Source organism: Rathayibacter sp. PhB151 (assembly GCF_004366415.1).
GTDB classification, from domain to species: domain Bacteria; phylum Actinomycetota; class Actinomycetes; order Actinomycetales; family Microbacteriaceae; genus Rathayibacter; species Rathayibacter festucae.
The window spans coordinates 1-57671 of sequence record NZ_SOEN01000006.1 but is presented as its reverse complement, the minus strand read 5'-3'; the positions used below and the strand labels follow the sequence as shown (position 1 = coordinate 57671).

The following is a 57671-nucleotide window of genomic DNA, read 5'->3' as shown; positions in this document are numbered from 1 at the left end:
AGATCTTCGCCGTCTCCTTGGCGATGTACGGCTCCGGGATCGCGAACGTCTCGCCGAAGCGCGTGTTGAAGCGGCCCGCGAGGTCGCGGGTCAGCTCGAGGTGCTGGCGCTGGTCCTCGCCGACCGGCACGGCGTCGGTCTGGTACAGCAGGATGTCGGCGGCCATCAGGATCGGGTAGGTGAAGAGGCCGACCGAGGCCGCCTCCGTGCCCTGCTTCGCCGACTTGTCCTTGAACTGCGTCATCCGGCTGGCCTCGCCGAAGCCGGTCACCGTGTTCAGGATCCAGGCCAGCTCGGCGTGCGCCGGGACGTGCGACTGGATGAACAGCGTCGAGCGCTCCGGGTCGATGCCGGCCGCGATGTACTGCGCGGCGGTCGCGCGGGTGCGCGCGCGCAGCTCGGCGGGCTCCTGCGGCACGGTGATCGCGTGCAGGTCGACGACGCAGAAGTGCGCGTCGAAGTCGTCCTGCATCGCCACCCACTGGGTGAGGGCGCCGATGTAGTTGCCGAGGTGCAGCGAGCCGGAGGAGGGCTGCATGCCGGAGAAGATGACGGGCTTCGCGCCCGGAGTGCTGGGGGTCATGGTGAGGCCTCGTGAGTGACGGCGGCGCGGTCGGCGCCGGGGGAGAAGGGGGTCAGAGCTCGTAGTCGACGACGACGGGGGCGTGGTCGGACCAGCGGGTGTCCCACGCGCTGGCGCGGTCGATCTCGTAGCTGCGGGCCAGGGCGGCGAGCTCCGGAGTCGCGAGCTGGTAGTCGATCCGCCAGCCGGTGTCGGTGTCGAACGCCTGGCCGCGCTGCGACCACCAGGTGTAGGGCCCGGGCACCTCGCCGGCGAAGCGGCGGCCGAGGTCGACCCAGCCCATCCCGGCTCCGGCGTTGTAGCCCTCCTCGCCCTCGGCGCCGACGAAGCGGTCGAAGTAGGCGCGCTCCTCGGGGAGGAAGCCCGCCTTCTTGACGTTGCCCTTCCAGTTCTTGATGTCGAGGGTGCGGTGGCCGACGTTGAGGTCGCCCATCACGACGGCGAGCGGGTTGTGCGCCTGCAGCTGGGGGAGTCGCTCGATCATCGCGTCGAGGAAGCGCATCTTCTCGTCCTGCTTCGGCGTGCCGACGCCGCCCGAGTGCACGTAGGTGGAGACGACGGTCACGGTGCGGTCGCCGACCTCGTAGTCGGCCTCGAGCCAGCGGCCCGCGGAGTCGAAGTCGTCGGCGCCGAGCGCGACCCGGTGGATCGTCGCGCGCTTGCGGGAGGCGAGCGCGACTCCGGCGCGGCCCTTGGCGGTCGCCTCGTCGTGCAGCACGTCCCACTCGTCGCCGAGCAGGCCGGCGAGGTCGTCGGTGGAGGCGCGGACCTCCTGCAGGGCGAGGACGTCGACGTCGCGGGCGGCGAGCCAGTCGCCCATGCCCTTGCGGAAGGCGGCGCGGACGCCGTTGACGTTGACGGAGGCGATGCGGAGCGGCTTTCGAGTCACCGGAGCAGTCTACGGAGGACCGCCGACACGGAGCGGCACGCGGGGGAGCGGCGCAGCGGCGCACCCCCGGACACGCAGAAGCCGGCGGCCCCGCCCCGCGCCACCCCCTCGGAGGAGAGGGGCGACGTGGACACGGGACCGCCGGCGGGACCGCTCAGGACGGTCGGTCGGTGCCGATCAGACGGCGACGGGGCGGGCCGTGGCCGGCTCCGGGACCTCGGCGACGATCGGAGCGCGCTTGATGCTCTTCGCGATGATCACGCAGACCGCCGTGACCACCATGCCGACGAGGATCGCGACCAGGTAGAGCAGCGGCTGCCCCACGAGTCCGGTCACCCAGACGCCGCCGTGCGGAGCGCGCAGCGTCGAGCCGAACAGCGCGACGAGGGCGCCGGTGACGGCCGAGCCGATCATGGCGGAGGGGATCACGCGCAGCGGGTCGACCGCGGCGAACGGGATCGCTCCCTCCGAGATGAAGGAGGCGCCCAGCAGGTAGGCGGCCTTGCCGTTCTGGCGCTCGGCGTCGGTGAACAGGCGCTTGCGGAGCGAGGTCGCGAGGGCCAGACCGAGCGGCGGCGTCATGCCGGCCGCCATCACGATCGCCATCACCTTGAACTGCACCGAGTTCGGGTCGCCGTCCGCGGGGACCGAGGCGAGACCGGTGGTCGCGAAGGCGTAGGCCACCTTGTTGACCGGGCCGCCCATGTCGAACGCCATCATCAGGCCGAGGATGATCCCCAGGATGATCAGGTTGCCGCCGGTGAGGCCCGAGAGCCAGGCCGACAGTCCCTCGCTCAGCGCGCGCAGCGGGGCGCCGAGGACGACGAACATCAGGAAGCCCGTGATGAAGGTCGCGATCAGCGGGATGATGACGACCGGCATCAGCGACTTGAAGGCCGCCGGCAGCTTGATCCGCGAGATGTAGAGCGCCGCGTAGCCGGCGATGAAGCCCGACGCGAGGCCGCCGAGGAAGCCGGCGCCGACGGTGACCGCCACGGCACCGCCGAGGAAGCCGGGCGCGATGCCGGGGCGGTCCGCGATGCCGAAGGCGATGAAGCCCGAGAGCACCGGCACCAGGAACGCGAAGGTCGCGCCGCCGATCAGGAACATCACTCCGGCCCAGTCGGTGATGTTCGCGATGTTGAAGCCGTTGTCGATGATCTGCTGCGGCGTGTAGCTGACGATCTGGTAGCCGCCGAAGAGGAACGACAGCGCGATCAGCAGACCGCCCGCCGCGACGAACGGGATCATGTACGAGACGCCGGTCATCAGGTTCTGGCGGATGCGCGTGCCGACGCCGACCTTCTTCGGGGCGGCGGGCGCCGCGGCCGGAGTCGAGCGGGCGGCGGACGGAGCCGTGCCGGTGCCGCGCAGGGCGAGCGCCCGGTCGAGCACCTCGTCCGGCTTCGACAGCGCCTCGGCGACGCCGACCTGGAGGATCGGCTTGCCGGCGAAGCGGTCCTTGCCGCGGATCTCGAGGTCGGCGGCGAGGATGACGACGTCCGCGGCGGCGATGTCGCTCGCGGTCATCTCGTCCGAGCCGGCGGCGCCCTGGGTCTCGACGTGGATCGGGTAGCCGCGCTTCTTGGCGGCCTGCTCCAGCGCCTCGGCCGCCATGTAGGTGTGCGCGATGCCGGCGATGCAGCTCGTCACCGCGACGAAGCGCGGGGCGCCCGTCGAGGCGGCGGCGGGAGCGTCCTGGACCTTCGCGGCGGCGCGGTCGATGACGTCCGCGGCCTTGGCGAGCGCCTCCGAGGTGCCGACCTCGAGGGTCGGCTTGCCGGCGAAGCGGTCTTTGCCGCGGACCTCGAGGTCGGCGGCGAGGATCACGACGTCGGCGTCGGCGATCGTCTGGTCGGACATCGGGTCGGAGCCGGCCGCGCCCTGGGTCTCGACCTGGATCTGGTAGCCCTTCTTCTTGGCGGCCTGCTCGAGGGCCTCGGCGGCCATGTAGGTGTGCGCGATGCCGGCGATGCAGCTGGTGACGGCGACGATCTTCACGAGACGACGACCTCTCGGGCGATGATGTCCGCGACTTCCTGGCCGCTGGACGCGGCGCGGAGGGATCCGGTGAAGGACTCGTGGATCAGCTTGCGGGCGAGCTGGGCGAGGATCTTGAGGTGGGCCTGGTCGGCGCCGTCGGGGGCGGCGATGAGGAAGATCAGGTCCGCCGGGCCGTCCGGGGCGCCGAAGTCGACGCCGGACTTCGCGATGCCGACGGCGACGCTGGGCGAGACGACGTGCGAGGAGCGGGCGTGGGGGATCCCGATGCCGCCGGGCATGCCGGTGGCCATCTGCGACTCGCGGTCGCGGACGTCGGCGAGGAAGCCGTCGAGGTCGGTGACGCGGCCGGCGTCGGCGAGCGTCTTCGCGAGCTGCGCGGTGGCGTCGTCCTTCGTGGCGGCGGTGAGGTCGACGATGACCGTCGACGCCTCGGTGAGAGCAGTCATGCGCTCAGTTCTCCAATCGGGAGGGTGGGGTCGGGGTTCTCGACGACGGAGACGTCGTCGAGGCGGAGGGAGTCGGGACCCGGGGCTTCACTGCCCGGGAGGGTGACGGCGGCGGTGCCCCAGGCGACGGCCGTCCGCAGACGCTCCGCCTCCGAGGCGTCGGTCGCCGACAGGTAGCCCGCGAGGGTGCTGTCGCCGGCGCCGACGGTGCTGAGGGGCACGACGGGGGGTGCGCCCGCCCACCACGACGAGTCCGCCGTGACGAGGAGGGCGCCGTGCTCTCCGAGGCTCACGAGCGCTCGCGCGTCCGGGAGGCGGAGGAGTGTGCGGGCGCCGTCGACGACGTCGCCGACGGTCGCGAGGGAGCGGCCGAGGAGCTCCTCGAGCTCCTCGAGGTTGGGCTTCACCAGCGTCGCGGTGCCGGCCGCGATGATCGCGGTCAGCGGTGCTCCGGAGGTGTCGACGGCGAGGGGGACGCCGAAGTGGGTGGCGAGGCGGCCGAGCGCCGGGTAGAAGTCGTCGCCGAGTCCGGGCGGGACGCTGCCGCAGGCGACGAGCCAGCGCGGGGCGGAGACGACGTGGTCGCAGATCAGGTCGGAGAGCGCCTTCGCCTCCTCCGGGGTGACGGCCGGGCCGGGCTCGTTGATCTTGGTGGTCCGGCCGGTCGCGTCGTCGACGACGGTGATGTTGGTGCGGATCGGCTCGGCGATCGCGGCGCTGGCGGAGGCGACTCCGGCCGCCTCGAGCATGGTGCGCAGGTCGAGGCCGGTGGAGGCGTCGGCCGGGTAGATCGCCGTGGCCTTGACGCCGTTGCGGGCGAGGGCCCTGGCGACGTTGACGCCCTTGCCGGCCGGGTCGCGGCGGACGCCGTGGGCGCGGTTGACCTCGCCGACGGCGAAGCCGCTCGTCGACAGGGTGACGTCGATGCTGGGGTTGGCGGTGACGGTGACGATCATGCGCGGACGACCTCCGGGCCGGCCGATTCGATGTCGTCGGCGAGCTCGTCGTCGACTCCTCGATCGGTGATGACGGTGTCGATCGCGGACAGCGGGGCGACGTGCCCGAAGTCCTGGCGGCCGAACTTGGAGTGGTCGGCGAGGACGACGACCCGGCGCGCGGCGGCGATGAGCGCGGTCTTGACGACGGCCTCGTCGAGGTCGGGGGTGGTGAGGCCCCGCTCCCGGCTGATGCCGTTCGTGCCGATGAAGGCGACGTCCACCGAGACGGTGGGGATCACCTGGGCGACCCACGGCCCGACGGCGGCCTGCGTGACGCCGCGCAGGTGCCCGCCGAGGAGGTGGAGGTCGATGTTGGGCCGGCCCACGAGCGCCACCGCGACAGGGAGGGAATGGGTGACGACCGTCAGCCGGCGGTCCAGGGGGAGCAGCTCTGCGAGGCGAACCGTGGTGGTCCCGGCGTCGATGGCGATCGAGCCGCCGTCGGGGACCTCGGCCAGCGCGGCGGTGGCGATGCGGTCCTTCTCCGCGGCGAGGTGGCCCTCGCGGGCGGCGACCTCGGGCTCGATGCCCAGGCGCTCGACGGGGATCGCGCCGCCGTGGGCCCGGCGCAGCAGGCCGCGCTTCTCGAGACTGGTGAGGTCCCGGCGGATGGTCTCGGGCGTGACCGCGAGGGACTGCGCGAGGTCGCGGACCTCGACCCGCCCGTCGGTGCGGGCGCGGTCCAGGATCGCCTGGTGCCGCTCCGGTGCGTACATGTGGACTCCGTCGTCTCGCGAGATGCTAAGCCTCGTCCGCGATGTCGGTGTCGACCTCGGATCTGCGTTTACATCTTTTTAGACCCGTTCGTGTCCGTTGTCAACAGAAACGGACATGTTCGACAGACGTCGTTCCGCGCCAGGGCTCAGGCGGCCGCATCGGCGTCGAGGAGAGCGTGGGTCGCGGCGTCAGGCGGCCGCGTCGGCCAGCTCGTCCTCGATGCGCGAGAGCTGCTTCTCCAGGCGGCGGCGCTTGAGCAGCGAGGCGTCCGGCAGGGCGGCGCGCAGGCGCTCGCGCTCCGCCTCGGCGAGGGTGCGGCGGGCGAGGCGCAGCTGCTCCTCGCGCTCGCGCTCGATCTCATGCGGCGTGCGCTTGCGCGCCGAGATGCCGGCGTCGCTCATGCCGACCGAGATCCAGGAGGCGACGATCAGGATCACCTGGCAGACCAGGTTGAACCAGATCAGCAGACCGATCAGGACGGCGAAGGAGGCGAGCAGCGGGTTGCGCGAGGCTCCGCCCAGCAGTTGGGTTCCGAGGACCTTGAGCGCGCCGAGCGCGATCCCGCCCATCAGAGCGCCGACCCAGAGGTTCTTCCACGGGATCGGGATGCCGCTGAGGATCCGGAACGAGCCGGCGAGCGTCGCGGTGTCGAGCGCGAGCATGATCAGCAGGCCGACGACGGTGCCGGTGACCCGGCCGAGGGTGGAGTCGCTGCCGATCCCGAGGACGTCGAACGCGACGTCGACGAACGAGGTCGAGAACACCGAGAGCGCCGCGGAGACGATGAGGACGGCGCCGAAGACGAGCGCGAGCCCCGCGTCCTTGAGCTTGAGCAGCACGAACAGGACGGTCGGACCTGGCAGGGAGAACAGGATCCGCACCGCCTGCCGGAGGCTGCCGAGGAAGTTGAGCGCCGTCCAGAGCAGACCCGCCGCGGCGATCACCCCGGTCCAGCCGAGGATCGTGGAATTGAGCAGCGTGTCGATCGAGACCAGCGCGTTCTTGCCGCCGATCAGCCCGGGCACCGAGCTGGTGAGCAGCTGCAGCAGCGAGTCGCGCAGCGCCGCGTTGTCGCGCAGGACGAAGCCGAAGACCGCGAAGAACACGAACAGCGCAGCGAAGATCGCGAACAGCGCCTGGAAGGCGAGCCCCGACGCGAACAGCGGCCCGCCGCTCTCGGAGTAGTGCAGCATCACCCGCACCGGCCGCGTCCGCATGATCCGCTCGAACAGCGCCGGGATGCCGCGCGGTGCCTCGGTCGCCGCCTCCGTCATGCCCTCCAGCGTAGGGCGCCGGGCCCGGCTCCGAGACGCATGCCTCCGCTGCCCGCGGCGGCGCGACCTCCGGCTCGCAGAATCACTTCCGGCTCGTCGTCATGCGCGCCTCTGACGAGCCGAAGCTCGTCTCGCGTGCCGAAGCGCCGACGCCATCACGTCCGGCTCGCGGAACGATCCCCGGCTCGTTGAATTGCTTGCTTCCCGCGTGCCGAAGGGGTTTCCGCGTGCCGGACCTCGTCCGCGCGACCCCCGGCTCGCGGAATCGCCTCCGGCTCGTCGTCCTGCGCGCTTCTGACGTGCCGAAGCTCGTCTCGTGTGCCGAGGTGCCGACTTCATCACGTCCGGCTCGCGGAGCGATCTCCGGCTCGTGGAATCGCGCACTTCCGGCGTGCCGGAGTGGTTTCCGCGTGCCGAACCTCGGCCGCGCGACCTCCGGCTCGCGGAATCGCCTCCGGCTCGTCGTCCTGCGCGCTTCTGACGAGCCGAGGCTCGTCTCGCGTGCCGAAGCGCCGACGCCGTCACGTCCGGCTCGCGGAACGATCCCCGGCTCGTGGAATCGCGCACTTCCGGCGTGCCGGAGTGGTTTCCGCGTGCCGAACCTCGGCCGCGCGACCTCCGGCTCGCAGAATCGCCCCCGGCTCGTCACTCCGGCCGATTCTGACGTGCCCGAGCGCTTTCCGCGTGCCCGAATGCCCCCGACGCGACCCTCGGCTCGTGGAGCGACCTCCGGCTCGCGGAAGCACGTCACTCCGTCGCGCCGGAGCCTGTTCCGTGTGCGCCGGGGTGAGTCCATCGTGATCTCCGGCTCGCGGGATCGCCTCCGGCTCGCGGGTGCACGGGCTTCTGGCGTGCCGGAGCGTGTTCCCCGTGCCCAGGCGGGCGCACCGCGACCTCCGGCTCGCGGGATCGCCTCCGGCTCGTGGAATCGCGTCCCTCCTGCGTGCCGGAGCCTGGTCCGCGCGCCGGAGCATCGGCGTTGCCGTCCGGTGGTCGACCGAAGACCTCGGCTTCCTCGAACCGTGCGCCTCTGACCGTCACGGGAGGCGTCCTCGCGCCGGAAGGGCGGGGCTCAGCGGAGCGGGCCGCGCGCGCGGACCGCGAGGATGCTGTCGCGGGTGCGTGCCCAGTGATGCATCACGTCCGCGTAGGTGAAGCGGAGCGTCGTGTACCCGCGCTCGGCTGCTGCGCGGTCGCGATCCCGGTCTCGCTGGAAGGCGTGGGGGTCGTCGTGCCAGGCCCGACCGTCGATCTCGAGGAGCAGCCACCCGTCGATCACCAGGTCGACCCTGCCGACGCCGTCGATCTCGACCTGGATGTCGCACCTGATGCCGAGCAGATGCAGGCGGACCCGAGTGGCAGACTCCGTCCCGGACTCCGACCGGGCGTCGACGAGCTCCGCGACGACGGCGAAGCGACGGGGCAGCGCCGCCAGCGCCTGGGCGAGAGCATCGGCCCCGATGAGGCGCAGACGCAGGCACGAATCGGCGACGGCGACGGCGAGCTCGAGAGGCTGGCAGAGGAAGACCTGGGTCAGCGCCTCGGTGCGCGTCGTCCGGATGGAGCGGTACTCCGGCGGTCGTGCACGGCGACTCCAGTGCGTGACCACGTCGCTGCCCAGTTCTCGCGGTCTCGGGCGCGAGCTGGAGGTGATGGCGAGGTGGAGTCGGGTGTCGGGCGGACGGAAGGCGCCCGACTCCGCCAGCAGCGAGCTGCAGGACAGCGACCCGCAGGCCTCCGCCGCGCGCAGCTCCTCCGCCGAGGCGTGCGGCGACGCATACCAACCGCGTCTGATGCGGCGCAGTGCCCCCGATCGCACGGCAGCGGTGGCGTCGACGCCGACCGCGTGAAGGTAGCCGATGTGGTGCACTCCGTACTGCATGCGCCGACTCTGCCGTCGGACGGCGATCCGTGCGGACCTGATCGCCCGTTCGGTGGAGGGCTCGCGCTCTCCGCCGACTGTGGAGGAGATGACCGGCGATCGAGGGCCGGCTCCGAGGACGTCGGGCTCGCGATTCGGGGTCCGGCTCGTCGATCCGCCGTCTTCGGGCGTGCCGAAGCAGTTTCCGCGTGCCGGAGGTGGGATGTGCCTCACATTCGGCTCGTGATTCCGGCTCGGGCTCGTCGATTTGCCGGTGTCCAACGTGCCGGAGTTGTTTCCGCGTGCCGGAGGTGGAATGGGCCTCGCGTTCGGCTCGTGATTCCGGCTCGGGCTCGGCGATCGACCGGATTCGGGCGTGCCGGAGCTGCTTCCACGTGCCGGAGGTGCACCGCCGGGCCCGGGGACGACGAACGGCCCGCCGGATCCGAGGATCACGACGGGCCGAACGGGGGAGGAAGCGTCAGGCGCGGCCGCGGATGACGGCCTGCTTCACCTCGGCGATCGCCTGGGTGATCTGGATGCCGCGGGGGCAGGCCTCGGTGCAGTTGAAGGTCGTGCGGCAGCGCCAGACGCCCTCCTTGTCGTTGAGGATGTCCAGGCGCGCTCCGCCCGCGTCGTCGCGCGAGTCGAAGATGAAGCGGTGCGCGTTCACGATCGCGGCGGGGCCGAAGTACTGCCCGTCGGTCCAGAACACCGGGCAGGACGACGTGCACGCCGCGCAGAGGATGCACTTGGTGGTGTCGTCGAAGCGGGCGCGGTCGGCGACCGACTGCACGCGCTCCTTGCCCTTGGTGGGCGGGGTGTTCGCGATCAGGAACGGCTGCACCTCGCGGTAGGAGGCGAAGAACGGCTCCATGTCCACGACGAGGTCCTTCTCGAGGGGCAGGCCCTTGATCGCCTCGATGTAGATCGGCTGCGAGATGTCGAGGTCCTTGATCAGCGTCTTGCAGGCCAGGCGGTTGCGGCCGTTGATCCGCATCGCGTCGGAGCCGCAGATGCCGTGCGCGCAGGAGCGGCGGAAGGTCAGCGACCCGTCCTGGTCCCACTTGATCCGGTGCAGAGCGTCGAGGACGCGGTCGGTCGAGAACATCTCGACGTCGAAGTCCTGCCAGCGCGGCTCGGTGTCCTGCTCCGGGTCGAAGCGGCGGATGATGAACGTGACGGTGAACGCCTCCGGGGCCGCGGGGGCGGCGGGGGGCTGCTCGAGAGTGGCGGACAACACGACTAGTACTTCCTCTCCATCGGCTGGTACCGGGTGATCACGACGGGCTTCCAATCGAGGCGGATGTGGTCGCCCGCGTCGGAGGAGTGGGCGTCACCGGAGAGGTACGCCATCGTGTGCTGCATGTAGTTCTCGTCGTCGCGCTTGGGGAAGTCGTCGCGCATGTGGCCGCCGCGGCTCTCCTTGCGGTTCCGGGCGGAGTAGACGACGACCTCGGCGAGGTCGAGGAGGAAGCCGAGCTCGACCGCCTCCAGGAGGTCGGTGTTGAAGCGCTTGCCCTTGTCCTGCACCGAGATGTTGCGGAACCGGTCGCGCAGGCGCTGGATGGTGCCGGTGACCTGCTCGAGCGACTCGTCGGTGCGGAACACCTGGGCGTTCTTGTCCATCTCGTCCTGCAGCTCCTTGCGGATCGAGGCGATCCGCTCGGTGCCGGTGGCTCCGCGGAGCGAGGCGAGCATGTCGCGGATCGCGCCGGCGGGGTTCTCGGGCAGGGGAGTGAAGTCGACGGTCTGCGAGTAGTCGGCGGCGTTGTTGCCGCTGCGCTTCCCGAAGACGTTGATGTCGAGCAGCGAGTTGGTGCCGAGGCGGTTCGAGCCGTGCACCGAGACGCAGGCGCACTCGCCGGCGGCGTAGAGGCCGGGGACGACGGTGGTGTTGTCCGAGAGGACCTCGGCCTTGACGTTGGTCGGGATGCCGCCCATCGCATAGTGCGCTGTCGGCATCACCGGCACCGGCTCGACGACCGGGTCGACGCCCAGGTAGGTGCGGGCGAACTCGGTGATGTCCGGGAGCTTCGTCTCGAGCACCTCGGCGCCGAGGTGGGTGCAGTCCAGCAGCACGTAGTCCTTGTGCGGGCCGGCGCCGCGGCCCTCCGCCACCTCCTGGACCATGCAGCGGGCGACGATGTCGCGCGGCGCGAGGTCCTTGATGGTCGGGGCGTACCGCTCCATGAAGCGCTCGCCCGAGGCGTTGCGGAGGATCGCACCCTCTCCTCGCGCTCCCTCGGTGAGGAGGATGCCGAGCCCGGCGAGGCCGGTCGGGTGGAACTGGAAGAACTCCATGTCCTCGAGGGGGAGGCCCTTGCGCCAGATGATGCCGACGCCGTCGCCCGTGAGGGTGTGCGCGTTCGACGTCGTCTTGTAGATCTTGCCGAAGCCGCCGGTGGCGAAGATGATCGCCTTCGCCTGGAAGACGTGCAGCTCGCCGGTCGCCAGCTCGTAGGCGACGACGCCCGACGGCTTGTTCACGCCGTCGACCTCGGTCATGACGAGGTCGAGCACGTAGAACTCGTTGAAGAAGTTGATGCCCAGGCGGACGCAGTTCTGGAACAGCGTCTGCAGGATCATGTGGCCGGTGCGGTCCGCCGCGTAGCAGGCCCGGCGCACGGGTGCCTTGCCGTGGTCGCGGGTGTGCCCGCCGAATCGGCGCTGGTCGATCTTGCCGTCCTCGGTGCGGTTGAACGGCAGGCCCATGTTCTCGAGGTCGATGACCGCGTCGATGGCCTCCTTCGCGAGGATCTCCGCCGCGTCCTGGTCGACGAGGTAGTCGCCGCCCTTGACGGTGTCGAAGGTGTGCCACTCCCAGCTGTCCTCCTCGACGTTCGCGAGGGCGGCGGCCATGCCGCCCTGCGCCGCACCGGTGTGCGATCGCGTCGGGTACAGCTTGGAGATGACGGCGGTCTTCGCCTTGGGCCCGGCCTCGATCGCGGCGCGCATGCCCGCTCCGCCGGCTCCCACGATCACCACGTCGAACTGGTGGTAGTGGACGCCGTCGGCGCCGAGGGTCTGGGTGAAGGCGCTCTGATCAGAGCCGCCGCTGTGGACGTGGCCTGGTGTGCTCACTGGGTGACTGCTCCGTTGAACGGGGTGGAAGGGCGGGAGTGGGGGAGGGGCGCTCCCGGTGGCGTGGCGGTGTCGCGCGGACGGACCGCGCGGCACCGGGCGCCTAGGCGGCGCAGAAGGAGGGCAGCAGGCTCGGGTCCCCGCCGGTGGGGCAGGGGTTGAAGCCGAAGACGACGTAGGTGCCGAGCGCGATCAGCGCGACGACCGAGACGACGATGCCGCCCTTGAAGACGCGGGCCAGCAGCGGCGAGGTCGCGTAGTCGTTCACGAGCGTGCGCATGCCGTTGCCGCCGTGGATGAGCGCGAGCCAGAGCATCGCGACGTCCCACCACTGCCAGAACGGGTTGGCGAGCTTGCCGCCGACGAAGCCGAAGTCGATGGCCTTGATGCCGTCGCCGAGCAGCAGGTTGAAGATCAGGTGCCCGAAGATCAGGACGATCAGCACGATGCCGGAGGCGCGCATGTAGATCCAGCCCCACTTCTCCCAGTTGGTGCCGGAGGAGCGGGTCGGGACGTGCGGAGTCCGCGGTGCGGCGACGGTGCTCAATGGGCACCTCCCTCGCTGAAGACGTTGATGAGGTGGCGGGGCGCGAAGCCGAGCATCAGCACGACCCACAGGCCGATGACCACCCAGAAGAGCAGGCGCTGGTTCCGGGTGGCCCAGCTCCAGAAGTCGACGAGGATGATGCGCAGGCCGTTCATGGCGTGGAACGCGATCGCGGCCACGAGACCGGTCTCGCCGAGGCCCATGATCGGGTTCTTGTACTGGGCGATGACCGCGTTGTACGCCTCGGGGCTCACGGCGATGAGGGCCGTGTCGAGGACGTGCACGAGGAGGAAGAAGAAGATGGCGACACCGGTGATCCGGTGCAGCACCCACGACCACATGCCTTCGCGACCGCGGTAGAGGGTTCCGGCCGGACGGCGGATCTTCCCCTGCTTCCGGGGTGCGAGGGTTTGAGCAGCTGAAACTGACACGAACAACCCTCCCTGGTTGACTGCTCCGTCGGCCTGACCGGACCCGCGACTCGAGGACGCGGGCGGGGCGGAGGAGCGGCGAGAACACTCGCTCGACGATTCTAAGCGCCGGGCCCGGTCGCCGCGGCTTAGGCGAGCCTTAGCTGCCGCGGGCCATCGACACGGGTGCGCCGACCGTCGCGTAGTGCGCGAGGAGCTCGTCCGTGAGCGCGCTCCAGGTGCGGTGAAGCACGCGGCGCCGGCCCGCCTCGCCGAGCCTCGAGCGGAGCCCCGGATCGTCCAGCAGCCGCTCGACCTGCCGACGCAGATCGGAGTCGCTCTCCGGCGCGTAGAGCAGCCCGTCCACGCCGTGCTCGATCAGATCGGTCGGGCCGCCGGCGTGCGGGGCGACGACCGCCGTGCCCGAGGCCTGCGCCTCCTGCACGGTCTGCCCGAAGGTCTCCTCGGTGCCGGTGTGCACGAAGACGTCCAGAGCCGCGAAGACCGCGGGCAGTCGCTCCCCGTCGAGCCGTCCGAGCATCCGCGCCGAGGAGCCGAGCGCCGCCGCGACCCGGGAGGAGGAGGGGCCGTAGCCGCCGACGACCAGGTCCGCGCCCGGAAGAGAGGAGAGGGAGGCCAGGCGCTCGACGCGCTTCTCGGGGGAGAGGCGGCCGATGTAGCCGACGAGCGCGTCGCCGGGGGCGACCGGCGCCCGCACCTCGGTGGCGTAGGGGGAGGAGCGCATCCGCGGGTGGAAGCGGTCGCTCTGCACGCCGCGCCCCCAGAGCGCGGTGCGCTCGATGCCGGCCGCGGCGAGGTCGTCGAGCGCGCTGGTCGAGGGGGCGAGGGTGAGGTCGGCGCCCGCGTGGATCTGGCGGATCACCCGCCAGGCCAGCGCCCGAGCGCCGCGGATGCCGTAGCGGGCGGCGAAGCGCGCGACGTCGGTCTGGTAGATCGCGACGCTGGGCACACCGAGCCGGTTCGCGGAGGCGATGGCGCGCGCCCCCAGAAGGAAGGGCGAGGCGACGTGCACGACGTCGGGTTCGAAGGCGGCGAGCTCGCGGGTGAGCGCGAGCGTCGGGATCCCGACGGGGAAGTCGCGGTAGGCGATCGCCGGGTGCTCCACGACGCGGTGGCCGGCGTAGTGCCCGGGCGCCCCCGCGGCAGGACAGACGACGAGGGCCTCGATCCCGCGCGCCGCGAACTCGTCGAGGACCCGGAGGACGCTCGTGGTGACACCGTTCAACGACGGGAGGAAGCTCTCCGTGACGACCGCGACTCTCACCCTCCGGACGCTACGGGCGCCGTGTGAACGCGGGAGCGCGCCCGGGTGAACGGACGGACACGTCCGGGCGCCCTTGTATCCTGCGGACATGACATCACCTGAGACCGATGGCCGCGCCCCGCTCGACCGCTTCTACAGCGTGATCCCGGCAGGCGGGATCGGCTCGAGGCTGTGGCCGCTCTCCCGGGCCGACGCCCCGAAGTTCCTGCACGACCTCACCGGCTCGGGCCAGACCCTGCTCCGCGACACCTGGGACCGCCTCGCCCCGATCTCGGGTGCCGACCGGATCATGGTCGTCACCGGCCGTGCGCACCGCGCCGCGGTGGAGCAGCAGCTCGAGAGCCTCGAGGACCTCAACGTCGTCCTCGAGAGCGAGCCGCGCGACTCCTCCGCCGCGATCGGCCTCGCCGCCGCGATCCTCGAGCGCCGCGAGCCCGGCGTGATCATCGGCTCGTTCGCGGCCGACCACGTGATCAGCGGTCAGCACCTCTTCCACGACGCGGTGGCCGAGGCGGTCGTCGCCGCCGACGCCGGCTTCATCGTGACGATCGGCATCACGCCGACCGAGCCGGCGGTGGGCTTCGGCTACATCCGCACCGGCGACCACCTCGGCATCGAGGGCGCCGCGCACACGCTCGCCGTCGACTCCTTCGTCGAGAAGCCCGACGCCGACACCGCCCGCACCTACGTCCAGAGCGGTCAGTACCTCTGGAACGCCGGCATGTTCATCGCCCGCGCCGACCGCCTGCTCGAGGAGCTCGGCCGCTCGAAGCCGAAGCTGCTCGCGGGTCTGCTCGAGCTCGCCGAGGCGTGGGACACCCCGGAGCGCGGTGCGGTCGTCGACCGCATCTGGCCGGGCCTGGAGAAGATCGCGATCGACTACTCGGTCGCCGAGCCGGCCGCCGCGGAGGGCAAGCTCGCCGTCGTCCCCGGCCACTTCTCCTGGGACGACGTCGGCGACTTCGCGTCGATCGCGAAGCTGCACGCGAGCGGCCTGCGCTCCGACCTGGCGATCCTCGGCGAGGACGCCCGCGTTCTGGCCGACTCCGCGACCGGCATCGTGGTCAGCGGCGGCAACCGCACCATCGCGCTGATCGGCGTGAAGGACATCGTCGTCGTCGACACCCCCGATGCCCTCCTAGTCACCACCACGGAGAACGCCCAGAAGGTGAAGGGCGTCGTCGACGCCCTCCGCCTCTCGGGCCGCACCGACGTCCTCTAGCCGATCGCCGCGAGATCCGTCGTCCTGGAACAGGGGGATCTCGATACGCCCTCCGCGAGGGCTACTCGATCAGCATGGCTGGAGGCAGCCGCGCTCGACCCCCTGTGGTCGAGTAGCCGCGCAGCGGCGTATCGAGACCGCCGTCCCCAGCAGGGCGGTTCTGCAGACCCACGTTCTGACGTCTGTGGATCTCGATACGCGCGCTCCGCGCGCTACTCGATCAGCATGCCCGCGCGACCGTGCGACCGCGCGTCCTGAGGGCGCGCGCCGTGAGCAGCTGGTAGTGCCTCTGGCCGGACATGTGCCCTCCGCGGCGCGGGCCTCCCGCACGCCATCGCCCGCAGGGTCGAGGGCCGCGAGCCGGAATCGCGTGCCAGCGATTCCGGCCAGCCCGGCGCGACCCGCTCTGCGGAACGCACCACTCCAGGTGGCCGACCGCGGGGGAGGAGCCGCCTGCGGCTCCTCCCCAAGATCAACACTGTGTAACGCTTCCCGAGTTGGCCCTCCGCGGCGGCTGAGCGTTCCGACACCTTGGGTAACGTGAGGTCATCGATGCCCTGCAGTGCCGATCGTGCGCGCGGGGCCGAATCTTGGAGGACGAATCTTGACTATCACCACGCGTAAGGCCGCGTTCGGCGGTCTCGCCGCTCTGGGCGTCACCGCGCTTCTCGCCGGTTGCGCCTCCGCCCCCGAGGAGACCGGCTCGAGCGCCGCCGCCGGTGGCGACTTCCTGCCCTGCATGGTCTCCGACGCGGGCGGGTTCGACGACAAGTCGTTCAACGAGCTCGGCTACAACGGCCTCGTGAAGGCGTCCGAGGACCTCGGCGTCACCCCGAAGACCGTCACCTCGGAGTCCGAGACCGACTACGCGCCCAACCTGACGAGCCTCGTCGACCAGGGCTGCAACCTGATCATCACCGTCGGCTTCGCCCTCGCCGAGGCCACCTCGGCCGCGGCGGAGGAGAACACCGACATCGACTTCGCCATCATCGACGACGCGTCGATCGACCTGCCGAACGTCAAGCCGATCACCTTCGACACCTCGCAGTCGGCGTTCCTCGCCGGCTACGCGGCGGCCTCCTACTCGAAGACGGGCGTCGTGGGCACCTACGGCGGCCAGCAGTTCCCGACCGTCACCATCTTCATGGACGGCTTCGCGGACGGCGTGGCGTACCACAACGAGCAGAAGGGCACCGACGTCAAGGTCGTCGGCTGGGACGTCGCCGCGCAGACCGGCTCCTTCACCGGAGGCTTCGCCGCCGGTGTCGAGGCCAAGTCGGCCGCGCAGTCCCTGATCGACCAGAACGCCGACGTCATCCTCCCGGTCGGCGGCCCGATCTTCCAGTCGGCCATCGAGGCCATCCGCGACTCCGGCAAGGAGATCGCCATGGTGGGTGTCGACGCCGACCTGTACGAGACCTACCCCGACGGCGGCGACCTGTACCTGACCTCGATCCTCAAGGGCATCGAGGCCGGCACGACCGACGTCACCTCCACCGCGGGTGCCGACGCCTTCGACGCGACCCCGTACGTGGGCACGCTCGAGAACGACGGTGTCGGCATCGCGCCGTTCCACGACTTCGAGTCGAAGGTCTCGGCCGACCTGCAGGGCGAGCTGGACACCATCAAGGAGGGCATCATCGACGGCTCGATCACCGTCGAGTCGCCGTCCGCTCCCGCCGCGTCCTGATCCCAGGATCGATCGCAGCGCACTGACGAAGAGGCCGGTGGGCCCGAGTTCTGCTCGGGCCCACCGGCCTCTCGTCGGCTGTCCCGCCGGCTCCCGCGCGCTGGCACCCCGCACCGAAAGTTAGATTGGACCCATGAAGCTCGAACTGCGGGGCATCACGAAGCGCTTCGGCGCTCTCGTGGCCAACGATCACATCGACCTCACCGTCGAACCCGGTGAGATCCACTGCCTCCTCGGCGAGAACGGCGCGGGCAAGTCCACGCTGATGAACGTCCTGTACGGGCTGTACCAGGCGGAGGAGGGCGACATCCTGCTGGACGACGTGGTCCAGCGCTTCTCCGGCCCCGGCGACGCCATGAAGGCGGGCATCGGCATGGTGCACCAGCACTTCATGCTCGTCCCGGTCTTCTCGGTCGCCGAGAACGTCATGCTCGGCCACGAGGAGACGAAGTCGGGCGGGCGGCTCGATCTGGCCGCCGCGCGCGCCCGCGTCCGCGACATCTCCGACCGCTTCGGCTTCGACGTCGACCCCGACGCGATCGTCGAGGACCTGCCCGTCGGCGTCCAGCAGCGGGTGGAGATCATCAAGGCGCTCTCCCGCGACGCGAAGGTCCTCGTCTTCGACGAGCCGACCGCGGTGCTGACCCCGCAGGAGACCGACGAGCTGATCGCGATCATGCGGCAGCTGCGCGCCTCCGGGACCGCGATCGTCTTCATCACCCACAAGCTGCGCGAGGTCCGCGAGGTGGGCGACCGCATCACGGTCATCCGCCTCGGCCAGGTCGTGGGGGAGGCCTCGCCGACCGCGAGCAACGCGGAGCTGGCCTCGCTGATGGTCGGCCGCGCGGTCGAGCTCACCGTGCAGAAGGAGCCGGCCCGGGCGGGCGACGAGGCCCTCGTCGTCAGCCACCTCACCGTCCGGGACGCGAACGGGCAGGCCGTCGTCGACGACGTCTCGTTCGAGGTCCGCCGCGGCGAGATCCTCGCGATCGCCGGCGTGCAGGGCAACGGTCAGACCGAGCTGACCGAGGCGATCATGGGCCTGCAGGAGCGCGTCGAGGGCACGGTGACCCTCGACGGCCGACGGCTCGACGGCCTCTCCGTCCGGCGCGTGCTCGACGCCGGGGTCGGCTTCGTCCCCGAGGACCGCACCGAGGACGGCCTGGTCGCCGAGTTCACCATCGCCGAGAACCTGATGCTCGACCGCAGCGACAGCGGCCCCTTCGTCAAGGGCCTCGGCCTGCAGCTGAAGGTGCTGGAGACGTTCGCCGAGGAGCGCGTCCGCGAGTTCGACGTCCGCGCCCAGGGCATCACCACCCACGTCGGCCGACTCTCCGGTGGCAACCAGCAGAAGGTCGTCCTGGCCCGCGAGCTCAGCCGCGAACTGCGGCTGTTCATCGCCGCCCAGCCCACCCGCGGCATCGACGTCGGCTCGATCGAGTTCGTGCACAAGCGCATCGTCGAGACCCGCGACACGGGCGTGCCCGTCATCGTCGTCTCGACCGAGCTCGACGAGGTCGCGGCTCTCGCCGACCGCATCGCGGTCATGTACAAGGGCGGCATCATCGGGATCGTCCCCGCCGATACTCCCCGGGAGACCCTGGGGCTCATGATGGCCGGGCAGTCGCCCGCCGAGAAGGGTGCGGCCGCATGAGCGACGCGCAGTTGCCCGCCGTCGATCCGGACGCCGAGTCCGAGAGGGCGACCGGCCTCGAGCCGGGCCAGAAGCCGGGTCAGGAGGCGCGGCACGGCCCGATCGAGAGCGGGGCCTCGCGCGTCCTCCGCGAGATCCTCTCCGGCACCGCGCTGATGTCGGTGCTGGCCGTCCTGCTCTCGCTAATCGCGGGCGGCGTGCTGATCGCCGCGACCGACCCCGAGGTCCAGTCGGCCTCGGGCTACTTCTTCGCCCGGCCGCTCGACACGCTGCAGGCGATCTGGCAGTCGGTCGCGGGGGCGTACTCCTCGCTCTTCCAAGGCTCGGTCTACAACTTCCGCCGCGAGGGCTTCGCGAACGGCATCAAGCCGCTGACGGACACGCTCGCCTTCGCGACGCCGCTGATCGCCGGCGGTCTCGGTGTCGCCCTGGCCTTCCGCGTCGGCCTGTTCAACATCGGCGGCCGCGGCCAGATGCTGATCGCCGCCGCCTGTGCCGGCTGGGTCGGCTTCTCCTTCGACCTGCCGTTCGGCGTGCACCTGGTGATCACCCTCGCCGCGGGCATCCTGGGCGGTGCGCTCTGGGGCGGCCTCGTCGGCCTGCTCAAGGCGCGGACCGGCGCGCACGAGGTGATCCTCACGATCATGCTCAACTACGTCGCGTTCTACTTCGTCTCCTACCTCCTGCGCACGCCGGGCGCCCTCCAGGCTCCGGGCTCGAACAACCCCAAGTCGCCCGGGATGAAGGACACGGCGGTCTTCCCCGACCTCCTCGGCTCCGGCTACTCGCTGAACCTCGGCTTCGTCGTCGCGATCCTCGCGACGGTCTTCGTCTGGTGGCTGCTCAACCGCTCGAGCATCGGCTTCAAGTTCCGCGCGGTGGGCGAGAACCCGCACGCGGCCCGCGTCGCCGGCATCGACGTCAAGAACAGCTACGTGTACGCGATGCTGCTCTCCGGCGGCCTGCTCGGCCTGGCCGGCAGCGCGCAGGTGATGGGCACGGTCACCACCGGATTCACCTCCGGGATCGACGCGGGCATCGGCTTCGACGCGATCACCGTCGCGCTGCTGGGCCGCTCGCGGCCCTGGGGCGTGTTCTTCGCCGGCATCCTCTTCGGCGCGTTCAAGGCCGGCGGCTACTCGATGCAGGCCGCCGAGGGAGTGCCGATCGACGTGGTCCTCGTCGTGCAGTCGCTGATCGTCCTCTTCATCGCCGCGCCGCCCCTGGTGCGCGCGATCTTCCGCCTCCCGACGCCCGGGGTCGCCCCGAAGCGCCGCACGCGCCGCACCACGGAGGTGTCCGCATGACCACCGCAGTCACCCGTGCCCCCGGGACCGCGTCCCGGGTCGCCGTCCGCAGCTGGAAGGCCCCGATCGCGTTCGGGATCTTCTCGCTGCTGGCCGTGATCCTGTTCGTGGCCCTCGGCCGCGACGGCACCAGCTCGTTCCGCCTCGCCTCCGGCAACGACTTCTTCGCCCTGCCGGACCTGCCGTTCCCGACCCGCGCCACCGGCGTGGTCGTGGCGGTCGTCCTGGTCGGTCTGACGGCGGTCGCCGTCGCGTTCACCCGCTCGGCCCGCCGCCTGCCGCTCTGGCTCTCGGCGCTCTTCGCGCTCGTCTTCCTGGTCGGCTTCCTGGTCTGGGCGTCCGCGGGCGCGACCCTGCCGCTGCCGGGTCTGCTGCTCGGCACCGTCGGGCTCGCGACCCCGCTGATCTTCGGCTCGCTCGGCGGCGTCATCTCGGAGCGCGTCGGCGTGGTCAACGTCGCGATCGAGGGCCAGCTGCTCGCCGGCGCCTTCACCGCGGCGATGGTCGGCTCGCTGACCCGCCAGCCCGTGCTCGGCCTGCTCGCGGCGATGGTCGCGAGCGTGCTGGTCTCGTTCGTGCTCGCCGCCTTCGCGATCAAGTACCTGGTCGACCAGGTGATCGTCGGAGTGGTCCTCAACGTCCTCGTGACGGGGCTGACGAGCTTCCTCTACTCGCAGGTGCTGACCAGCGACGCCGCCGTCTTCAACTCGCCGGTCAAGTTCGACCGGCTGCCGATCCCGGGACTCAGCCAGGTGCCGATCCTCGGCCCGGTGCTGTTCAACCAGACGATCATCGTCTACCTGATGTACTTCGCGATCTTCGCCGTGTGGTGGGGGCTCTTCAAGACGAAGTGGGGCCTGCGGCTCCGCGCGGTCGGCGAGCACCCCCAGGCCGCGGACACCGTCGGCATCAACGTCGCCAGGACGCGGTTCTGGAACGTCTCGCTGGCCGGCGCGATCGCCGGCATGGGCGGGGCGTACTACACGCTCGACGCGGTCGGCGCCTTCGGCAAGGAGATGACGGCGGGCGCGGGCTTCATCGCCCTGGCGGCGGTCATCTTCGGCCGCTGGGACCCGATCAAGGCCACCCTCGCCTCGCTGCTGTTCGGCTTCGCGACCAACCTGCAGAACGTGCTCGGCGTCATCGGCTCGCCGGTGCCGAGCGAGTTCATGCTGATGCTGCCCTACGTGGTGACGATCTTCGCGGTCGCCGGCCTGGTGGGGCAGTCCCGCGGGCCGGCCGCCGCCGGCAAGCCCTATCTCAAATCGTGAGGACGGATCCGATGACCGACATCGACTGGGACGCGCTGCGCACCGCCGCGCTCGACGCGATGGGCAAGGCCTACGTGCCGTACTCGAAGTTCCCCGTGGGGGTCGCCGCCCTGGTCGACGACGGCCGGGTGATCTCCGGCTGCAACGTCGAGAACGCCTCCTACGGCCTGACCCTCTGCGCCGAGTGCGCGCTGGTGTCCTCGCTGCACATGACGGGCGGCGGCCGGCTCGTCGCCTTCACCTGCGTCGACGGCAAGGGCGGCGTGCTGATGCCCTGCGGGCGCTGCCGTCAGCTGCTCTTCGAGCACTCCGCCGACGGGATGCTCCTGCAGACCGTGTCGGGCGTGAAGACGATCGACGAGGTCATCCCCGACGCGTTCGGTCCGCGCACCCTCGAGGCGTACGCGGCCGAGTAGTCCCGCCCCGCCGCCTCCCGCTCCCACTCCTGAACCGAGGACCCCGCATGACCACGTCCACCCCCGTCGAGGCGTTCGACGCCGTCGACGTCATCCGCACCAAGCGCGACCGCGGCACGCTCTCGACCGCGCAGATCGACTGGCTGATCGACGCCTACACCCGCGGCTACGTCCAGGGTGAGCAGATGGCCGCCTTCGCGATGGCCGTGCTGCTCAACGGGATGGACCGCGACGAGATCCGCGATCTGACCCTCGCGATGATCGCGAGCGGCGAGCGGATGAGCTTCGACGGCCTCGGCAAGCGGACGGTCGACAAGCACTCCACCGGCGGCGTCGGCGACAAGATCACGCTGCCGCTGATGCCGCTGGTCGCCTCCTTCGGCGTCGCGGTGCCGCAGCTCTCGGGCCGCGGCCTCGGTCACACCGGCGGCACGCTCGACAAGCTCGAGGCGATCCCGGGCTGGCGCGCGGACCTCAGCAACGAGGAGATGTTCGAGCAGTTGCGGACCGTCGGCGGCGTGATCTGCGCGGCGGGCTCCGGTCTCGCCCCGGCGGACAAGAAGCTCTACGCCCTGCGCGACATCACCGGCACCGTCGAGGCGATCCCGCTGATCGCCTCCTCGATCATGTCGAAGAAGATCGCGGAGGGGACCGACGCCCTGGTCCTCGACGTCAAGTTCGGCTCCGGCGCGTTCATGACCGACATCGAGCGCTCGCGCGAGCTGGCCCGCGCCATGGTCGATCTCGGCAACGACGCCGGCGTCCGCACCACGGCGCTGCTGACCAACATGAACGTGCCGCTCGGCCTCGCGATCGGCAACGCGAACGAGGTCCGCGAGTCCGTCGAGGTGCTCGCCGGCGGTGGCCCCGCGGACGTCCGCGACCTGACCCTCGCGCTCGCCCGCGAGATGCTCGCGCTGGCCGGGCAGCCCGACGCGGACGTCGAGGGCGCGCTCGACGGCGGCGCGGCGATGGACACCTGGCGGGCGGTCATCCGCGCGCAGGACGGCGACCCGGACGGCGCGCTCCCGGTCGCCCGAGAGACGCACGTCGTGCTCGCCGAGCGCGACGGCGTCCTGGTCGAGCAGCAGGCGCTGCCCTTCGGCATCGCGGCCTGGCGCCTCGGCGCGGGGCGCGCGCGGCAGCAGGACGCGGTGCAGCACGCCGCCGGCATCGACCTGCACGCGAAGCCCGGCGACCGGGTCCGCGCCGGTCAGCCGCTCTTCACGCTCTCCGCCGACGAGCCGTCCCGCTTCTCCCGCGCGCTCGAGGCGCTGGACGGCGCGTACCGCATCGGCGACGAGGGCGACGCGGTCCTCGACGGCGGCCCGCTGGTGGCGGAGCGCATCGCCTGACCCTCGCCGCCGCTCGGGTCGACCTCCGGCTCGCGGAACGCCCTCCGGCACGCGGAATCCACGGATTCCGGCGTGCCGGGGCTGTCTCTGCGTGCCGGAGGTGGTTCGGGTGGATGTCCGGCTCGTGGAATCGAGTCGGGCTCGTCGAATCCGCTGGTTCGGGCGTGCCGGTGCCGTCTCTGCGTGCCGGAGGCGAGCCCGGCGGACGTTCGGCTCGGAGGCTCGATTCGGGCTCGTGGAATCCGCGTGTTCCGGCGTGCCGAAGGTGATTCCGCGCGCCGGAGGTGAGCCGAGCGGATGGTCGGGCTCGTGGAACCGGCCCCGGCTCGTGGGATCCTCCACTTCCGGCGTGCCCGAGGTCGTTCCGCGTGCCGGAGGGGCGCGGCCCGCTCGCGGACCCGCCGCGACCCGGACGGGGTGGCAGCCGCGAGGGAGGCCGGCGCGGGCGGCACCGTAAGGTGGTCGGCGAACCGTCGTCCCACCGGAGGAGCACCGTGACCGACAGCACCGAGATCGGCACCAGCCACGAGGAGTACCTCCTCCCGGGCGAGGGCATCCTCATCGACGACCTGCCCAAGGTGTCGCTGCACGACCACCTCGACGGCGGACTCCGCCCCGAGACGATCGTCGAGATCGCCGCGGAGACCGGCGTCGCCCTCCCGGCCGAGGACCCCGAGGCCCTCGAGCGGTGGTTCACGACCACGGCGGACTCCGGCTCGCTCGAGGACTACCTCGCCACCTTCGAGACCACGATCGCCGTCATGCAGACCGCTTCGTCGCTCGAGCGCGTCGCCCGCGAGTTCGTGCTCGACCTCGCCGCCGACGGCGTGGTGCACGGCGAGATCCGCTGGGCGCCCGAGCAGCACCTCCGCTCCGGTCTCACCCTCGATGCGGCCGTCGAGGCCGTGCAGGAGGGACTCGAGCAGGGCGTCCAGGAGGCGGCCGCGCACGGCTCGCGGCTCGGCGTCGGCCAGCTGATCACCGCGATGCGGCACACCGACCGCTCGCTCGAGATCGCCGAGCTCGCCCTGCGCCACCGCGAGCGCGGCGCGATCGGCTTCGACATCGCCGGAGCCGAGGCGGGCTTTCCCGCGTCGCGGCACCGCCCCGCTTTCGAGCTCCTCGCCGCGGCGCACTTCCCGACGACGGTGCACGCGGGCGAGGCCGACGGACTCGACAGCATCCGCTCCGCGCTCCTGGACGGCCGCGCGCTGCGCCTCGGCCACGGCGTCCGGCTCGCGGAGGACATCCGCATCGAGCGCCAGGACGACGATGCCAGCTACGTGACTCTGGGCGAGCTCGCCGAGTGGGTGAAGGACCGGCGGATCGCCCTCGAGCTCAGCCCGTCCTCGAACCTGCAGACCGGGGCGATCGCCGCGTGGGGCACCGAGCTCGCCGACCACCCGTTCGACCTGCTCTACCAGCTCGGCTTCCGCGTCACCGTCAACACCGACAACCGCCTGATGAGCGGCACCACGCTCAGCCGCGAGCTCGCGCTGCTCTCGGACGCGTTCGGGTACGACCTCGACGACCTCGAGGCGTTCCAGGTCAACGCGGCCGAGGCCAGCTTCCTGCCGCTGGACGAGCGTCGCGAGCTGATCGAGACCATCAGCGCCGGCTTCGAGGCGGCCTGAGCATGCCCCTCGACCCGCTCTCCGACGCCGCGGTGGCACTGCGGCACCCCGCTGCCAGCTGGCGCGAGGCGGTCATGGAGGCGGGCCGCGCCCTCGAGCGCAGCGGCGCGGTCGACCCGGCCTACTCCCGCCGGATGGTCGAGCAGGTCGACGTGCTCGGGCCCTACATCGTGATCGCCCCCGGCCTCGCCCTCGCGCACGCCCGCCCCGGCAACGACGTGCTCGCGGACGGGATCTCGGTGGTCACCCTCGCCGACCCCGTCGCCTTCGGCCACAGCACCAACGACCCGGTCTCGGTCGTCATCGGCATCGCCGCCACCCAGGCGCACGGCCACGTCGGCTTCGTCTCCGGCCTCGCCGACGTCCTCAGCAAGCCGGACGCGGTCGCGGCCCTCGCCGCCGCCCGCACCGTCCGCAGCATCAACGCCGTCCTCACCGACGACATCCCGCATCACGGAAGAAGCGCATGAAGATCGTCACCCTCTGCGGCGCCGGAATCGGCACCTCCGCCATCCTCAAGCTCGGCGCCGAGCGGGCCCTCGAAGCCCTCGACCTCGAGGCCGAGGTCGTCGCCTCCGACCTCGCCTCCGTCGACGCCCTCGCCGCCGACGCGCAGGTCATCCTCACCTCCAGCGAGCTGATCGACAGGATCGGCAAGACCTTCGCCGAGGTCGTCGTCATCGACAACTACCTCGACCAGACCGAGATCACGGCGAAGATCGAGCGGGCGCTCGGCTGATCCGCCGGAGGCGGATCAGCCGAGCGGTGCCGTCTTCTGGGCCGCTCCCCGCGCGGCCCAGCGCGGTCGGCTTCTGGAGATAGTGCGTTCCGCAGAGCGGGTCGCGTCGCGCTGTCAAGAATCGCTTGGCACGCGATTCTCGTTCGCGCGCTCTGCCTTAGAGGTGCTCGCTTCTGACCCGTGGTATTGAATTCTGAGCCGCCCCCTGTGCGGCTCAGCGCTGTCGGCTTGTCGACGTGGTGCGTTTCGTGGAGCGTGTCGCGTCGCGCTGTCGAGAATCGCTGGCACGCGAGCTGTGTTGAATTCTGAGCCGCCCCCTGTGCGGCTCAGCGCGGTCGGCTTTGCGACGTCGTGCGTTCCGCAGAGCGGGTTCCGTCGCGCTGTCGAGAATCGCTTGGCACGCGATTCTCGATCGCGCGCTCTGCCTGGAGGGTGCTCGCTCCTGGTGGGTGCGAGGGCGTGACGGGTCGCGAGATGCCACTTGTGTGCGCGACACGCCGGGGGAAGCGGGCTCAAGTGGCATCTCGCGAGGGGGGTCAGGGCATCAGCAGGGTGAGGGTGCGGGTGAGGAGGGCTCGGGCGCGGGCGGGGGAGAGGCGGGTCGGCTGCTCGGCGGCGCGGGCGACGGCGATGCCGTCGAGGACGGCGAGGAGGAGCGCGGCGTCGTCGGGGCCGAGCGGCGCCGTGGGGTGCGCGGCGTGCAGCAGCTCCAGGACGACGTCCTCCGTGCGCGACCAGCCGGCGGTGTGCAGGGCGCGGATCTCGGGGTCGGTGCCGGCGCGTGAGGCGAACGCGGTCCAGACGACGGCGTCGGGGACGTCGGCGTCCTCGACGCAGGCGATCGCCTCGCAGAAGGCGCGGAGACGAGCGTCCGCCGACGGCTCCTCCTCCCGCAGGTCGAGCATCCGCCGGCGGAACCGCTCCTCCACCGCTGCCATCGCGCCGGTCAGCAGCGCCTGCTTCGTCGGGAAGTGGTGCTGGACGGCGCCTGCCGAGACGCCTGCTTCAGCGGCGACGGTCCGGATGCTGAGCTGATCGGCCCCGCGCGTCGAGAGGACGGTGACGACCGCCGAGAGGATGTCGCTCCTGCTCTCGCGCCGATCGGCCACGTGCGCTCCTCTCGATCCGTCCGCTCGAGCAGGCTACGCTCTCGACCATGACCAATACGACTGTATTGCCAATCGCCGAGACGGCGAGAGCGCGCATCGACTCGCTGGACGTCGTCCGCGGCGTCGCGATCATCGGGACCCTCGGCACCAACATCTGGCTGTTCTCCCACCCCTGGGGACTGCTCGGGATGCTCAGCGAGCCGGTGACACCCGGGACGTCCCCGGGCGCGCAGACCGTGCAGCTGGTGCTGATGGCTCTGGCGCAGGGGAAGTTCCTCGCCCTGCTCTCGCTCACCTTCGGCATCGGGCTGGCGATCCAGCACGCGTCGGCGGTCCGTCGGGGTCGGCGCTGGCCCGGCCGCTACCTCTGGCGGGCGACGATGCTCCTGCTCGACGGCGCGGTCAACTACGTGCTGATCGCGGAGTTCGACGTGCTGATGGGCTACGCGGTGACGGGGGCCGTGGTGGCGTGGCTGCTGCTCACCCGGCCGCGGACGCAGCGGCGCACGGTGGTCGTCCTCGGCGCGCTGCACGTCCTGCTGATCTCGGCGCTCGTGGCGCTCGTGGCGACGCAGCCGGGTGCCGGTCAGGGTCCCACCGGTCGCAGCCCGTACGCGGACGCCTCCTTCCTCGGCCTCGCCCTCTTCCGGCTGCAGAACACGGGAGTCTTCCGGGCGGAACCCGTGCTGATCGGCGTCCTCAGCCTGGCGATGTTCCTGCTCGGCGCCCAGCTGCTGCGCGCCGGCCTCTTCGAGCAGGAGGGCCGGCGACTGCGGCGGCGACTGATGGTCCTCGGCGCGCTCGCGGCCCCTGTCGACCTGGCGCTCGGCCTCACCGGGAGCGCGGCCGGTCTGCTGGCCGAGCGCTATCTCGCCGCTCCGCTGGTGGCGCTCGGACTGCTCGCCCTCCTCGCCGAGCTCGGCCTGCGCCGGGGGAGCGACGGCTGGGTCGCGCGTCGCGCTCGCGAGGTCGGCCGGGTCGCTCTGAGCGCCTACCTCCTGCAGAACCTGCTCGGGGGTGCTCTGTTCTACGGCTGGGGTCTCGGGCTCGCGGTCACCGCAGCCCCGTGGCGGGTGCCGGTGACGATCGGCGCGTTCGTCCTGATCGCGGCGATCGTCGTGCTCGCCGCGCATCTCTGGCTCCGCCGCTTCGCTATCGGCCCGGTCGAGTGGCTCTGGAGGCGCGGCGAGCAGCTGGGGAGTCGTCCCTCCCACTGACGATGTGGTGCGCCAGGTCCCGCGCCAGGACGGCGGGGTCGGAACGTCCGTGCGATTCTCCGACGTGGCTCCGTCTCCGAGCCTCTTCACCGCATCGAGAGGACTGAAGTGCGCACTCGAATCCGCTGCACGATCGCCGGGCTCACCACCCTCGGGCTCCTGGCGGGAGGTGCTGTTCTGGGAGCGGGACCCGCCCTCGCTCGGACCCCGTCCTCCCTCGCGTCGGCGGCCGCCGCCTCCTCTGCGACCCCGGAGTGGAGCGCGACCAGGGTCTACACGGGCGGACAGCAGGTGACCCGCCAGGGGAAGCTGTACACCGCCGGCTGGTGGACCCGGGGCGAGGACCCGCTGCTGGTCTCCGGTGCGGTCGGGACGGGCAGGGTGTGGCAGCCCACCGCCGGCGTGAGCGCGCCGTCCGCCGCGCAGGCGCCCGCGCCGACGCCGACCGCCGTGCCCGCTCCGGTGTCGACGCCGACCCCCGTGCGCGCCCCGGCGCCCGTCGCCGCCGCGGTGCCCACCGCCGCGCCCGCGCCGGCAGCCGCCGCGTCGGACCCGTTCCCCGGCGTCGCGGCCTGGAGTGCGTCGGCGACGTACACCGGCGGCCAGCAGGTCGTGCGCGACGGGAAGCTCTACACCGCCGGCTGGTGGACCAGCGGCGCGGACCCCCGCATCGAGTCCGGTGCGATCGGCTCCGGGAAGGTGTGGCAGCCCGCGAGCGCGGTCGCCCCCGCCCCGATCTCGACTCCGGCCCCGACCTCGACCCCGGCCCCGACGACGACTCCGGTCCCCGCGAAGACGGCGGTGCCGACGTCGGCGCCGTCCGCCGCCACGGATCCCGCGAAGGGCCCCGGCACCGCGGCGCCCGTCACCGGAACGTCCCCTGCCGTCCTGCGCTCCGGCTACAAGGACATCACCGTCAACATGGACTGGAACACCCACCAGCTGCGCACCGCGGTCGACGGCCGGATCGTCCCGCTCGTGGGTCCGGACTCCTGGGCGAGCCGGACCGGCAGCAGCGCGGTCACGCTCGCCTTCGCCTCCGGCACCGGGGACGCCCCGAACTGGGCGGGCGTCACGGCGGACGAGTTCCGCAGCTCGATCGACCAGCTGGTCGCTGCGGACGTGGACTACGTGCTCGCCACCGGAGGAGCCTCGGCGGTGTTCACCGCGAACGCCGCGCAGCTCGACTCCTTCATCAGCCGCTACGCCTCGAAGAACCTGATCGGCATCGACTTCGACATCGAGCGCGGGCAGACCGCCGCTCAGATCCGGGAGCTCGCGGACGCCGCTGCCGCGGCCGAGGTGAAGTACCCGGACCTCCGGTTCCAGTTCACCCTGCCCACCGCGGCGGCGTCGGACGGATCGAGGTACAGCCTGACCGACGTCGGAGTCACGACCGTCGAGGCGATCAAGGCCTCCGGCCTGCAGCACTACACCGTCAACCTGATGGCCATGGACTACGGGTCGGCGACCGCCGCGAACGCGGTCATCGACTCGACGACCGGGAGGACCGACATGGGGGCGTCCGCCGTCCAGGCCGCGCGGAACGTGCACGAGAAGCACGGCGTCCCCTACTCGAAGCTCGAGCTGACCGCGATGATCGGCGTCAACGACGTAACCGAGGAGGTCACCTCCGTCGCGGACTTCGAGACGATCGCCGACTTCGTGAAGACGCAGGGCCTCGCCGGTCTGCACCACTGGTCCGTCGACCGGGACACTCCCTCCACCGTGGGCGTGGTGTCTCCGCTGGGCTCCGGGACGGCCATCCCGTCAGGGGCGTTCGCCGCGGTCGTCAACCGCGCCGGCTAGCACCCGTTCCCGATGCTGCGCCGCCCGCCGATCCGCGATCGGCGAGGCGGCGCAGTCCGCCCCGTCACTCCTCCACCGCCTTCAGAGAGTCCTCCGCCGTGCGCTCCACCCCGCCCTCGCCTGCCCCCGTTCCCGCCACCGCACCGTCGTCGCCGCAGCCCTCCTCTCGGTGGGCTGTCCTCCGTGTCGTCCTGTTCGTGCTCGCGGTCGCGATCGCGGTGCTCCTCGGCGTCTCCGTCGCGACACTCGCGGCCGCCTTCGCCCTCACCGCGTCGCTGCCGTTCGCCGTGATCGTGTGGACCGCCGTCTCGCTCCTGCTGGTGTTCCTGCTGGTCGCGGCGGCGGAGCGCCTCCTCCTGCATCGCCGAGCGCCGCGCCGAACCCTGCTGCGGCGGCGGACCCCGGCCGCCGTGGCCGTCGTCGCCACCCTGCTCCTCGGTGCGCTCGGCGGCGCCACGGTCCTCGCGCCGGTTCCCGGGGCCTCGGCCCCCTCGAGCCCGGAGGCGCCGCGGTACGCGGATCTGCCGACCGGCTCGCGGGTGGCTTACTGGAAGGTCGACGCCCCTGAGTCCGACGGCTCCGAGGTGCCGATCGTGTACCTGCACGGCGGCCCCGGGGGCTACATCTCGCCGGGGAACGTCGAGGCGCTCGCGCCGCTCGCCGCGACCGGTCACGACGTCTACCTGTTCGACCAGCCCGGCGGCGGCTCCTCCCCCGACCTGCCGACCAGCGCGTACTCGCTGAAGCGGTCGCTCGCGGACATCGATGCTCTCCGCGAGGAGATCGGCGCGGAGCGGATCATCGTCCTCGGTCACTCGGCAGGGGGGTTCCTCGCCGCCGCCTACGCGGCGAGCCACTCGACGCACGTCGAGAAGGCCGTCCTGGTGTCGCCGGGCACCTACGACGTCTCCGAGGAGGGGCTCCGCGCCGCAGCCGCCGACGAGGCCGCGATGGCCGGTGCCGACGACCGGCACGACGAGCGGGATCCGCTCAACGACCGGCTCGCCTCCCTCTCGTCCCCTCGGCTGATCGCCGCCCTCACCCTGCTGGAGGCGGTGGGCCCTGACGCCGCGTCGAACCTGTACTCCCAGGGGGACGGGAAGCGCGCGAGCGCACTGGCACTCGGCCGCCCGACCGGCGTCAACCTGTACGAGAACCGCCTGCTGACCGCCGATTTCGAGGCGCAGTGGCAGGCCACGATCGCGAAGCTGAGAACGCTCGACGTGCCCACGCTCCTCGTGCGGGCCCAGTACGACTACGTCGACTGGCCCGGCCAGCACGCGCTCGGATCGGCCGGCCCCGACGCTCGCACCGTCTACCTCCCGGACGCCGAGCACGATCCCTGGGACTCGGCTCTCGAGCGCACGAACGCCGTCATCGCCGACTTCGTCCTCGATCGTGAGCAGCCCCTCCACTCGGGTGACGCCAACCCCGCACTGACCGCGACCCCTGAGCGCTGACCTCCCGGCGCGACCAGCGCCGGAGGTCCCGCCTGCCCGCCCGACGACGGTCCACTCGGTCCGCGCCGGTCTCCCTCTCCTCTCCTGCCCCTCTGCCCGTCCCCTTCCCCTGGAGCCGATCCACCCATGTCCTCGATCCCGTCCGACTCCTCCTCACCCGGTCTCCGGCACGCCTCGCGGCGTCCGCGTCCGCTGCTCCGCCGACTCCTGTCCGTCCTCGCGGCGGCCGTCGCCGTCGTCCTCGGGCTCACCCTGTCGACGGTCGCGGCGGCGTTCGCGCTCGCCGCGTCCCTGCCCTTCGCGATCGTCGTCTGGGTGGTCCTGTCCCTGCTTATCGTCTTCCTGCTGGTCTCGGCCGTGCAGCGCCTGCTCCCGCGTCGGCCTCGGCCGGTCCGCCGGTCGGTGCGCCTGCGCACCCCGCTGATCGTCGCCGCGGTCGCGACCGCGGCCGTCGGCGCGCTCGCCGGGGGAACCGTCCTCGCGCCGGTCGGCGGGTCGTCCGTCGGCTTCGGCCCGGTGGCCCCGCAGTACTGGGACCTCTCCACCGGCTCGCACGTCGCGTACTGGAAGACCCCCGCTCCCACTCCCGGGGGATCCGAGGTCCCGATCGTGTACGTGCACGGCGGCCCCGGCGGCTATGTCTCCGCCCTGGACTTCGACTTCCTGCCCGCCCTCGCCGAGACCGGCCACGACGTCTACCTGTTCGACCAGCCGGGCGCCGGCTACTCCGACGACCTGCCGATCCACGACTACTCGCTGGAGCGGTCCGTCGCCGACATCGACGCCGTCCGGGAGAAGACGGGCGCGGATCGCGTGATCCTCGTCGGCCACTCGGCCGGGGGCTACCTCGCCGCCGCCTACACCGCGGAGCACCCCGAGCACGTGGAGAAGGCGGTCCTCCTCTCCTCCGGGACCTACGACCCGTCGGAGGACGGACGGCGCGCGGTCGCCGAGGCGCAGGCGGCAGCCGACGCGCGGCCGGTCGAAGACCCGGCAGTGCCGGCGGAGACCGCAGCGGAGGAGCCCACTCCTCTCCCGCTGGGCGCTCAGCTGCGCGCGGCCGCCGGAGTGGCGCTTCTGCGGTCGGTCGGCCCGGACGCCGCCGTGAACCTGCTCCCGCAGGACGCCGGCAGGCGAGTGGCGGCGGCGTCGCTGGGCGAACCCGGCGGCATCAACTTCTTCTCGAACCTGCTGCTGACCGACGACTTCCTGGCGCACTGGGCGATGACGCTCGAGCAGCTCCACACCGTGGACGTGCCCACGCTGGTCGTGCGGGCGCAGGACGACTTCGTCGACTGGCGCGGCCAGCACGCCCTCGCCGAGGCGATCCCCGGCGCGCAGACGGTCTACATCCCCGAGGGCGGGCACGCCCCGTGGGTGCGGGCTCGCGGGCGCAGCCTCGCCGCCGTGTCCGACTTCCTCCTCGACCGGGCGCAGCCGATCTACACCGGCGAGACCGACCCCGGGCTGGCGGACGTCCCCCACCGCGGCTGACCATCGCTCAGCGCAGGAGCTCGGTGGCTCCTGTCCGCAGGGCGTCGAGGCGGGCGGCGACCGCGCCGCGGCGGGCGTCGGCGCCCGCCTCGTGCGACCAGGCGTCGAGGTAGAGCTTCACCTTGGGCTCGGTGCCGCTCGGCCGCGCGATCAGACGGGCGCCGTCGAGGGTGAACCGCAGCGCATCCGTCGGCGGCAGCGCTCCGCCCGCCGCGAGCAGGTCCTCCGTGCGCTGCACGGCGAGGCCGCCGATCGCGGCGGGCGGAGCGCTGCGCAGCCCCGCCATGATCCGGCCGATCTCGGAGAGGTCGGTCACCCGGAGCGAGATCTGCTCCGAGCCGAAGAGGCCGAAGCGCTCGGCGAAGGCGTCGAGCTCGTCGGCGATCGTGCGGCCCTCGGCGGCGAGCGACGAGGCGAGATCGAGGAAGGCGAGCGCCGCCGAGATCCCGTCCTTGTCGCGGACCGTCTCGGGGTTCACGAGGTAGCCGAGCGCCTCCTCGTAGCCGAAGACGAGGTCCGGGACGCGCGAGATCCACTTGAAGCCGGTCAGCGTCTCCGCGAACTCCAGCCCGTAGTCCCGGGCGACCGCGCCGAGCGCGGGGGAGGAGACGATCGAGCAGGCCAGCGCGCCGCCCGTCCGGCCCGCGGTGCGGGCGCGCTCGGCGGCGCGCCAGCCGAGCAGCGCGCCCACCTCGTTGCCGGAGAGGCGACGGAAGCCGTCCTCGAGCGACGCGTCCGGGATCGCCGCGGCGAAGCGGTCGGCGTCGGGATCGTTGGCGACGATCAGCTGGGCGCGGCCCGAGCGGGCGGTCGCGAAGGAGAGGTCGAGCGCGCCGGCCTCCTCGGGGTTCGGGAACGCCACCGTGGGGAACGCGGGATCGGGATCGATCTGCTCGACGACCACGGCCGGCTCGTCGAAGTCGGCGGCGGAGAGCACCCGGTGCGCGGTCTCCCAGCCCACGCCGTGCATCGCCGTGTAGACGACGCGGAGCGGCGCCGACTGCCGTCCGACCGCCGCCGTCGCGGCGACGTAGGCGTCGACGACGGACTCGTCGGCGACGCGGTACTCGCCCCGCGGCAGCTCGGTGACGCGGCGCTCGGTCGCGACCGCGAGGATCCGCTCGGCGATCGCGGAGTCGACCGGCGGCACGATCTGCGAGCCGTCGTCGTCGCCGCCGAGGTAGACCTTGTAGCCGTTGTCCTGCGGCGGGTTGTGGCTCGCCGTCACCATCACTCCGGCGTCGGCGCCGAGGTGGCGGACGGCGAAGGCGAGCACGGGAGTCGGCAGCAGGCGGGGGAGCAGCACGGCGTCGGCACCCGCGCCGGCCATCAGGGCGGCCGAGTCCTCGGCGAAGACGCGGGAGTTCCTCCGCCCGTCGTAGCCGATGACGATCAGCGGGCGCTCGAGGCCCTGGGCGAGCAGGTGGTCCGCCAGCCCGACGGCCGCCTGCGAGACGAGGACGCGGTTCATCCGGTTGGATCCGGCCGCGATCGCGCCGCGGAGCCCGGCGGTGCCGAAGGCGAGGCGCTCGCGGAAGCGGTCCGCCAGCTCGGCGGCGGCGGCGGGGTCACCGGCCGCGTCGGCCGACAGCAGGTCGACGAGCTCCTGCCGCGTCTCCGGGTCGGGGTCCTGGGCGAGCCAGTCCTCGGCGCGCGCGCGGACGTCCGCCGTCACAGCGTGCCCGTGATCCCGGCCAGGAGACGGGCGAGGTCGTCCTCGGCGTTCCGTCCGGCCTCGAGGACCTCTTCGTGGCTCAGCGGCGTCTTCTGGATGCCCGCCGCCAGGTTCGTGATCAGCGACATGCCCAGCACCTCCATTCCGGCCTCGCGCGCCGCGATCGCCTCGAGGGCCGTCGACATGCCGACGATGTGGCCGCCGATGATCCGGGCCATCTGCACCTCGGCCGGGCTCTCGTAGTGCGGGCCGCGGAACTGCACGTAGACGCCGTCGTCGAGGTCCGCGCGGGTCTCCCGGGCCAGCGCCCGCAGCCGGGCCGAGTAGAGGTCCGTGAGGTCGACGAAGGTCGCGCCCTCGAGCGGGGAGTCGGCGGTGAGGTTGATGTGGTCGCTGATCAGGACCGGGGTGCCGGGGGTCCAGTGCTCCTTGATGCCGCCCGCGCCGTTGGTGAGGATCATCACCGAGGCGCCGGTCGCTGCGGCGACCCGGACGCTGTGCGCGACCCGGCGCACGCCGTAGCCCTCGTAGTAGTGGGTGCGGGCTCCGATGATCAGCGCGCGCTTGCCGGTCGGCAGCAGCACGGAGCGCAGGCTCCCGCCGTGGCCGTGCACGGCCGACTTCGTGAAGCCGACGATGTCGGTCGCCGGGACCGTCGCGGTCGTCTCGCCGATCGCATCGGCGGCCTTGCCCCAGCCGCTGCCGAGCGTGAGGGCGATGTCGTGCTTCTCGACGCCGGTCGCCTCGATGATCTGGGCGGCGGCCTCGGCGGCGATCGCGAAGGGATCGGCGTCGGCGGAGTCGAGCGGATTGGGGGTCTGGTCAGCCATTCCCCCACCCTATCCACGCGCGACGCGGGGACGGGCGAGGCCCGCGGACCCTCCCGGACCCGCGTCGATTGGGCGAACTCCCAGCACGGGAGGACAATGGGAGGCATGCCTTACGAGTTCGAGCGCACGCAGCGGATCGCCGTCCTCGGAGGGGGACCCGGCGGCTACGAGGCCGCCCTCGCCGGAGCCCAGCTGGGCGCCGAGGTCACCCTCGTCGAGCGGGTCGGAGTGGGCGGCTCGGCCGTCATCACCGACGTCGTGCCGTCGAAGTCGCTGATCGCGACCGCCGAGGCCACCAATGCGATCGGCGAGGCCGCCGACCTGGGTGTGCAGTTCTTCACCCGCCACGAGCAGACCAACAAGCCGGTCCGCCCCGAGGTCGCGGTCAACCTCGCCACCGTCAACAAGCGCCTCCTCGGGCTCGCACGCCAGCAGTCCGAGGACATGCGCGCGAATCTCGTGCACCACGGCGTGCGCATCGTGCAGGGCGACGGACGTCTCGACGGCTCGAACGCGCTGATCGTCGCGACCGCGCCCGGCGACGAGGGCATGGACTTCGACCGGATCGAGGCGGACACCATCGTCGTGTCCGTCGGCGCGAGCCCGCGCATCCTGCCCTCCGCCGCTCCCGACGGCGAGCGGATCATGAGCTGGACCCAGCTCTACAACCTCAAGACGGTGCCCGAGCACCTCATCGTGGTCGGCTCCGGCGTCACCGGCGCGGAGTTCGCCTCCGCCTACCGCGCCCTCGGCGCCAAGGTCACGCTGATCTCCTCCCGCGACCAGGTCCTCCCCGGCGAGGACGCGGACGCCGCCGCCGTGATCGAGAACGTCTTCAAGCGCAACGGCATGGTCGTGCTGTCCAAGTCGCGCGCCGACCGCGTCGAGCGCACCGAGACCGGTGTCCGCGCCGTGCTGTCCGACGGCCGCGTGGTCGAGGGCTCGCACTGCCTGATGGCCGTCGGCTCGATCCCGAACACCGCCGGCATCGGCCTCGAGGAGGCGGGCGTCCAGCTCACCGAGTCGGGCCACATCCGCGTCAACCGCGTCGCCCGCACCAGCGTCCCCTCGATCTACGCGGCCGGCGACTGCACCACCTTCCTGCCCCTCGCCTCGGTCGCCGCCATGCAGGGCCGTACCGGCGTCTTCCACGCCATGGGCGACGCGGTGAACCCCACCGAGGTGCGCAACGTCGCGGCGAACATCTTCACCCAGCCCGAGATCGCGACCGTCGGCTGGAGCCAGAAGGAGATCGAGGAGGGGCTCGCCCAGGGCGAGATCTACAAGCTCCCCCTCGCCGCCAACCCCCGGGCCAAGATGATGGGCATCCGCGACGGCTTCGTGAAGGTCTTCGCCCGCACCGGCTCCGGCACCGTCATCGGCGGCGTCATCGTCGCCCCCAAGGCCAGCGAGCTGATCTTCCCCCTCGCCCTCGCCGTTGAGCACCGCCTCACCGTCGACCAGGTCGCCCGCGCCTTCACCGTCTACCCCAGCCTCACCGGCTCCATCTCGGAGGCGGCGCGCGCCATGCACATCGTCAGCTGACGCTGACGATGTGCGCGCCCATCTCTGAGCCGCTCCCCGCGCGGCTCAGCGCAGTCGGCCTGTCGACGTGGCGCGTTCCGCAGAGCGGGCTCCGTCGCGCTGCCGAGAAACGCTGGCACGCGTTTCTCGGTCGCGGCGCTCTGCCCTGCGGGTGAGCGGCTCCGGCGGGTGCCCGACCCACGCTGATCGAGGGAGGGTCTACTTGGAAGAGACGCCCGCAGCCATGCTGGTCGAGTAGCCCCGAAGGGGCGTATCGAGACCCTCCCACCCCAAGGACGTCGGTCTCTTCTCCGTCCTGCGCTGGCGCCGAAGGTGCCCCCTCCGCTCAATACGCCCGCTGCGCGGGCTACTCGACCAGCATGGGGCGGCCGCGACGCGGGGTCCTGCGGAGGCGCATCGGCCGATCATGCTGATCGAGTAGCGCGGAGCGCGCGTATCGAGATCCGACGCTGCCCGAGGCGCGGCGTCAGCTGCGGTGCGAGCGTCATTCAACCGCACTGCTGATCAAGGGAGGGTCTCGATACGCCGCTTCGCGGCTACTCGACCAGCATGTGCGCACCTGCGCGGCTACTCGACCAGCATGTGTGCGCCGTTGCGCGGCCGCTCGACCAGCATGTTCCGGAGCAGACCGGAGCGGTGCAGTGTCGGGCAGAGCGCGTGAGCGAGAAACGCGTGTGAGCGTTTCTCGGCAGCGCGACGCGACCCGCTCTGCGGAACGCACCATGTGAACGGGCCGACTGCGCTGAGCCGCGCGGGGAGCGGCTCAGAAAAAGGCTCAGCTCTCGATAGAGAGCAGCACGTGGCCTGAGGACACCGTGGTGCCCGCCTCCGCGTTCAGGGAGCGGACGACGCCGTCCTTGTGGGCGGTGAGGGGCTGCTCCATCTTCATGGCCTCGAGGACGACGACGAGGTCGCCGGTGACGACGGTGTCGCCCTCGGCGACGGCGACCTTGACGATGGTGGCCTGCATCGGCGCGGTGACGGAGTCGCCGGTGACGGTGCTGACCGAGCCGGCGCCGCGGCGCTTGGGGGCGGCAGCAGCGGGGCCGCGAGCGGGACCGGAGCCGACGAGGTCGCCGGGCAGGGTGACCTCGACGCGGCGGCCGTCGACCTCGACCACGACGCTCTGGCGCGCGGCCGGTCCGTCGATCGCGCCGGGCTCGCCGCTCCACGCCTCGATGGTGTTGTCGAACTCGGTCTCGATCCAGCGGGTGTAGATCGAGAACGGCTCGTCGCCGGCGGGGGCGAAGGCCGGGTCCTCGACGATCGCGCGGTGGAACGGCAGCACGGTCGGCAGGCCGGTGACCTCGAACTCGGCGAGGGCGCGGCGGGAGCGCTCGAGCGCCTCGGCGCGGGTGGCGCCGGTGACGATCAGCTTGGCCAGCAGGGAGTCGAACGAGCCGGAGATGACGTCGCCGGCCACGACGCCGGAGTCGACGCGGACGCCCGGTCCGCCGGGCGCCTTGAAGACGTGCACGGGGCCGGGGGCCGGCAGGAAGCCGCGGCCGGCGTCCTCGCCGTTGATGCGGAACTCGAACGAGTGGCCGCGCGGCTGCGGGTCCTCGTAGTCGAGCAGGCCGCCCTCGGCGAGGCGGAACTGCTCGCGGACGAGGTCGATGCCGGTGACCTCCTCGGAGACGGGGTGCTCGACCTGCAGGCGGGTGTTCACCTCGAGGAAGGAGACGGTGCCGTCCTTGCCGATCAGGAACTCGCAGGTGCCGGCCCCGACGTAGCCGACCTCGCGCAGGATCGCCTTCGACGCGCGGTAGAGCTCGGTGTTCTGCTCGTCGGTGAGGAACGGCGCGGGCGCCTCCTCGACCAGCTTCTGGTGCCGGCGCTGCAGCGAGCAGTCGCGGGTGGAGACGACGACGACGTTCCCGCTCGAGTCGGCGAGGCACTGGGTCTCGACGTGGCGCGGCTGGTCGAGGTACTTCTCGACGAAGCACTCGCCGCGGCCGAAGGCGGCGATCGCCTCGCGGGTGGCGGAGGCGAACATCTCCTCGACCTCGTCGCGCTCCCGGGCGACCTTGAGGCCGCGGCCGCCGCCGCCGAAGGCCGCCTTGATGGCGACGGGGAGGCCGAACTGGTCGACGAACTCGAGCACCTCGGCGGCGCCCGAGACGGGGTTCAGGGTGCCGGGCGCGAGCGGAGCGCCGACCTTCTCGGCGACGTGACGGGCCGAGACCTTGTCGCCGAGGCGCTCGATGGCCTCGGGGGATGGGCCGATCCAGATCAGTCCGGCGTCGATGACGGCGCGGGCGAAGTCGGCGTTCTCGGCGAGGAAGCCGTAGCCGGGGTGCACGGCGTCGGCGCCGGAGCGGCGGGCGACCGAGAGCAGCTTCTCGATGACGAGGTACGTCTCGGCGCTGGTCGTGCCGCCGAGCGCGTACGCCTCGTCGGCGAGGCGGCTGTGCACGGCGTCGCGGTCCTGATCGGCGTAGACGGCGACGGAGGCGATGCCGCTGTCGCGGGCGGCCCGGACGACGCGGACGGCGATCTCGCCTCGGTTGGCGATGAGCACCTTCGTGATACCTGGCATGGTCCCCAACCCTAGAGGGCGCCCCGCGGATGCCCGGCGCGGCTCACCACAAAGAAGGGCGAGCGCTTCGTCGGTTCCGCACAAGGGCCGCCAGGAGCGGGCGGTGTCAGCGGTTCCCGGGTGTCAGCGGTTCCAGAGCGACGGCCAGGACACCCCGAGCTCGCGCACGAGCGAGCGCAGCGTCGGCACGGACATCCCGATCACCGTCGACGGGTCGCCCTCGATCGCGGTGATGAAGCCGGCGCCGCGGCCGTCGATCGTGAACGCGCCGGCCACCTCGAGCGGCTCCCCGGTCGCGACGTAGGCGTCGATCTCGTCGTCCTCGATGTCCGCGGCGAAGGTGACGGCGGCGGAGGTGACCGCGCCGGTCTCGGCGACGATCCGCCCGCCGCGGTGGTCGATCAGCCAGTGGCCGGAGTGCAGGCGTCCGGTGCGCCCGCGCTGCGCCCGCCAGCGCTCGCGGGCGCGCTCGGGCTCGTGCGGCTTGCCGTGCACGACGCCGTCGAGCACGAAGGCGGAGTCGCCGCCGAGGACGAGTCCGTCGATGTCCGGCCCGAGGACGGCCGTCGCCTTGGCACGGGCGAGCAGCGCCACGGTCGCGTCGGCGTCCAGCGCGGCTCCGCGCTCCCGCTCGGCCCGGGCGACGGCGGCCGGCTCGTCGACCTCCGAGGGGACGACCACGGGCTCGATCCCGGCGGCGCGCAGCAGTGCCAGCCGGGCGGGGGAGGTGGAGGCGAGGTGGAGGCGCACGAGGGCTCCCTGCGATCGGGCCCACGCTGTGGGATGCTCGACGGATGGCACAGACTCCGCCCCGAACGTCCGACCCGGCCGCGGAGACCGGCGGAGCACTCGGGACCGAGATCGAGCTCGACATTAGCAACGTGGCCCACGGCGGTGTCTTCGTCGCCCGGCACGAGGGCCGCGTGGTGTTCGTCCCCGATGTGCTCCCCGGCGAGCGGATCCGCGCTCGCGTCAGCGAGGTCCGGCACGACAGCTTCTGGCGGGGCGAGGCGCTCGAGGTCCTCGAGGCGTCGCCGCACCGCGTCGAGCACGTCTGGGCGCAGGCGGGCATCGACCGCCGCCCCGAGGAGCGCGTCGGCGGCGCCGAGTTCGGCCACGCCGCGCTCGAGTACCAGCGCGAGCTCAAGCGCGCGGTGCTCGTCGACTCCTTCTCCCGCTTCGCCCGGCGCGAGGTCGACGTCGTCGTCGCCCCCGTCGCGGGCGACGACGAGTCCGGCGGCCTCGGCTGGCGCACCCGCAACCGCCTGCACGTCGACGACTCCGGCCGCGTCGGTCCCTATGCCGCGCGCAGTCACCACGTCGTCGACGTCGAGGGCCTGCCGCTCGCGACCGCCGCCTCCTCGGCCGCGGCTCCGCTCGACCAGCGGCTCGCACCCGGCTCCGTCGTCGACCTCGTCGACGCCGCAGGATCGGACGGCGCGGCCGTGCTCGTGCACGATCCGTCCGACAAGCGCGCCCGGAGGGACCGGACGGTCGTCTCCGAATTCGTCGCGGACCGCACCTTCCGCGTCGACCGCTCCGGCTTCTGGCAGGTGCACCGCGGAGCCGCGGCGACCCTCTTCGACGCGGTGCAGGCCGCCGTCGACGCCGGCGTCGCCGACGTCCGCGCCGCCAACCACGACCTCTACGGCGGAGTCGGGCTGCTCGCCGCAGCGCTCGCCGACCACCTCGGCGCCGGCGTCCGCGTCACGAGCGTGGAGAGCGATGCCCGGGCCACGGAGCACGCCCTGGAGAACCTCGCCGATCAGGTCGGTGCCCGCGCGGTGACCGCCCGGGTCGACCGCTACCTCCGCGACGCACTGGCCCAGGCCGACGCCCGGGAGCGCGGGCGCTGGCGGGCCGCGACGGTCGTCCTCGATCCGCCCCGGGCAGGAGCCGGCCGCGCGGTGACCGACGCCCTGATCGAACTCGCGCCCGCGCAGCTGGTCTACGTCGCCTGCGATCCCGTGGCACTCGCCCGCGACGTCGGCGCGCTCTCCGCCGGCGGCTACGAGCTCGAGCGGCTCGACGGCTTCGACCTCTTCCCGCACACCTCGCACGTGGAGGCCGTCGCCCGCCTCGTGCGCCGAGACGGCTGAGCGCCGCGTCGCTAGCATGAGCCCGATGGAGACCGCCGATGACCGCTGAGTCCGCCGCCGCGCCGAAGGTGCGGGTCGCCATCGTGGACGACCACGAGTCCGTCCGCCTGGGAGTCGCCGCCGCCATCGAGGCCGCGGGGATGCAGGTGGTGGCCGCGGCCGAGACGGTGCGCGCCCTCGAGGAGGTCCTCGACGGCTCGGAGATCGAGGTGCTCGTTCTCGACCTCTCGCTGAACGACGGCTCGAGCATCACAGCGAACGTCAAGTGGGGCCAGGTGCGCGGCTCGGCCGTCCTGGTGCACAGCATCGCCGACCGCGTGGTCGCCGTCCGCGAGGCTCTCGCGGCGGGCGCCGCCGGAGTGATTCCGAAGTCCTCGCCGATGGCGACCGTGGTCGCCGCCATCCGCACCGTCGCGCGCGGCGAGGTCCTGAACAATCTCGAGTGGGCGTCGGCGATCGACGCGGACGACGACTTCGCCCGCGCGGTGCTCGGGCGCCGGGAGCGCGACGTGCTGCACCTCTACGCCTCCGGTCTGCCGCTCAAGCTCGTCGCCGATCGCCTGCAGATCTCGGTGTCGACGGCCAAGGAGTACCTCGACCGGATCCGCGACAAGTACGTCGAGATCGGGCGACCGGCCCCCACGAAGGTCGACCTGCTGCGCCGCGCCGTCGAGGACGGCATCCTGCCGGGCATCGATCCGGACGACGGCGATGCCGGGCGCTGAGGTCGTCCCCGCACGCGCTCCGGCGAACCGCGAGCGCATCGACCGGATCATCAGCACGGTCGTCTCGTTCTTCGGCTTCGGCTTCGCGCTGCAGACCGTGCCGCCCATCCTCGGTCAGCTCCCGGTCCTGCGGCCCGAGGCCGCCTGGCCCGTGCTGGTCCTCGTCTTCGGCGCGCTCGGCGCCTCGGTGGTCACGGCGGTCGCCCGCCGCGGGACGCAGGTCAGCGGCGCCGTCGTCGCCGCGTCGCTCCTGCTCGCGCTGCTCACCTGGCCGCTGACGATCCGGCCCGACGCCGTCCCCCAGGAGACGCCGTGGATCTGGTACCTGCTGACCATCGGCACGGCCTTCTGCACGATCGTCGCGCCGCTGCGGCTGGCGATCGTCTACGCCTCCGTCACCACGCTGCTGTTCGGCGTCCTGCGCGTCCTCCCCTCGGGCGGTGGAGCGTCGCCGACCCGTGCCGCCCTCGACGCCGTCTACGTCGGCATCGTCGGCTTCGTGATGCTGGTGCTGATCACCGTGCTCCGGCAGTCGGCGGACCGGGTGGACCGCGCGCAGCGGACGGCGATGGAGCAGTACGAGGCCGCGATGCGCCAGCACGCCGGCGAGGTCGAGCGCGTCGAAGTGGACGCCCTCGTGCACGACAACGTGCTCGCGACCCTGCTCGCCGCGGCGACGGCGGAGTCGGGCGCCGAGCGCGCCCTCGTCTCCTCGATGGCGCGGAAGACGCTCTCGGTGCTGCTCCCGGACGAGGAGTCCGACCTCGACGCCGGAGAGGTGCCGCTGGAGCTGCTCGAGCGGCAGCTGTCGCACGCGGCCTCGACCTTCGTGGCGGAGTTCGGGGTCGTCCTCGACGGCGACGTCGACCCGCGGACGACGACGATGCCGCGGCCGGTCGCGGAGGCCGTCCTCGGCGCGGTCTGGCAGGCCCTGACCAACAGCGTCCAGCACGCGGGTCCGAGCGACGCCGTGCGCCGCTCCGTGCGCGGGCAGCTCTCCGCGTGCTCCGTCGAGGTCGTCGTCGAGGACGACGGCCGCGGCTTCCTCCTCGCCGACGTCCCGCGCGAGCGGCTCGGCATCCGGCTCTCGATCCTCGACCGAGTGCACCAGGTGCAGGGCTCGGCGCGGATCGACACCGTCCCGGGCGTGGGCACCCGGGTCGTCGTCGCCTGGCCCTCGGCGAGGGGCCGATCGTGATCGCGTACCCGCGCCCGCTGCTCTCCGCGCTGGGCGGAGGCTTCTCGCTCTACCACGTCGTCCTCGCCTTCTTCTCGTACCGCCTCGCGCCCGCGACGCCCGCCGACCTGCTCGCCGTCGGCCTCTACATCGCCGCCACCGTGATCGCCCTCCTGCCGAGCTCGACCATGCGGATGAACGCGGTGACCGCGTGGGCGATGGCGGGAGTGGCGGTGGGGCTGCCGCTGCTCGTCTCGCCGTCGCTGGACCCCGGTGCCTCCAACGGATACTCCACCTGGTACATCGCGGCGGTCGGCACGCTGATGACGATCGTCTGCGCCCGTCGGCGCCCCCTGGCGGCGTGGACCGGGATGGCGTTCCTGATCGTGCACACGACGGTCTGGGCGGGTCCCGTCGCCCTCGCGACACTCGGCGTCGTCGGCGGCATCGCCTGGGTCGGCATCGCGCAGCTCCTGATCGTCGAGCTCGGCCGCGCCGGCTCCGAGGCGCGCGTGCTCGAGGCCGCCGAGCGGGCGGCGGCGTCGTGGCGCGCGGCGGAGGAGGCGCACCTCTCCGAGCGGGAGGTGCGGCTGGAGCAGACCCGCACCATCGCCTCGGAGATGCTGCTGCGCATCGCCACCAGCCCGGTGGGCCTCACCGATGAGGAGCGCCGCGAGTGCGCCCTGCTGGAGGCGTCGGTCCGGGACGAGATCCGGGGGAGGCGGCTGCTGGACGACGACGTCCGCCGGCTGGTGCTCGACGCGCGACGGCGGGGCGTCACGGTGTCGGTGCTGGACGACGGCGGGCTGGACCGGACCACGGAGGAGGAGAGCCGGCGGGTGCTGCGCGAACTCGCCCGGGCGCTCGGCGGCATCGGCGAGGGGGTCGACCGCGTCGTCGTCCGCACGGCGTCGGCGGACTCGCCGTCGGCGGTGACGGTCGTGGGCCTGCGGACCGCGGGCGACGGCAGCGCGGGCGCCCTCGGCTCGGACGACGCGGGCGACGAGGTGGACGCCTGGGTCGAGATCCGGCGCGACGAGCAGGGCGTCCTCGAGGACTGAACCGAGCCGTCCGCGCCGCTCGGTGCGCTGCGGATCTCCGGTGCGCCGCGCGGCCGAGAAGACGTTGAACCGCAGGAGTCGTTAAAAGAGTGCGGCGGGCTGTCCACTCCTCCGAAGAGGGGGCCCAGCCCGCCGTCAAACCCCGAGTGAGGGTGACAACCCGAATGTCACCCTCACTCGCCCCCAAAACACCCGCCTGCTTACCCTGGTCGGCGAGTGATTGGCGATGCCCCCTCCGTGGAGTGAGCACCTAACACGCATAACTATGCCGAGGACTGCGAGGGGCGGGTAGTCGGCACTTTAGGGGACTAATCGGGGTACAAATTCCGCGATCCGCGTCGTTCCCGCCGGTTCGTGCCGTTCGCGGCCACCCGCAGGGCTCAGCCGGAGAACGAGCGCCAGGCCCCGGGCGCCGGCTGCAGCGGTGCCCGGACCGCGGCGGCGCGGTCGCTCCAGCCGCCGCTGGGGACGACCGGCACCTCGGCGACCGGGTGCGACTGCGCGGCGAGCGCGGTCACGACCGCGGTCACGGCCGCGACCTCGCGCGCATCGAGGCCGGGAGTGGTGATGACGACGGTGGGGGCGGAGTCGGCTGCGCTCATCCCGCGACGGTACCGCATGCCGTTCACGGTCCCGCGTGCGGGCCGGTGACTATGCTGACGCCGGACGCCGCCGGAGCGACGCCCCTTCCGTCCGAACAGGAGTGTCACCGCATGCCGTCGTGGTCCCTGAAGCGCGGCCGCGCCTCCGCCCGTCGCGTCGCCGCTGTCCTCCGGTCCTCGCCCGCTGCCTTCGCGACGACGGCGGTGGTCCTGCTCGCCAGCGCGGCGGCCGGCACCCTCCTCGCCCCCGCGAGCGACGAGACCGGCGCCTGGTGGGCGGCGGGCGCCGGCACGATCCTCGGCGGCCGGCCCTGGGCCGCGGTGACGGGCCTGCTGATCGTGTCGGGTCCGCCCGCGCTGCTCCTCGTCGTCCTCCTGCTCCTGCCGCTGCTGATCGCGGCGGAGCGCCGTCTCGGGGCGCGCCGGCTGGTCCTCGCCTTCCTGCTCACCGGGGCGCTCGGCACGGGGGTCGGAGCGGCCCTGCAGAGCGTCGGCGCTTCGGTGGGCGAGTGGTGGGCCGGGGACACGGTCGGCGACCACACCTTCGACCCGCTGATCGGCGGCGTCGGCGCGCTGCTGGCCGCGACGGCGTTCATGGGCGGCCTCTGGCGCCGTCGCCTGCGCGTCACCGTCTTCGCGGTGGTCCTGATGTTCGTGCTCTACGCCGGCGACTCCGCCGACGTGTACCGCCTCCTCGCCGGTGCCGCCGGCCTGGTGATCGGGGCCGTGCTGGCGCACGGGGTGAGCGGACTGCGCCCGCAGCGCCCCGCGCCGAGCTCGCACCGCGAGTCGCGCGCCCTGCTCGCCGCGGTGGTCGCGGTCACGGCCCTCGGTCCGCTCGTCGCCGTGCTCTCGGACTCGGGCTACGGGCCGTTCTCGTTCCTCGGCCGGCTGCTGCAGAGCGCGTTCACCGGTGCCGCCGGTCTCGAGGACCCCTGCGGCGCCACGGTCCGGCACTGCGCGCACCACGTGCGGCTGAACCTGATCTCGCCCGGGCCGATCCTGCTCACGTTCGTCCCGATGATCCTGCTGCTCGTCGCGGCGTACGGGATGCGCTCCGGGCGCCGGCTCGGTCTGCTGCTGGCGATCGGCGTCAACGCGGCCATCGCGATCCTCGACATCGTGCTGCTGCAGCGCGCGGCGCGGCACCCCGACTTCCAGTACTACGCCGAGTACCTGCTCTGGGTGGCGACCACCGTGATCGTCCCGGTCGCCGTGATCGTCCTCCTGGCGTTCGGCAGCAGGCACTTCCGCATCCGGGCCCCGCGGGAGTCGGCGCGCCGCTGGTCGGTGGTCGTCGGCATCGGCTTCGTCGTCTCGCTCGGCGGATACCTCGCGCTCTCCGCTTCCACCAGGACCAGCTTCGAGCCGGTGCTCGGGATCGGCCGGCTGCTTCTCGACGGGCTGCTGCGCTTCGTGCCGTCGAGCTTCCTCGGCGGGCACGGCCTGCTGGCGGTGCCGCGCGAGCCGCTCGCCCGGATCGGCTTCGAGTGGGTCGGGCCGGTCTTCTGGGCTCTCGTCGTGGTCGCGGTGATCGCTCTCCTGCGGGCGACCGACGTGCAGGGCGTGCGCGGCGACGAGGCCGTCTACCGCCGCCTGCTCGTCCGCCACGGCGCCGGCAGCCTCGGCCACCAGGGCACCTGGCAGGGCAACGAGCACTGGATCGCCCCCGACGGCGAGGGCGGCGTCGCCTACCGCGTCGTGGGCGGTGTCGCGATCACGCTGTCCGACCCGGCCTGCGCGCCCGAGCGGCGCGCGGAGGTGGTCGCCGGCTTTGTCGCGTTCTGCGACGAGCGCAGCTGGACGCCGGTGTTCTACAGCGTCCACGACGAGTTGCTGCCGGTCTTCGACGACCTCGGCTGGTCGCGGATCTCGGTGGGCGAGGAGACGATCATCGAGCTCGGCGGCTTCGAGCTGACCGGGAAGCGCTGGCAGAAGGTGCGCTACCCGCTGACCCGCGCGATCAAGCTCGGCATCGAGCCGGTCTGGACGAGCTGGCCGGAGCTGTCGCTGGGGATGGCCAGCCAGATCGTCGACCTGTCCGAGAAGTGGGTGTCCGAGAAGGCGCTGCCGGAGATGGGCTTCACTCTCGGCGGGATCGACGAGGCGCGCGACCCGGACGTCGCGCTGCTCCTCGCCGTCGGCCCGGACGGTGTGCTGCAGGGGATCACCAGCTGGCTGCCCGTGCACCGCGACGGCCGGATCGTCGGCTGGACGCTCGACTTCATGCGCCGCTCGGACGAGGCGATGCCCGGGATCATGGAGTTCCTGATCGCGTCCGCCGCCCTCCGCGCGCAGGAGCAGGGCGCGGAGTTCGTCTCGCTGTCCGGCGCACCGCTCGCGACGGCGCCCGTGCTGGAGGGGGAGCAGCCGCCGGAGCCGACCGCGCTCTCGGGTCTGCTCGAGTTCCTGGCGCGGACCCTGGAGCCGGCCTACGGCTTCACCTCGCTGTTCAGATTCAAGGCCAAGTTCCACCCGCGCTACGAGGGACTGTGGATGGCCTACCCCGACGCGCTGCAGCTTCCGCGGATCGGCGCGGCGATCGGGCGCGCCTACCTGCCGGACGTCTCCCCGCGCGAGGCGCTCGCCTTCGCCCGGGCGCTGGGAGCGCGCCCGGAGGAGAAGGCGCCGAGCGCGGAGAAGCCGCCCGCGGAGAAGCCGGGCGCGGAGAAGCCGGGCACGCAGAAGTCGGGCACGCAGAAGCCCGCCGACGAGACGGCACCGGAGAAGCCGACGGCACCGGCGCCGGCGCCCGAGAAGGCGACGACGTCCGGCTGACCGCGGCTCAGAGCGGGATGTTGCCGTGCTTCTTGGCCGGCAGGTTCGCGCGCTTGGTCCGCAGCGCCCGCAGGGCCTTGATCACCGACACCCGGGTCGCCGACGGCTCGATGACCCCGTCCAGCTCGCCGCGCTCGGCGGCCAGGAACGGGCTCGCGACGTTGTAGGTGTACTCGTTCGCGAGCCGGGTGCGGACGGCAGCGACGTCCTCGCCGGCCTCCTCGGCCTTGCGGATCTCGTTGCGGTAGAGGATGTTGACGGCGCCCTGGCCGCCCATCACCGCGATCTCGGCCGTCGGCCAGGCGAGGTTGATGTCGGCGCCGAGCTGCTTGGAGCCCATCACGATGTACGCGCCGCCGTAGGCCTTGCGCAGGATGACGGTGACCAGCGGCACGGTCGCCTCCGCGTAGGCGTAGAGCAGCTTCGCGCCGCGGCGGATGACGCCGGTCCACTCCTGGTCGGTGCCGGGCAGGTAGCCGGGGACGTCGACCAGCGTGAGGATCGGCAGCGAGAACGCGTCGCAGAACCGGACGAAGCGCGAGGCCTTCTCGCCGGCCTCGATGTTCAGGGTGCCCGCCATCGCGCTGGGCTGATTGGCGATGATGCCGACCGACCGGCCCTCGACCCGGCCGAAGCCGATCACGATGTTCGGCGCGAAGAGCGGCTGCACCTCGAGGAAGTCGCCCTCGTCGACGATGTGCTCGATCACGGCGCGCATGTCGTACGGCTGGTTCGGGCTGTCGGGGATGACGGTGTCGAGGAAGCGGTCGGAGTCCGTGGTCTCGAGGTCGACCTCGTTGTCGAACACCGGCGCGGGCGAGAGGTTGTTGTCGGGGAGGAAGGAGAGCAGGGTGCGCGCGTAGTCGAGCGCGTCGTTCTCGTCGCTCGCGAGGTAGTGCGAGACGCCCGAGATCTTGTTGTGGGTGAGCGCGCCGCCGAGCTCCTCCATGCCGACGTCCTCGCCGGTGACGGTCTTGATCACGTCGGGCCCGGTGACGAACATCTGGCTGGTCTTGTCGACCATGATCACGAAGTCGGTGAGGGCGGGGGAGTAGACCGCGCCGCCGGCCGCGGGGCCGCAGATGATCGAGATCTGCGGGATCACGCCGCTGGCCGCGGTGTTGCGGCGGAAGATCTCGCCGTACTTGCCCAGGGCGACGACGCCCTCCTGGATCCGCGCTCCGCCGGAGTCGAGGATGCCGATGATCGGGACGCCGGTCTTCAGCGCCAGGTCCATCACCTTGATGATCTTCTCGCCGGCGACCTCGCCGAGCGAGCCGCCGAAGATCGTGAAGTCCTGCGAGTAGACGGCGACCTGGCGGCCGTGGATGGTGCCGGTGCCGGTCACGACGGCGTCGCCGTAGGGACGCTTCTTCTCCATGCCGAACGCGTGGGTGCGGTGGCGGACGAACTCGTCGAGCTCGACGAACGAGCCGGGGTCGAGGAGGGTGTCGATCCGCTCGCGGGCGGTCATCTTGCCCTTGGCGTGCTGCTTCTCGATCGCGGCCTCACCGCTGGCGGTGACCGCCTCGTGGTAGCGGGCCTTCAGGTCCGCGATCTTCCCCGCGGTCGTGAAGAGATCGGGCGCGGGACGTTCGATGTTCGCGGTCACTCGCCCACCTTATCGGCGCGGATGGACCCCTCCGTTGTCGCACCCGCACAGGGAGCGGCGGGTCCGGTGGGAGGGTCCGCACAAGCCGCGGCGCCTGCGACCGGCTCCGGGGCTTCTCGCGGGGCCCGCCGGTAGCGTGGCCGCATGCAGCTCCCGCTCTCCCTCTCCGTGTCGCCTCAGATCCTCTGGCTCGAGAGCGCGGGCTCGACCAACGACGAGCTGCGCGAGCGCGCGACCGCCGAGCCCGCCGCCTGGCCGCACCTCTCCGTCGTGGCCACCGACGACCAGCGCGCGGGCCGCGGTCGCCTGGGCCGGGTCTGGCAGGCGCCCGCCGGGCGGACGCTGGCGGCCTCGACGCTGGTGGACGCGGCGGCCCTCCCCGCCGCGGCGGTCGGCTGGCTGCCGCTGCTGGCCGGCGCTGCCCTCGCGCGGGCGCTCGCCCCGCTGGTCGGCACCGCGGTCGAGGTCAAGTGGCCCAACGACGTGCTGATCGACGGGCGGAAGACGGCGGGTGTCCTCGCCGAGCGCCTCGCCGACGGCCGCGTGATCGTCGGCACCGGGATCAACCTGCTGCTGAGCGAGGAGGAGCTGCCCGTGCCGACGGCGACCTCCCTCGCCCTGGCCGGCGCGGCGACGACCGGCGCCGACGCCGTGCTCGCCGCCTTCCTCACCGAGTTCTCGGCGCTGCTCGCGCCTCTCCTCGCGCTCGGCGACGCCGACTCCGCGGGGTCGGCCGCCGTCGTGCGCGCGCACCTCGGCACCCTCGGCCGCTCCGTCCGGGTGGAGCTGCCGGACGGCTCCGTCGAGGAGGGCACCGCGGTCGCGCTCGACGACGACGGCTCGCTCGTGCTCGAGCAGGACGGCGCCCGGCGCTCGTTCTCCGCGGGCGACGTCACCCACCTGCGCCAGTGAGCGCCGGCGGCCGGGACCGGCTCGCGGAGGGGGACCGGGAGCTCGCTCGGCTCACGCCGCGCGCCCGCCGCGCCGTCGCGCCGGTCGCCGGCTTCCTCCTGCTCACCTGGGCGGGCTTCTACTTCGCCGCGCAGTTCGAGCTGGAGCTGCAGCGCTGGATCATCGCCCTCGGCACGGCCGTGCTCGTGCTGCTGCTCTGCGTGCCCGGCATCGCCGGCTGGGCCAGCATCCGCTACCGGATCACGCAGCGCGGGCTGCACGCGCGTCGCGGCGTCCTGTCGGTGCGCCGCGCCGACCTCGACTTCGACCCGCGGATGGCGGTCGGCGTCTCGCGGAGCCTGAGCCAGCGCGTCGCCCGCTGCGGTGACGTGCGGATCACCCGCGACGGCGCCGAGGCGTTCGTGCTGCGCGACGTGGAGGACCCGGAGCTCGTCGCCGAGCTGCTGCGGGACGCGATCGCGGCGGTGCCGCTGCCACTGCCCGACTGGCCCGCGCCCGACCCGCTCTGACCGCCGACCGTGCGACGGGGCCCTCGCCGTGTTCGCGCCCCTCGCTACCATGGAGCCGCCCCGCGCCCGCGGGCGGAACCAGGAGGATCGTCATGCGCGTCGGTGTGATCGGAGGCGGCCAGCTCGCCCGGATGATGATCCCCGCGGCGGTCGAGCTCGGCCTCGAGATCGCCGTCCTCGCCGAGACCGAGGGCGCCCCGGCGGGCCTCGCCGCGACCCGCGTCGGCGACTACCGCGACGAGGAGACGGTGCTCGGATTCGCCCGCACCGTCGACGTCGTCACCTTCGACCACGAGCACGTGCCGCAGGCGATCCTGCGCCGGCTCGTCGCCGAGGGCGTGGCCGTGCACCCCGGCCCGGACGCCCTCCTCTACGCCCAGGACAAGCTGATGATGCGGCAGCGCCTCACCGAGCTCGGCGTCCCCGTGCCCGACTGGGCGGCGGTCTCCTCCGCCGACGAGCTGGCCGCGTTCCTCGACGAGCACGGCGGACGCGGTGTCGTGAAGACCGCGCGCGGCGGCTACGACGGCAAGGGCGTCCGCGTCGTCCACGGCGCGCGCGAGGCCGACGACTGGTTCGCGGCGCTCGCCGAGGACGGCCGCGGCGGCGCGCTGCTCGTCGAGGAGCTGGTCGGCTTCCGCCGCGAGCTCGCGCAGCTCGTCGCCCGGCGCCCCTCGGGGGAGAGCGTCCTCTGGCCGGTCGTGGAGTCGATCCAGCGCGACGGCGTCTGCGCCGAGGTCCTCGCTCCCGCGCCCGCCTCGGCCGGCCGCCTCGCGGACGCCGCCGCCGACATCGCCGAGACGATCGCCGAGAGCCTCGGCGTCACCGGCGTGCTGGCGGTCGAGCTCTTCGAGACGACGGACGACCGCCTGCTCGTCAACGAGCTGGCGATGCGGCCGCACAACAGCGGGCACTGGACGATGGACGGCTCCACCACCTCGCAGTTCGAGCAGCACCTGCGCGCGGTGCTCGACCTGCCGCTCGGCGCGACCGGCTGCCGCGATCCGTGGACCGTGATGGTGAACGTCCTCGGCGGCCCGGTGGGGGAGTCGCTGACCGACCGCTACCCGCTCGTGCTCGCCGCGCACCCGGCGGTGAAGGTGCACAACTACGGCAAGGAGCCGCGTCCGGGACGCAAGGTCGGGCACGTGAACGCCACCGGTGACGAGCTCGAGCTCGTCGTCTACGAGGCGCGTGCCGCGGCGGCCGTTCTCACGGACTGAGACGTACCATGGTGGCCGTGACCCGCCCCACGCCCTCCGCCCTCCCCGCCGGTACCGCCCCGTGAGCGCCGACGCGCTCGTCAACGGTCCCTCCCCGCTCGTCGGCGTCGTGATGGGGTCGGACTCCGACTGGTCGGTCATGCAGGCCGCCTCGACGACCCTCTCGGAGTTCGGCGTGGCGCACGAGGTCCGCGTGGTCTCGGCCCACCGCACCCCGCAGGCGATGATCGACTACGGCCGCGGAGCGCGCTCGCGCGGCCTGCGCGTCGTGATCGCGGGTGCCGGCGGAGCCGCCCACCTGCCCGGGATGCTGGCCGCGGTCACCTCCCTGCCCGTCGTCGGCGTCCCCGTGCCGCTCGCGCGGCTCGACGGCCTCGACTCGCTGCTCTCGATCGTGCAGATGCCGGCCGGCGTCCCCGTCGCCACCGTGTCGATCGGCGGCGCCCGCAACGCGGGACTGCTCGCGGTGAAGATGCTCGCGATCGGCGACGACGCGCTGTCCGAGCGCCTCGACGCCTTCGCGGCGGACCTGGAGGCGCAGGTCGCCGCCAAGAACGACGCTCTGGTGGCCGGCCTGTGACGGCGATGACACTTCCGCTGCGGCACCCGGACGTCCGCTCGAGCTCCTTCATGACCCGGCGCGCCTGGTGGCTGCTGATCGGCAACCTGCTCGTCCCCGGCTCCGCGCAGGTGCTCGCGGGCAACCGCCGCCTCGGCCGGCTCGGCCTCGGCTTCACCCTGGCGCTCTGGACGGCGCTGCTGGTCGCCGTCCTCCTCTACTTCGTCTTCCCGACCGGCCTGTACACGCTCGCGACCTTCGACCTGTCGATGCTCGCTCTGCAGGCGGCCCTGGTCGTCTACGGCGTGGTCTGGCTCGTGCTCACCCTGGACACCCTCCGGCTCATCCGGCTGGTGCGGGCGCGGCCGAGGATGCGGGCCGTGCTCGCCTTCGCGACGATCGCGCTGATGGCCGTCTCGGTCGGCTCGACCGCCTACGGCACCTACCTGATCGGGATCACCCGCGGCACGCTGTCCTCGATCTTCGGCGGCGGGGCGATGGAGGCGCCGATCGACGGCCGCTACAACATCATGCTGCTGGGCGGCGACGCCGGTGAGGACCGCGACGGCCTGCGCCCGGACAGCATCTCGGTCGTCAGCATCGACGCGTCGACCGGCGCCGCGACCACGATCGGCGTCTCCCGCGAGTTCATCAACATCCCGTTCCCCGAGGACAGCCCGATGCACGAGCTGTACCCGGACGGCTACAACCTCGACAACTGCGACGTCGACAAGTGCAAGCTCAACTCGATCTACACCGAGGTCGAGCTGAAGCACCCCGAGCTCTACCCGGACGCGGTCGCGGAGGGCAGCGAGCCCGGCATCGAGGCGACCCGCGACGCGGTCGAGGGCATGCTCGGCATCCCGATCCAGTACTACGCGCTGATCGACATGGAGGGCTTCGCCCAGCTGATCGACTCGCTCGGCGGCATCGACATCGACTACCAGGGCACCGAGCCCCTGCCGCTCGGCGGGCTCCCCGACTCCGACGGCGTGATGCAGGGCGTCAACCAGTGGATCGATCCCGGCCCCTGGCACTTCAACGGCGAGCAGGCGCTCGCGTACGCCCGCTCGCGCTACACGACGAGCGACTACGACCGGATGGCGCGGCAGCGCCAGGTGCAGACCGCGCTGCTCGAGCAGTTCGACCCGGCCAACGTGCTCTCGAAGTTCCAGGACGTCGCCGCCGCCGGCTCCCAGGTGATCAAGACCGACGTCCCGCAGGGGATGCTCGGCTACTTCGTCCAGCTCGGGCTCAAGACGAAGGCCCAGCCGATCGGTGTCGTCGAGCTGATCCCGCCCGTCGTCGAGGTCGACCGCGATCCGGACTACGACGTGGTCCGCTCCCTCGTGCACCAGGGCCTCTTCCCGGACGACCCGGCGCAGTAGCGCCGAAAGCCGCCCTGGTGGCGGGCGCGGTCTCGAGACGCCCCTTCGGCGCTGCTCGACCGACCGAGGTCGCCGATCGCTTTCCTGCTGATCGAGTAGCCCGCGGAGCGGGCGTATCGAGATCCACCGCCGTCAGGCGACGGGTCTGCGGATCAGCGCGTCTCAGAGGTCGGCGTGCAGCGCCCAGACGCGCTCGGCGGAGTCGCGCCAGCTGAAGGCGCGGGAGCGGTCGCGGCCGGCGACCGAGAGGCGCTCGCGCAGTCCGGTGTCGGAGAGAACGCTGCTCATCGCGAGGGCGAGCCGCTCCGGGTAGTGCTTCGCATCGCCGCGCTCGACGGCGACACCGGCGTCGGCCGCGACCTCGAGCAGCGCCGGGTCGTCCGAGTGCACGACCGGCACGCCGAAGTGCATCGCCTCGAGCACCGGCAGGCCGAAGCCCTCGGCGATGCTCGGGTAGACGAAGAGGGTGGCCCGGCTGAGCACGAGCGCGAGATCGGTGTCGCTGAGCACGCCGAGCGCGCGCACCCGGTCCTCGCCGAGGCCCTGCTCGTCCGCGACGGAGGCGATGTCGAGCTCGCCCCAGCCGGTCGGTCCGACGATCAGGAGCGGGAGCTCCGGGGCCGACGCCTCGCCGAACGCCGCGATCAGCGAGACCAGGCCCTTGCGCGGCTCGAGCGTGCCGACGCTGAGGACGTACTCGGCCGGCAGCCCGAGGGCCGCCGCGCGCTCGTCGGCGTCGTCGGGGAGAACGAGCCCCGAGCCGACCGCACCGCCGATCACGCGGATCCGGTCGCCGAAGTCGAGGACCTGCGAGAGCTGCTGAGCGACCGCGTGCGTCGGGACGACGACCGCATCGGCGAACTTCTGCGCCCTCTTCGCCATCGCGCGGTGCCACTTGGCGCCGTGCGGGGTGAGCGTCTCGGGGTGCGTCCACGGGACGGTGTCGTGGATCGTGACGGCGATCTGCTCGCCCTCGCGGCCCTCGTGACTGCGCAGCGGAGCGAACAGGCTCGGGGCGTGCATCATGCCGCCGCCGGAGGGGATGCCGATGCCGTACTGCCAGGCGCGGGAGAGCTCGCGGCGGCCCAGGTGCAGGCGGTGCAGACGCGCGAGGCCGGGCAGGCGCAGCCGCAGATCCTCCTCCTTCTCCGGCGGATGCGCGGAGAAGACGGCCTCGACCTCGCAGTCGCGCGGGGCGGTGCGGATCAGCTCGCGGGTGAGCTCCTCGGTGTAGCGGCCGATGCCTCCGGGGACGCGGGCGAGCATCTGGTCGACGACCACCCGGAGCGTGGTGGTCACGGCGTCACCGCCTCGAGCGGAGCGGCGGCCAGCGCGTCCTGCCAGGAGCGCATCGGCGCGAGGCCGGCGGCGGCCCAGGCGTCGTGACCGAGGACCGAGTAGGCGGGCCGCGGGGCCGGGCGGACGAAGCTGCCGCTGTCGGTCGGGCGGATCCGCTCCGGGTCGAGCCCGGCCTTCTCGAACACGGCGCGGGCGAAGCCGAACCAGGTCGTCTCGCCGGCGTTGGTGCCGTGATAGATCCCGGCCGGCGCGGCGGCGTCGACGAGCGCGATCAGGCGGTCGGCGAGGTCACCCGTCCAGGTGGGCTGCCCGCGCTGGTCGTCGACGACGGTGAGAGTCGGGTGCGCGCCGGCGAGGCGGACCATCGTCTTGGCGAAGTTGCCGCCGTGCGCGCCGTAGAGCCAGGCCGTCCGGACGACGTAGCCCCGTTCGGGGTTCGCGGCGAGCACGAGCTCCTCACCCTCGGCCTTCGTGCGGCCGTAGGCTGAGATCGGGCCGCGGGGGTGCGACTCGGCGTAGGGGCTGGTCGCCGAGCCGTCGAAGACGTAGTCCGTCGAGACCTGGACGATCGCGGCACCGATCTCGGCGGTGGCGATCGCGAGGTTCTGCGCGCCGAGGGCGTTCACGCGGCGCGCCTCCTCCTCGTCGCTCTCCGCGTCGTCGACCCGGGTGTACGCCGCGCAGTTGAGCACCGCGTCGTGGCCCGCGACGGCGGCGCGGACGGCGTCGAGGTCGGTCACGTCGAGGTCGGCGCGGCCGAGCGCCGTGACGGCGCGATCGCCGAGGGAGGAGCGGAGGTCGGTGCCGAGCATGCCGGAGGCGCCCGTGAGGAGGAAGGTCACCGTCTCATCATGCCGGAGGCCTCCGACGCGCGGACCCCGGCGCACCGGCGGCGACGGTCCACCGCGGCGTCGGCGGGTCGCCGAGCGCTCAGTACACTCGTGACCGTGCAGATCAGAGAGCTCGAGATCCCCGACGCCTACGAGGTCACACCGCGGCAGTTCCCCGACGACCGGGGGGTGTTCTACGAGTTCTACCGCTTCGACCGCCTCGCCGAGAAGGTCGGGCACCCGCTGTCGCTGCAGCAGGGCAACACCTCGGTCTCCAAGCGCGGCACGGTCCGCGGCATCCACTTCGCGCAGATCCCGCCGTCGCAGGCCAAGTACGTCTCCTGCTTCTCCGGCGCGGTGCTCGACTACATCATCGACGTCCGCGTCGGCTCGCCGACCTTCGGGCAGTGGGACTCGGTCCTGCTCGACGACGTCGACCGCCGCTCGGTGTACCTCGGGGAGGGCCTCGCCCACGCCTTCGTCGCGCTGACGGAGGGGGCGGTCGTCTCCTACCTGGTCTCCTCGACCTACGACCCGGTCCGCGAGAAGGGCATCGACCCGCTCGACGAGCGGATCGGCCTGCGCTTCCCGGCCGAGGCGGGCGAGCCGCTGCTCTCGCCGAAGGACACCGACGCGCCGACCCTGGCCGAGGCGGAGGCGCAGGGCATCCTGCCGACCTGGGCGGAGGCGAAGGCGCTCTACGCCCAGCTGGACGGAGCGCACTCGTGAAGGGCATCATCCTCGCCGGCGGCTCCGGCTCGCGGCTCTGGCCGATCACCAAGGGCATCTCGAAGCAGCTGATGCCGATCTACGACAAGCCCATGGTCTACTACCCGCTGTCGACGCTGATGATGGCCGGGATCGACGAGGTCCTGATCATCACGACCCCCGAGTACAATGAGCAGTTCCGCGCGCTGCTCGGCGACGGCTCGAGCCTGGGCATGACGCTGTCCTACGCGGTGCAGGAGTCGCCCGACGGGCTCGCGCAGGCCTTCCTGATCGGCGAGGAGTTCATCGGCGACGACTCCGTCGCGCTGGTGCTCGGCGACAACATCTTCCACGGCACGGCGCTCGGCACGGCGCTCGCGGCCAACACCGAGATCGAGGGCGCGGTGATCTTCGCCTACCAGGTGGCGGATCCGCGGGCGTACGGCGTCGTCGAGTTCGACGACGCGTTCCACGCGCTCTCCATCGAGGAGAAGCCCGCGAAGCCGAAGAGCAACTACGCGGTGCCCGGACTGTACTTCTACGACAACTCCGTCGTCGGCATCGCGAAGACGATCGAGCCCTCCGCTCGCGGCGAGCTCGAGATCTCGACGGTCAACGAGCGCTACCTCGAGGCCGGCACGCTGAACGTGCAGGTCCTGGACCGCGGCACGGCCTGGCTCGACACCGGGACCTTCGACTCGATGATCGAGGCGACGGAGTTCGTCCGCGTGATCGAGCAGCGCCAGGGCTTCAAGATCGGCTGCATCGAGGAGATCGCGTGGCGCCACGGCTGGATCGACGACGCGGCGCTGGCGGAGCTCGCCGCGCCGCTGGTGAAGAGCGGCTACGGCGCCTACCTGCAGCGGCTGCTCGAGCTCGGTCGCTGACGCGGCGGGTCTCGATGCGCCGCTCCGCGGCTGCTCGACCAGCGTGCCTCTCATGCTGATCGAGTAGCCCGCGGAGCGGGCGTATCGAGATCCACCACCGTCAGAACGCGAGTCTGCAGACCCGCCCTGCTGGCGACGTCGGGTCTCCTAGGAAAACATGGTGACCTCAGGCCGCGGCTCGTGGTGTGAGTTGGACGTCGTAGCCGAGGGATTTCAGCTGGTTGAGGGCCTTGTTTCG

The 57671-nt window shown here is 72.3% G+C and carries 49 protein-coding genes (1 of these 49 running past the window's edge); 27 read left to right on the top strand and 22 right to left on the bottom strand.

The features are described from left to right. The 13 genes from trpS to EDF35_RS00765 form a co-directional block, all read right to left on the bottom strand. Positions 1-583 carry the 5' portion of a tryptophan--tRNA ligase gene (gene trpS / locus EDF35_RS00830; RefSeq protein WP_123445276.1) on the bottom strand. The gene continues 443 nt to the left of window position 1, outside the view, so 583 of the gene's 1026 nt are visible here — the first part of the coding sequence; the start codon lies at positions 581-583; its stop codon lies off the left edge, out of view. A 52-nt stretch (positions 584-635) separates the two neighbouring features. Next, positions 636-1472, bottom strand: a complete 837-nt coding sequence (locus EDF35_RS00825; protein WP_133960469.1) for an exodeoxyribonuclease III — start codon at positions 1470-1472, stop codon at positions 636-638. A gap of 177 nt (positions 1473-1649) precedes the next feature. Further along, the gene (locus EDF35_RS00820; RefSeq protein ID WP_208322991.1) at positions 1650-3473 is read right to left on the bottom strand and encodes a PTS fructose-like transporter subunit IIB; all 1824 of its coding nucleotides are present in this window, start codon (positions 3471-3473) and stop codon (positions 1650-1652) included. Continuing rightward, positions 3470-3922: a PTS sugar transporter subunit IIA gene (locus EDF35_RS00810; protein WP_123733891.1), complete on the bottom strand. Its 453-nt coding sequence runs from the start codon at positions 3920-3922 to the stop codon at positions 3470-3472. Before EDF35_RS00810 ends, EDF35_RS00820 begins: the two co-directional genes overlap by 4 nt. Then, the gene (locus EDF35_RS00805; protein ID WP_133960468.1) at positions 3919-4878 is read right to left on the bottom strand and encodes a 1-phosphofructokinase family hexose kinase; all 960 of its coding nucleotides are present in this window, start codon (positions 4876-4878) and stop codon (positions 3919-3921) included. The genes EDF35_RS00810 and EDF35_RS00805 overlap by 4 nt, the downstream gene beginning before the upstream one ends. Then, on the bottom strand, positions 4875-5636 hold the full coding sequence (locus tag EDF35_RS00800; RefSeq protein WP_123445281.1) for a DeoR/GlpR family DNA-binding transcription regulator: 762 nt from the start codon (positions 5634-5636) through the stop codon (positions 4875-4877). Before EDF35_RS00800 ends, EDF35_RS00805 begins: the two co-directional genes overlap by 4 nt. 189 nt (positions 5637-5825) lie before the next feature. Then, on the bottom strand, positions 5826-6911 hold the full coding sequence (locus EDF35_RS00795; protein ID WP_133960467.1) for a YihY/virulence factor BrkB family protein: 1086 nt from the start codon (positions 6909-6911) through the stop codon (positions 5826-5828). Between the two features lie 1072 nt (positions 6912-7983). Next, positions 7984-8793: a DUF559 domain-containing protein gene (locus EDF35_RS00790; RefSeq protein ID WP_133960466.1), complete on the bottom strand. Its 810-nt coding sequence runs from the start codon at positions 8791-8793 to the stop codon at positions 7984-7986. A 460-nt stretch (positions 8794-9253) separates the two neighbouring features. Beyond that, complete coding sequence (locus EDF35_RS00785) at positions 9254-10015, bottom strand: succinate dehydrogenase iron-sulfur subunit (RefSeq protein ID WP_133960465.1); 762 nt, start codon at positions 10013-10015, stop codon at positions 9254-9256. A gap of 2 nt (positions 10016-10017) precedes the next feature. After that, positions 10018-11760, bottom strand: coding sequence for a succinate dehydrogenase flavoprotein subunit (sdhA, locus tag EDF35_RS00780; RefSeq protein WP_243587270.1), 1743 nt, complete (start codon positions 11758-11760; stop codon positions 10018-10020). Between the two features lie 199 nt (positions 11761-11959). After that, the gene (locus EDF35_RS00775) at positions 11960-12403 is read right to left on the bottom strand and encodes a succinate dehydrogenase hydrophobic membrane anchor subunit (protein ID WP_133960463.1); all 444 of its coding nucleotides are present in this window, start codon (positions 12401-12403) and stop codon (positions 11960-11962) included. Next, positions 12400-12786 carry a succinate dehydrogenase, cytochrome b556 subunit gene (gene sdhC / locus EDF35_RS00770; RefSeq protein ID WP_260300765.1) on the bottom strand — a complete coding sequence of 129 codons (387 nt, stop codon included), beginning with the start codon at positions 12784-12786 and terminating at the stop codon, positions 12400-12402. Before sdhC ends, EDF35_RS00775 begins: the two co-directional genes overlap by 4 nt. A gap of 187 nt (positions 12787-12973) precedes the next feature. Continuing rightward, positions 12974-14098 carry a glycosyltransferase family 1 protein gene (locus EDF35_RS00765; protein ID WP_133960462.1) on the bottom strand — a complete coding sequence of 375 codons (1125 nt, stop codon included), beginning with the start codon at positions 14096-14098 and terminating at the stop codon, positions 12974-12976. Positions 14099-14186: 88 nt separating this feature from the next. Here EDF35_RS00765 and EDF35_RS00760 point away from each other — a divergent pair, with 88 nt between their 5' ends. The 10 genes from EDF35_RS00760 to EDF35_RS00715 all read left to right on the top strand — a co-directional run bounded on the left by EDF35_RS00760 (position 14187) and on the right by EDF35_RS00715 (position 25386). Next, positions 14187-15320: a mannose-1-phosphate guanylyltransferase gene (locus tag EDF35_RS00760; protein WP_123702565.1), complete on the top strand. Its 1134-nt coding sequence runs from the start codon at positions 14187-14189 to the stop codon at positions 15318-15320. Positions 15321-15924: 604 nt separating this feature from the next. Beyond that, the gene (locus EDF35_RS00755) at positions 15925-17010 is read left to right on the top strand and encodes a BMP family ABC transporter substrate-binding protein (RefSeq protein ID WP_123702567.1); all 1086 of its coding nucleotides are present in this window, start codon (positions 15925-15927) and stop codon (positions 17008-17010) included. Between the two features lie 133 nt (positions 17011-17143). Further along, a complete protein-coding gene (locus tag EDF35_RS00750; protein WP_133960461.1) occupies positions 17144-18664 on the top strand; it encodes an ABC transporter ATP-binding protein in 1521 nt (506 codons plus the stop codon). Further along, entirely contained in the window at positions 18661-19971 is a 1311-nt protein-coding gene (locus EDF35_RS00745; protein ID WP_133960460.1) for an ABC transporter permease, read from the top strand. Before EDF35_RS00750 ends, EDF35_RS00745 begins: the two co-directional genes overlap by 4 nt. After that, on the top strand, positions 19968-21242 hold the full coding sequence (locus EDF35_RS00740) for an ABC transporter permease (protein ID WP_123702571.1): 1275 nt from the start codon (positions 19968-19970) through the stop codon (positions 21240-21242). Before EDF35_RS00745 ends, EDF35_RS00740 begins: the two co-directional genes overlap by 4 nt. Before the next feature lie 11 nt (positions 21243-21253). Further along, positions 21254-21658 carry a cytidine deaminase gene (locus EDF35_RS00735; protein ID WP_123445294.1) on the top strand — a complete coding sequence of 135 codons (405 nt, stop codon included), beginning with the start codon at positions 21254-21256 and terminating at the stop codon, positions 21656-21658. A gap of 47 nt (positions 21659-21705) precedes the next feature. Then, the gene (locus EDF35_RS00730; protein WP_133960459.1) at positions 21706-23013 is read left to right on the top strand and encodes a thymidine phosphorylase; all 1308 of its coding nucleotides are present in this window, start codon (positions 21706-21708) and stop codon (positions 23011-23013) included. Positions 23014-23525: 512 nt separating this feature from the next. After that, on the top strand, positions 23526-24647 hold the full coding sequence (locus tag EDF35_RS00725) for an adenosine deaminase (RefSeq protein ID WP_133961435.1): 1122 nt from the start codon (positions 23526-23528) through the stop codon (positions 24645-24647). A gap of 2 nt (positions 24648-24649) precedes the next feature. Next, a complete protein-coding gene (locus EDF35_RS00720) occupies positions 24650-25117 on the top strand; it encodes a PTS sugar transporter subunit IIA (protein WP_123702574.1) in 468 nt (155 codons plus the stop codon). Then, positions 25114-25386: a PTS sugar transporter subunit IIB gene (locus EDF35_RS00715; RefSeq protein WP_127886065.1), complete on the top strand. Its 273-nt coding sequence runs from the start codon at positions 25114-25116 to the stop codon at positions 25384-25386. Before EDF35_RS00720 ends, EDF35_RS00715 begins: the two co-directional genes overlap by 4 nt. Before the next feature lie 536 nt (positions 25387-25922). Here the strand turns inward: EDF35_RS00715 and EDF35_RS00710 are convergent. Further along, positions 25923-26495 (bottom strand): TetR/AcrR family transcriptional regulator, encoded by a 573-nt coding sequence (locus EDF35_RS00710; RefSeq protein WP_133960458.1) that lies wholly within the window; start codon positions 26493-26495, stop codon positions 25923-25925. 47 nt (positions 26496-26542) lie between these two features. Between EDF35_RS00710 and EDF35_RS00705 the strand changes: the two genes are divergently transcribed. The 4 genes from EDF35_RS00705 to EDF35_RS00690 all read left to right on the top strand — a co-directional run bounded on the left by EDF35_RS00705 (position 26543) and on the right by EDF35_RS00690 (position 32475). Then, complete coding sequence (locus EDF35_RS00705; protein ID WP_133960457.1) at positions 26543-27712, top strand: DUF418 domain-containing protein; 1170 nt, start codon at positions 26543-26545, stop codon at positions 27710-27712. A 108-nt stretch (positions 27713-27820) separates the two neighbouring features. Further along, positions 27821-29521 (top strand): carbohydrate-binding protein, encoded by a 1701-nt coding sequence (locus EDF35_RS21100; RefSeq protein ID WP_133960456.1) that lies wholly within the window; start codon positions 27821-27823, stop codon positions 29519-29521. 98 nt (positions 29522-29619) lie between these two features. After that, the gene (locus EDF35_RS20560) at positions 29620-30981 is read left to right on the top strand and encodes an alpha/beta hydrolase (protein WP_166673971.1); all 1362 of its coding nucleotides are present in this window, start codon (positions 29620-29622) and stop codon (positions 30979-30981) included. A 126-nt stretch (positions 30982-31107) separates the two neighbouring features. Next, on the top strand, positions 31108-32475 hold the full coding sequence (locus EDF35_RS00690; protein WP_133960455.1) for an alpha/beta hydrolase: 1368 nt from the start codon (positions 31108-31110) through the stop codon (positions 32473-32475). A gap of 7 nt (positions 32476-32482) precedes the next feature. Here the strand turns inward: EDF35_RS00690 and EDF35_RS00685 are convergent, their stop codons facing one another. Further along, the gene (locus EDF35_RS00685; protein ID WP_133960454.1) at positions 32483-34150 is read right to left on the bottom strand and encodes a phospho-sugar mutase; all 1668 of its coding nucleotides are present in this window, start codon (positions 34148-34150) and stop codon (positions 32483-32485) included. Next, positions 34147-34980, bottom strand: a complete 834-nt coding sequence (locus EDF35_RS00680; RefSeq protein WP_133960453.1) for a purine-nucleoside phosphorylase — start codon at positions 34978-34980, stop codon at positions 34147-34149. The genes EDF35_RS00685 and EDF35_RS00680 overlap by 4 nt, the downstream gene beginning before the upstream one ends. Positions 34981-35085: 105 nt before the next feature. On the opposite strand from EDF35_RS00680, the gene EDF35_RS00675 reads away from it, so the two are divergent. Beyond that, a complete protein-coding gene (locus tag EDF35_RS00675; protein ID WP_123445304.1) occupies positions 35086-36525 on the top strand; it encodes an NAD(P)H-quinone dehydrogenase in 1440 nt (479 codons plus the stop codon). A 775-nt stretch (positions 36526-37300) separates the two neighbouring features. Here EDF35_RS00675 and EDF35_RS00670 read toward each other — a convergent pair. Beyond that, entirely contained in the window at positions 37301-39064 is a 1764-nt protein-coding gene (locus EDF35_RS00670) for a biotin carboxylase N-terminal domain-containing protein (protein WP_133960452.1), read from the bottom strand. 123 nt (positions 39065-39187) lie between these two features. Further along, on the bottom strand, positions 39188-39814 hold the full coding sequence (locus EDF35_RS00665) for a Maf family protein (RefSeq protein WP_133960451.1): 627 nt from the start codon (positions 39812-39814) through the stop codon (positions 39188-39190). A 44-nt stretch (positions 39815-39858) separates the two neighbouring features. On the opposite strand from EDF35_RS00665, the gene EDF35_RS00660 reads away from it, so the two are divergent. The 4 genes from EDF35_RS00660 to EDF35_RS00645 are packed head-to-tail and all read left to right on the top strand — an operon-like array spanning position 39859 to position 44126. Beyond that, positions 39859-41163 carry a TRAM domain-containing protein gene (locus tag EDF35_RS00660; RefSeq protein ID WP_133960450.1) on the top strand — a complete coding sequence of 435 codons (1305 nt, stop codon included), beginning with the start codon at positions 39859-39861 and terminating at the stop codon, positions 41161-41163. 38 nt (positions 41164-41201) lie between these two features. After that, on the top strand, positions 41202-41888 hold the full coding sequence (locus EDF35_RS00655) for a response regulator transcription factor (protein WP_133960449.1): 687 nt from the start codon (positions 41202-41204) through the stop codon (positions 41886-41888). Beyond that, on the top strand, positions 41875-43086 hold the full coding sequence (locus EDF35_RS00650) for an ATP-binding protein (protein ID WP_133960448.1): 1212 nt from the start codon (positions 41875-41877) through the stop codon (positions 43084-43086). Before EDF35_RS00655 ends, EDF35_RS00650 begins: the two co-directional genes overlap by 14 nt. Then, entirely contained in the window at positions 43083-44126 is a 1044-nt protein-coding gene (locus EDF35_RS00645; protein WP_133960447.1) for a hypothetical protein, read from the top strand. The genes EDF35_RS00650 and EDF35_RS00645 overlap by 4 nt, the downstream gene beginning before the upstream one ends. Before the next feature lie 380 nt (positions 44127-44506). On the opposite strand, the gene EDF35_RS00640 is transcribed toward EDF35_RS00645, so the two are convergent. Further along, on the bottom strand, positions 44507-44728 hold the full coding sequence (locus EDF35_RS00640; RefSeq protein ID WP_133960446.1) for an acyl-CoA carboxylase epsilon subunit: 222 nt from the start codon (positions 44726-44728) through the stop codon (positions 44507-44509). A gap of 111 nt (positions 44729-44839) precedes the next feature. Here EDF35_RS00640 and EDF35_RS00635 point away from each other — a divergent pair, with 111 nt between their 5' ends. Then, positions 44840-47506 (top strand): DUF2156 domain-containing protein, encoded by a 2667-nt coding sequence (locus EDF35_RS00635; protein WP_166673970.1) that lies wholly within the window; start codon positions 44840-44842, stop codon positions 47504-47506. 7 nt (positions 47507-47513) lie between these two features. Here the strand turns inward: EDF35_RS00635 and EDF35_RS00630 are convergent, their stop codons facing one another. Further along, positions 47514-49118, bottom strand: a complete 1605-nt coding sequence (locus tag EDF35_RS00630; protein ID WP_243582397.1) for an acyl-CoA carboxylase subunit beta — start codon at positions 49116-49118, stop codon at positions 47514-47516. Positions 49119-49262: 144 nt separating this feature from the next. On the opposite strand from EDF35_RS00630, the gene EDF35_RS00625 reads away from it, so the two are divergent. The 5 genes from EDF35_RS00625 (at position 49263) to EDF35_RS00605 (ending at position 53709) form a co-directional block, all read left to right on the top strand. Continuing rightward, complete coding sequence (locus EDF35_RS00625) at positions 49263-50030, top strand: biotin--[acetyl-CoA-carboxylase] ligase (protein ID WP_133960444.1); 768 nt, start codon at positions 49263-49265, stop codon at positions 50028-50030. Further along, complete coding sequence (locus EDF35_RS00620) at positions 50027-50539, top strand: PH domain-containing protein (protein WP_123445313.1); 513 nt, start codon at positions 50027-50029, stop codon at positions 50537-50539. Before EDF35_RS00625 ends, EDF35_RS00620 begins: the two co-directional genes overlap by 4 nt. 86 nt (positions 50540-50625) lie before the next feature. After that, complete coding sequence (locus EDF35_RS00615; protein WP_133960443.1) at positions 50626-51762, top strand: 5-(carboxyamino)imidazole ribonucleotide synthase; 1137 nt, start codon at positions 50626-50628, stop codon at positions 51760-51762. Between the two features lie 112 nt (positions 51763-51874). Beyond that, positions 51875-52342 (top strand): 5-(carboxyamino)imidazole ribonucleotide mutase, encoded by a 468-nt coding sequence (purE, locus tag EDF35_RS00610; RefSeq protein ID WP_123734368.1) that lies wholly within the window; start codon positions 51875-51877, stop codon positions 52340-52342. 5 nt (positions 52343-52347) lie between these two features. Next, positions 52348-53709: an LCP family protein gene (locus EDF35_RS00605; RefSeq protein WP_133960442.1), complete on the top strand. Its 1362-nt coding sequence runs from the start codon at positions 52348-52350 to the stop codon at positions 53707-53709. Between the two features lie 162 nt (positions 53710-53871). Here EDF35_RS00605 and EDF35_RS00600 read toward each other — a convergent pair whose 3' ends face one another. Both EDF35_RS00600 and rfbD read right to left on the bottom strand, forming a co-directional pair. Continuing rightward, positions 53872-55008 (bottom strand): glycosyltransferase family 1 protein, encoded by a 1137-nt coding sequence (locus tag EDF35_RS00600; protein WP_243586407.1) that lies wholly within the window; start codon positions 55006-55008, stop codon positions 53872-53874. Continuing rightward, positions 55005-55850, bottom strand: coding sequence for a dTDP-4-dehydrorhamnose reductase (gene rfbD, locus EDF35_RS00595; RefSeq protein ID WP_123702613.1), 846 nt, complete (start codon positions 55848-55850; stop codon positions 55005-55007). The genes EDF35_RS00600 and rfbD overlap by 4 nt, the downstream gene beginning before the upstream one ends. A gap of 105 nt (positions 55851-55955) precedes the next feature. Between rfbD and EDF35_RS00590 the strand changes: the two genes are divergently transcribed. Continuing rightward, on the top strand, positions 55956-56567 hold the full coding sequence (locus tag EDF35_RS00590; RefSeq protein ID WP_123734365.1) for a dTDP-4-dehydrorhamnose 3,5-epimerase family protein: 612 nt from the start codon (positions 55956-55958) through the stop codon (positions 56565-56567). Beyond that, positions 56564-57433 (top strand): glucose-1-phosphate thymidylyltransferase RfbA, encoded by an 870-nt coding sequence (gene rfbA / locus EDF35_RS00585; RefSeq protein WP_133960441.1) that lies wholly within the window; start codon positions 56564-56566, stop codon positions 57431-57433. Before EDF35_RS00590 ends, rfbA begins: the two co-directional genes overlap by 4 nt. Positions 57434-57671: the final 238 nt, after the last annotated feature.

What these genes read in the sequence shown, in the direction of transcription:
- EDF35_RS00810 (WP_123733891.1), bottom strand. Translation starts at nt 3,922, where the DNA reads ATGACTGCTCTCACCGAGGCGTCGACGGTCATCGTCGACCTCACCGCC.
- EDF35_RS00805 (WP_133960468.1), bottom strand. Translation starts at nt 4,878, where the DNA reads ATGATCGTCACCGTCACCGCCAACCCCAGCATCGACGTCACCCTGTCG.
- EDF35_RS00800 (WP_123445281.1), bottom strand. Translation starts at nt 5,636, where the DNA reads ATGTACGCACCGGAGCGGCACCAGGCGATCCTGGACCGCGCCCGCACC.
- EDF35_RS00795 (WP_133960467.1), bottom strand. Translation starts at nt 6,911, where the DNA reads ATGACGGAGGCGGCGACCGAGGCACCGCGCGGCATCCCGGCGCTGTTC.
- EDF35_RS00790 (WP_133960466.1), bottom strand. Translation starts at nt 8,793, where the DNA reads ATGCAGTACGGAGTGCACCACATCGGCTACCTTCACGCGGTCGGCGTC.
- EDF35_RS00760 (WP_123702565.1), top strand. Translation starts at nt 14,187, where the DNA reads ATGACATCACCTGAGACCGATGGCCGCGCCCCGCTCGACCGCTTCTAC.
- EDF35_RS00750 (WP_133960461.1), top strand. Translation starts at nt 17,144, where the DNA reads ATGAAGCTCGAACTGCGGGGCATCACGAAGCGCTTCGGCGCTCTCGTG.
- EDF35_RS00745 (WP_133960460.1), top strand. Translation starts at nt 18,661, where the DNA reads ATGAGCGACGCGCAGTTGCCCGCCGTCGATCCGGACGCCGAGTCCGAG.
- EDF35_RS00740 (WP_123702571.1), top strand. Translation starts at nt 19,968, where the DNA reads ATGACCACCGCAGTCACCCGTGCCCCCGGGACCGCGTCCCGGGTCGCC.
- EDF35_RS00735 (WP_123445294.1), top strand. Translation starts at nt 21,254, where the DNA reads ATGACCGACATCGACTGGGACGCGCTGCGCACCGCCGCGCTCGACGCG.
- EDF35_RS00730 (WP_133960459.1), top strand. Translation starts at nt 21,706, where the DNA reads ATGACCACGTCCACCCCCGTCGAGGCGTTCGACGCCGTCGACGTCATC.
- EDF35_RS00720 (WP_123702574.1), top strand. Translation starts at nt 24,650, where the DNA reads ATGCCCCTCGACCCGCTCTCCGACGCCGCGGTGGCACTGCGGCACCCC.
- EDF35_RS00715 (WP_127886065.1), top strand. Translation starts at nt 25,114, where the DNA reads ATGAAGATCGTCACCCTCTGCGGCGCCGGAATCGGCACCTCCGCCATC.
- EDF35_RS00705 (WP_133960457.1), top strand. Translation starts at nt 26,543, where the DNA reads ATGACCAATACGACTGTATTGCCAATCGCCGAGACGGCGAGAGCGCGC.
- EDF35_RS00690 (WP_133960455.1), top strand. Translation starts at nt 31,108, where the DNA reads ATGTCCTCGATCCCGTCCGACTCCTCCTCACCCGGTCTCCGGCACGCC.
- EDF35_RS00680 (WP_133960453.1), bottom strand. Translation starts at nt 34,980, where the DNA reads ATGGCTGACCAGACCCCCAATCCGCTCGACTCCGCCGACGCCGATCCC.
- EDF35_RS00675 (WP_123445304.1), top strand. Translation starts at nt 35,086, where the DNA reads ATGCCTTACGAGTTCGAGCGCACGCAGCGGATCGCCGTCCTCGGAGGG.
- EDF35_RS00670 (WP_133960452.1), bottom strand. Translation starts at nt 39,064, where the DNA reads ATGCCAGGTATCACGAAGGTGCTCATCGCCAACCGAGGCGAGATCGCC.
- EDF35_RS00660 (WP_133960450.1), top strand. Translation starts at nt 39,859, where the DNA reads ATGGCACAGACTCCGCCCCGAACGTCCGACCCGGCCGCGGAGACCGGC.
- EDF35_RS00655 (WP_133960449.1), top strand. Translation starts at nt 41,202, where the DNA reads ATGACCGCTGAGTCCGCCGCCGCGCCGAAGGTGCGGGTCGCCATCGTG.
- EDF35_RS00650 (WP_133960448.1), top strand. Translation starts at nt 41,875, where the DNA reads ATGCCGGGCGCTGAGGTCGTCCCCGCACGCGCTCCGGCGAACCGCGAG.
- EDF35_RS00640 (WP_133960446.1), bottom strand. Translation starts at nt 44,728, where the DNA reads ATGAGCGCAGCCGACTCCGCCCCCACCGTCGTCATCACCACTCCCGGC.
- EDF35_RS00635 (WP_166673970.1), top strand. Translation starts at nt 44,840, where the DNA reads ATGCCGTCGTGGTCCCTGAAGCGCGGCCGCGCCTCCGCCCGTCGCGTC.
- EDF35_RS00625 (WP_133960444.1), top strand. Translation starts at nt 49,263, where the DNA reads ATGCAGCTCCCGCTCTCCCTCTCCGTGTCGCCTCAGATCCTCTGGCTC.
- purE (WP_123734368.1), top strand. Translation starts at nt 51,875, where the DNA reads ATGGGGTCGGACTCCGACTGGTCGGTCATGCAGGCCGCCTCGACGACC.
- EDF35_RS00605 (WP_133960442.1), top strand. Translation starts at nt 52,348, where the DNA reads ATGACACTTCCGCTGCGGCACCCGGACGTCCGCTCGAGCTCCTTCATG.